The organism is Microcoleus sp. B4-C1, assembly GCF_036705285.1.
GTDB lineage: Bacteria > Cyanobacteriota > Cyanobacteriia > Cyanobacteriales > Microcoleaceae > Microcoleus.
Map to the genome: position 1 here is coordinate 57,672 of NZ_JAUBUC010000007.1, position 57,671 is coordinate 115,342.

At 45.9% G+C, this 57,671-nt stretch carries 41 protein-coding genes (1 of these 41 only partly in view); 17 read left to right on the forward strand and 24 right to left on the reverse strand.

The window, feature by feature from the left end; translation table 11 throughout:
* Positions 1 to 94: 94 nt before the first annotated feature.
* Positions 95 to 1,654, forward strand: coding sequence for a UDP-N-acetylmuramoyl-L-alanyl-D-glutamate--2,6-diaminopimelate ligase (locus QUB26_RS04510; RefSeq protein WP_333236321.1), 1,560 nt, complete (start codon positions 95 to 97; stop codon positions 1,652 to 1,654).
* Between the two features lie 251 nt (positions 1,655 to 1,905).
* On the opposite strand, the gene QUB26_RS04515 is transcribed toward QUB26_RS04510, so the two are convergent.
* On the reverse strand, positions 1,906 to 3,522 hold the full coding sequence (locus QUB26_RS04515) for a HAMP domain-containing sensor histidine kinase (protein WP_333316957.1): 1,617 nt from the start codon (positions 3,520 to 3,522) through the stop codon (positions 1,906 to 1,908).
* Positions 3,523 to 3,924: 402 nt separating this feature from the next.
* Here QUB26_RS04515 and QUB26_RS04520 point away from each other — a divergent pair, with 402 nt between their 5' ends.
* Positions 3,925 to 5,331 (forward strand): TldD/PmbA family protein, encoded by a 1,407-nt coding sequence (locus QUB26_RS04520; protein WP_333292668.1) that lies wholly within the window; start codon positions 3,925 to 3,927, stop codon positions 5,329 to 5,331.
* A 311-nt stretch (positions 5,332 to 5,642) separates the two neighbouring features.
* Here QUB26_RS04520 and patX read toward each other — a convergent pair whose 3' ends face one another.
* Positions 5,643 to 5,846, reverse strand: a complete 204-nt coding sequence (gene patX / locus QUB26_RS04525; RefSeq protein WP_333208308.1) for a heterocyst-inhibiting protein PatX — start codon at positions 5,844 to 5,846, stop codon at positions 5,643 to 5,645.
* A 1,000-nt stretch (positions 5,847 to 6,846) separates the two neighbouring features.
* Positions 6,847 to 7,578 (reverse strand): dephospho-CoA kinase, encoded by a 732-nt coding sequence (gene coaE, locus QUB26_RS04530; protein WP_333292666.1) that lies wholly within the window; start codon positions 7,576 to 7,578, stop codon positions 6,847 to 6,849.
* A gap of 206 nt (positions 7,579 to 7,784) precedes the next feature.
* On the opposite strand from coaE, the gene QUB26_RS04535 reads away from it, so the two are divergent.
* Positions 7,785 to 12,932 (forward strand): CHAT domain-containing protein, encoded by a 5,148-nt coding sequence (locus tag QUB26_RS04535; RefSeq protein ID WP_333316959.1) that lies wholly within the window; start codon positions 7,785 to 7,787, stop codon positions 12,930 to 12,932.
* 100 nt (positions 12,933 to 13,032) lie between these two features.
* Here QUB26_RS04535 and QUB26_RS04540 read toward each other — a convergent pair whose 3' ends face one another.
* From QUB26_RS04540 to cobA, 6 genes are all read right to left on the reverse strand, one after another.
* Complete coding sequence (locus QUB26_RS04540; RefSeq protein WP_333236330.1) at positions 13,033 to 13,665, reverse strand: restriction endonuclease subunit R; 633 nt, start codon at positions 13,663 to 13,665, stop codon at positions 13,033 to 13,035.
* 200 nt (positions 13,666 to 13,865) lie between these two features.
* Entirely contained in the window at positions 13,866 to 14,444 is a 579-nt protein-coding gene (locus QUB26_RS04545) for a Uma2 family endonuclease (protein WP_333236332.1), read from the reverse strand.
* 87 nt (positions 14,445 to 14,531) lie between these two features.
* The gene (locus tag QUB26_RS04550; RefSeq protein ID WP_333236334.1) at positions 14,532 to 15,722 is read right to left on the reverse strand and encodes a tetratricopeptide repeat-containing serine protease family protein; all 1,191 of its coding nucleotides are present in this window, start codon (positions 15,720 to 15,722) and stop codon (positions 14,532 to 14,534) included.
* A 230-nt stretch (positions 15,723 to 15,952) separates the two neighbouring features.
* Positions 15,953 to 16,315: a type II toxin-antitoxin system death-on-curing family toxin gene (locus QUB26_RS04555; protein ID WP_333236335.1), complete on the reverse strand. Its 363-nt coding sequence runs from the start codon at positions 16,313 to 16,315 to the stop codon at positions 15,953 to 15,955.
* 16 nt (positions 16,316 to 16,331) lie between these two features.
* A complete protein-coding gene (locus QUB26_RS04560) occupies positions 16,332 to 16,523 on the reverse strand; it encodes a DUF2281 domain-containing protein (RefSeq protein ID WP_333053201.1) in 192 nt (63 codons plus the stop codon).
* Between the two features lie 32 nt (positions 16,524 to 16,555).
* Positions 16,556 to 18,142 (reverse strand): uroporphyrinogen-III C-methyltransferase, encoded by a 1,587-nt coding sequence (cobA, locus tag QUB26_RS04565; protein ID WP_333236338.1) that lies wholly within the window; start codon positions 18,140 to 18,142, stop codon positions 16,556 to 16,558.
* A gap of 184 nt (positions 18,143 to 18,326) precedes the next feature.
* Between cobA and QUB26_RS04570 the strand changes: the two genes are divergently transcribed.
* Positions 18,327 to 21,545: a glycosyltransferase gene (locus QUB26_RS04570; RefSeq protein ID WP_333316961.1), complete on the forward strand. Its 3,219-nt coding sequence runs from the start codon at positions 18,327 to 18,329 to the stop codon at positions 21,543 to 21,545.
* Positions 21,546 to 21,618: 73 nt separating this feature from the next.
* Here the strand turns inward: QUB26_RS04570 and QUB26_RS04575 are convergent, their stop codons facing one another.
* The 3 genes from QUB26_RS04575 to QUB26_RS04585 form a co-directional block, all read right to left on the reverse strand.
* The gene (locus QUB26_RS04575) at positions 21,619 to 31,677 is read right to left on the reverse strand and encodes a tetratricopeptide repeat protein (protein ID WP_333316963.1); all 10,059 of its coding nucleotides are present in this window, start codon (positions 31,675 to 31,677) and stop codon (positions 21,619 to 21,621) included.
* Between the two features lie 64 nt (positions 31,678 to 31,741).
* Positions 31,742 to 32,800, reverse strand: a complete 1,059-nt coding sequence (locus tag QUB26_RS04580; protein WP_333236344.1) for a homogentisate phytyltransferase — start codon at positions 32,798 to 32,800, stop codon at positions 31,742 to 31,744.
* Positions 32,801 to 32,836: 36 nt separating this feature from the next.
* On the reverse strand, positions 32,837 to 33,790 hold the full coding sequence (locus QUB26_RS04585) for a methyltransferase domain-containing protein (RefSeq protein WP_333236346.1): 954 nt from the start codon (positions 33,788 to 33,790) through the stop codon (positions 32,837 to 32,839).
* Positions 33,791 to 34,050: 260 nt separating this feature from the next.
* On the opposite strand from QUB26_RS04585, the gene QUB26_RS04590 reads away from it, so the two are divergent.
* Both QUB26_RS04590 and QUB26_RS04595 read left to right on the forward strand, forming a co-directional pair.
* Positions 34,051 to 35,385, forward strand: a complete 1,335-nt coding sequence (locus tag QUB26_RS04590; RefSeq protein ID WP_333236348.1) for a TrkH family potassium uptake protein — start codon at positions 34,051 to 34,053, stop codon at positions 35,383 to 35,385.
* Positions 35,386 to 35,524: 139 nt separating this feature from the next.
* A complete protein-coding gene (locus QUB26_RS04595) occupies positions 35,525 to 36,220 on the forward strand; it encodes a TrkA family potassium uptake protein (RefSeq protein ID WP_333053191.1) in 696 nt (231 codons plus the stop codon).
* Positions 36,221 to 36,560: 340 nt separating this feature from the next.
* Here the strand turns inward: QUB26_RS04595 and QUB26_RS04600 are convergent, their stop codons facing one another.
* Positions 36,561 to 36,794: a hypothetical protein gene (locus tag QUB26_RS04600; protein ID WP_333053190.1), complete on the reverse strand. Its 234-nt coding sequence runs from the start codon at positions 36,792 to 36,794 to the stop codon at positions 36,561 to 36,563.
* 310 nt (positions 36,795 to 37,104) lie between these two features.
* On the opposite strand from QUB26_RS04600, the gene QUB26_RS04605 reads away from it, so the two are divergent.
* The 3 genes from QUB26_RS04605 (at position 37,105) to QUB26_RS04615 (ending at position 39,455) form a co-directional block, all read left to right on the forward strand.
* A complete protein-coding gene (locus QUB26_RS04605) occupies positions 37,105 to 37,704 on the forward strand; it encodes a sulfite oxidase-like oxidoreductase (RefSeq protein ID WP_333236523.1) in 600 nt (199 codons plus the stop codon).
* Between the two features lie 627 nt (positions 37,705 to 38,331).
* The gene (locus tag QUB26_RS04610) at positions 38,332 to 39,024 is read left to right on the forward strand and encodes a PEP-CTERM sorting domain-containing protein (RefSeq protein WP_333236350.1); all 693 of its coding nucleotides are present in this window, start codon (positions 38,332 to 38,334) and stop codon (positions 39,022 to 39,024) included.
* A 152-nt stretch (positions 39,025 to 39,176) separates the two neighbouring features.
* Complete coding sequence (locus QUB26_RS04615; RefSeq protein ID WP_333236353.1) at positions 39,177 to 39,455, forward strand: hypothetical protein; 279 nt, start codon at positions 39,177 to 39,179, stop codon at positions 39,453 to 39,455.
* Between the two features lie 341 nt (positions 39,456 to 39,796).
* Here the strand turns inward: QUB26_RS04615 and QUB26_RS04620 are convergent, their stop codons facing one another.
* Positions 39,797 to 40,204, reverse strand: coding sequence for a mechanosensitive ion channel domain-containing protein (locus QUB26_RS04620; protein WP_333236356.1), 408 nt, complete (start codon positions 40,202 to 40,204; stop codon positions 39,797 to 39,799).
* A gap of 232 nt (positions 40,205 to 40,436) precedes the next feature.
* Between QUB26_RS04620 and ahcY the strand changes: the two genes are divergently transcribed.
* From ahcY to QUB26_RS04635, 3 genes are all read left to right on the forward strand, one after another.
* A complete protein-coding gene (ahcY, locus tag QUB26_RS04625) occupies positions 40,437 to 41,714 on the forward strand; it encodes an adenosylhomocysteinase (protein ID WP_333047387.1) in 1,278 nt (425 codons plus the stop codon).
* A 161-nt stretch (positions 41,715 to 41,875) separates the two neighbouring features.
* Positions 41,876 to 42,490 carry a DedA family protein gene (locus QUB26_RS04630; RefSeq protein ID WP_333053186.1) on the forward strand — a complete coding sequence of 205 codons (615 nt, stop codon included), beginning with the start codon at positions 41,876 to 41,878 and terminating at the stop codon, positions 42,488 to 42,490.
* A 449-nt stretch (positions 42,491 to 42,939) separates the two neighbouring features.
* Positions 42,940 to 44,364, forward strand: a complete 1,425-nt coding sequence (locus QUB26_RS04635) for an NADP-dependent isocitrate dehydrogenase (RefSeq protein ID WP_333316965.1) — start codon at positions 42,940 to 42,942, stop codon at positions 44,362 to 44,364.
* 87 nt (positions 44,365 to 44,451) lie between these two features.
* On the opposite strand, the gene QUB26_RS04640 is transcribed toward QUB26_RS04635, so the two are convergent.
* Entirely contained in the window at positions 44,452 to 45,066 is a 615-nt protein-coding gene (locus QUB26_RS04640; RefSeq protein ID WP_333316967.1) for a glutathione S-transferase N-terminal domain-containing protein, read from the reverse strand.
* A 69-nt stretch (positions 45,067 to 45,135) separates the two neighbouring features.
* On the opposite strand from QUB26_RS04640, the gene QUB26_RS04645 reads away from it, so the two are divergent.
* The 4 genes from QUB26_RS04645 to QUB26_RS04660 all read left to right on the forward strand — a co-directional run bounded on the left by QUB26_RS04645 (position 45,136) and on the right by QUB26_RS04660 (position 47,659).
* Complete coding sequence (locus QUB26_RS04645; RefSeq protein ID WP_333316969.1) at positions 45,136 to 45,528, forward strand: DUF2358 domain-containing protein; 393 nt, start codon at positions 45,136 to 45,138, stop codon at positions 45,526 to 45,528.
* A 22-nt stretch (positions 45,529 to 45,550) separates the two neighbouring features.
* The gene (locus tag QUB26_RS04650; RefSeq protein ID WP_242718312.1) at positions 45,551 to 45,859 is read left to right on the forward strand and encodes a hypothetical protein; all 309 of its coding nucleotides are present in this window, start codon (positions 45,551 to 45,553) and stop codon (positions 45,857 to 45,859) included.
* 13 nt (positions 45,860 to 45,872) lie between these two features.
* Positions 45,873 to 46,274, forward strand: a complete 402-nt coding sequence (locus QUB26_RS04655) for a hypothetical protein (protein WP_333316972.1) — start codon at positions 45,873 to 45,875, stop codon at positions 46,272 to 46,274.
* A 212-nt stretch (positions 46,275 to 46,486) separates the two neighbouring features.
* Positions 46,487 to 47,659, forward strand: coding sequence for a TRC40/GET3/ArsA family transport-energizing ATPase (locus QUB26_RS04660; RefSeq protein ID WP_333053180.1), 1,173 nt, complete (start codon positions 46,487 to 46,489; stop codon positions 47,657 to 47,659).
* A gap of 340 nt (positions 47,660 to 47,999) precedes the next feature.
* On the opposite strand, the gene QUB26_RS04665 is transcribed toward QUB26_RS04660, so the two are convergent.
* From QUB26_RS04665 to QUB26_RS04705, 9 genes are all read right to left on the reverse strand, one after another.
* Complete coding sequence (locus QUB26_RS04665; protein ID WP_333316974.1) at positions 48,000 to 48,293, reverse strand: hypothetical protein; 294 nt, start codon at positions 48,291 to 48,293, stop codon at positions 48,000 to 48,002.
* A 92-nt stretch (positions 48,294 to 48,385) separates the two neighbouring features.
* Entirely contained in the window at positions 48,386 to 49,159 is a 774-nt protein-coding gene (locus QUB26_RS04670; protein WP_190741039.1) for a DUF2314 domain-containing protein, read from the reverse strand.
* A gap of 69 nt (positions 49,160 to 49,228) precedes the next feature.
* Positions 49,229 to 49,579, reverse strand: a complete 351-nt coding sequence (locus tag QUB26_RS04675) for a DUF5615 family PIN-like protein (protein WP_333316976.1) — start codon at positions 49,577 to 49,579, stop codon at positions 49,229 to 49,231.
* Positions 49,563 to 49,928, reverse strand: a complete 366-nt coding sequence (locus QUB26_RS04680) for a DUF433 domain-containing protein (RefSeq protein WP_333053176.1) — start codon at positions 49,926 to 49,928, stop codon at positions 49,563 to 49,565. Before QUB26_RS04680 ends, QUB26_RS04675 begins: the two co-directional genes overlap by 17 nt.
* A gap of 103 nt (positions 49,929 to 50,031) precedes the next feature.
* Positions 50,032 to 50,325, reverse strand: a complete 294-nt coding sequence (locus QUB26_RS04685) for a hypothetical protein (protein ID WP_333312996.1) — start codon at positions 50,323 to 50,325, stop codon at positions 50,032 to 50,034.
* Positions 50,279 to 50,566, reverse strand: coding sequence for a BrnT family toxin (locus tag QUB26_RS04690; protein ID WP_190741037.1), 288 nt, complete (start codon positions 50,564 to 50,566; stop codon positions 50,279 to 50,281). Before QUB26_RS04690 ends, QUB26_RS04685 begins: the two co-directional genes overlap by 47 nt.
* 122 nt (positions 50,567 to 50,688) lie before the next feature.
* Positions 50,689 to 52,998, reverse strand: a complete 2,310-nt coding sequence (locus QUB26_RS04695) for a DNA phosphorothioation-associated putative methyltransferase (RefSeq protein WP_333316979.1) — start codon at positions 52,996 to 52,998, stop codon at positions 50,689 to 50,691.
* A 177-nt stretch (positions 52,999 to 53,175) separates the two neighbouring features.
* Positions 53,176 to 56,595 (reverse strand): response regulator, encoded by a 3,420-nt coding sequence (locus QUB26_RS04700; protein ID WP_333292660.1) that lies wholly within the window; start codon positions 56,593 to 56,595, stop codon positions 53,176 to 53,178.
* Positions 56,596 to 56,715: 120 nt separating this feature from the next.
* Positions 56,716 to 57,147 carry a response regulator gene (locus QUB26_RS04705; RefSeq protein WP_333236379.1) on the reverse strand — a complete coding sequence of 144 codons (432 nt, stop codon included), beginning with the start codon at positions 57,145 to 57,147 and terminating at the stop codon, positions 56,716 to 56,718.
* A gap of 401 nt (positions 57,148 to 57,548) precedes the next feature.
* On the opposite strand from QUB26_RS04705, the gene purC reads away from it, so the two are divergent.
* Positions 57,549 to 57,671, forward strand: partial view of a phosphoribosylaminoimidazolesuccinocarboxamide synthase gene (gene purC, locus QUB26_RS04710; protein ID WP_333232148.1) — the 5' portion only. It continues 606 nt past the right edge of the window; the window shows 123 of its 729 coding nt (coding positions 1-123); it begins with the start codon at positions 57,549 to 57,551; its stop codon lies beyond the right edge, outside the window.

Genomic DNA, 57,671 nt, shown 5'->3' on the forward strand with positions numbered 1-57,671 from the left:
CTTTGCACCGCCCACAGCAAAAACCTGTAGAGAGTGGCTCAAACAATGTGTTCCGCCAGTCATATTCAAGACATCCAAGTGAGGAGTTTTTCAGATGAAATTGAGAGAATTATTAGCAGCAGTTCCCAGCATTTCCTTTGACGCCCAACATCCCGCCCTCGATGTCGAAGTCAAGGGTTTATCCACTAATTCCCACGCTTGTCAGGCGGGCGATTTGTTTTTGGGAATGCCGGGAACTCGGGTAGATGGCGGAGATTTTTGGCAAAGTGCGATCGAATCTGGTGCACTTGCCGCCATAATTTCCACCCAAGCAGCCGAGAAGACACCCCCCCAACCCCCCCTTGCTAAGGGGGGGCTAGAAGAGGTTCCTTCCCCCCTTAGCAAGGGGCTAGAAGAGGTTCCCTGCGTCATCGCAGCAGCGGATATGGCTCAAGTTTGCGGTCAAATAGCCACTGCTTTTTACGGCAATCCAGCTAGCAAATTAAAACTTGTCGGCGTTACCGGGACTAACGGCAAAACTACAACCACTCATTTAATCGAATTTTTGCTCAATGAAATGCAGTTGCCGACGGCAATTTTTGGTACGCTTTATACTCGCTGGCCGGGATTCCAACAAACTGCACTTTACACCACACCTTTTGCAGTTGACCTGCAAAAGCAATTAGCAGAAGCTGTAGTCGCCGGATGCAAACACGGGGTAATGGAAGTCAGTTCCCACGCTTTAGCGCAACAGCGAGTTTTGGGGTGTAGTTTTGAAGTTGCTGTCTTTACAAATTTGACTCAAGATCATCTCGATTATCACCGGGATATGGAAGATTATTTTGAGGCTAAATCGCTTTTGTTTGGTTCGGATTACCTCGCAAATCGCGCTGTGATTAATATTGACGATACCTACGGGCAGCGGATAGTTGAAACCCTCAAATCTGACCTAGTTTGGAGTTACAGCACTAGCGACAAAACGGCAGATTTGTATGCTTCAGATTTGCAGTATCAGCCTAATGGAGTTACGGGAATGCTGCACACTCCCAAGGGTGAAACAGCTTTTTCTTTGCCTTTAGTCGGTCAGTTCAATTTATCAAATATGTTGGCTGCTGTTGGTGCTGTTTTAGAATTGGGTTTAGATTTGTCCGCAATTGTGGAGAAATTATCTCAGTTTTCGGGAGTTCCGGGACGGATGGAACGGGTGCAAATTAGTCCCGACCAAGATATTAGCGTTATTGTCGATTACGCGCACACTCCAGACAGTTTGGAGAACTTGTTGAAGGCGTCGCGGCCGTTTATTCCGAGTAAGATGATTTGCGTGTTTGGCTGCGGTGGCGATCGCGATCGCACTAAGCGGCCGATCATGGGTAAAATTGTGGCAGAATTAGCCGATTTAGCTGTTGTTACTTCCGACAATCCGCGCACGGAAAATCCCGATCGCATTTTGGAGGATGTTTTAGCAGGAATTCCCGCCACAGTAAAGCCGATAGTGATGTGCGATCGAGCCGCTGCAATTCGCACTGCTATTATGGACGCTAAACCGGGAGATGGCGTGCTGATTGCAGGGAAAGGACACGAAGATTATCAGATTTTGGGCACCGAAAAAGTCCATTTTGACGATCGAGAACAAGCGCGAGATGCCTTGAAAGCCAGAATGAATTCGGTTAAATGAATTCGGTTAACAGTTAACAGTTAACTGTTAACTGTTAACTGTTAGCTGTTCGTGGGCTGTGAAATTTGTTGTATTTTTAAGTATTGATAGGACGATAGAATCTGATTGGCACTAGATTATATCTGATTAATCCTGAGACTAAACAACTCAAACTCATTGACTGTTGTATTTCTGCACTGGGAGAAGGAACGGAGTTTGTCATTGAGATTTTCATTGATTAAAACTAATGACTAATGACTAATGACTAAGCACTATTGCAGCGGCAAAAATACCGTCATCACCTCGCCCTTTTGGGGTCGCTGGCGAATTACCAACTTCCCGCCAGCAGCCCGAAATAAATTCTTAGTCACGCTCAAATTTAAACTCAAACTTCCCGTCTCCGGCTGCACCATCAACAAAGGCCCGATCGATCGCAAAGGAGCATTCGCCGCTTGTGCAAAAGTCGAGGCGACATTACCTTCAGGTAGGTGTTCCGATTCCAACTGCAACTTTAACTGATTGCCCGCCAATGTCACCTCCACCTGAATGCGACTCCCGGAAGGCAAAGTTCGAGTAAAATTCTCAATTAAATTAGTTAAAACCTGATCCAACATCGTCGGATCGCTGACTACCGCCGGCAACTTTTTCGGCACAATCACTTCCAAAGTGTGGTTTCGCACAGTCGCCTGTTTTTGCCAGCGGGGAATGCTATTTTGTAGCACTTCACCGAGGGACATTGCTGTTAGCTGCACGCCAGAATTTTTAGCTTGCGACATTTCCAATTCCACGGCGCGGAAAATTAAACTGAAGCGATCGATCTGAGTGGTGCACTCAGCATCAATCATTTCCAAACGCTTGACCACCACCGGATCGAGTTTGGGACGTTTCAGCAGCAATCGAGTCAGCGTGCGAATAGTAGCCAAAGGAGTGCGGACTTCGTGGGCGATCGCCTGTAGCAATTCCACCTCTTTAGTAGCGAGAGGCATTGGAGATTTGCAGTTGATATCTGTAGCCGATAACTTGTGATGTCTATGGTTCAAACCATCATCACTTCTTTCATCCTTTATCCTGCCTGCTTCATCTTTCCCAATTGGCAAATTATGCAACAGCAAGCGGCTGAACTGCATCACTGTTTGATAATTTGGCTCCACAGGAAAAAACTGCTGGAACAGCGCGTCTAATTTAGTAGAATTATTAGTTAATTTGCTAACTGGTAAATTGAAGCTACCGTCAGAATTGGCAAGCAAACATTCGCTTTCAGTCACCCTGCGCCGCAAAACTTCCCAAGCTTTGGCGACTACTTGCGGATCGAAAGAAAATAGAAAAGCCGGAATTCCCGCAGAATTTTCACCCAAAACCATCACCAGGCTAAAACTAGCAGTTAAAACCAAACAAAACTGCTCGTTGGCTAAGGGATCGCCACTTGCCAAAGCCAAAGCCGGGGCCGTCGCAGGTACTGAGGTTTGCACATCAGCCGCCGGCATTAAAGCTAAAGTTTGTCTGGCCCGAAAAGACCACAAAGCTGCATCGTTGTCGGGAATACTGGTAAAAATCCAATTGGCAAAGCCGTTGGCCAAAGCGGGGTGAGTCAAAACCGAAGATGGGCCCGACAACACCAATCCCTGACAGGAATTGGAGATTGTCGATCGACCATTTGCTCGATCGGCATCTGTTTTTTGTCCTGCTTTTTGCCGATCGAGCATTTGATTCAAAGCTGCGATCGCCCCGTACCATTCCTGTTCAGCTTTGGGCCGAGAAGCCCCACGGCTTACAGGACACCGATGGCGGTTGTTTCCTCCCGCCAACTTAGCATCAAAGAGACTGAGGTCATTTTCTTGGCCTTCGGAGGCTAAAATTTCGCTTATTGTCGGTAAAAAGTAAGTATTCACAGTTATAAACCCACCTTCGGAGGCATGAAGGGTGAAGTATTTATGTATAGGAAAGTTCAGGAGTTAGGAGTCAGTCGATTTTAGATTTTAGATTTTAGATTTTAGATTTACCCCACAGATAAATCTGGGAGATTGAACTAGGGTCTAAAATTTTTATCTTTCCACGACTTAAGTACGTGGCACGGTATCCGTTTTTGGGCCGGGTCAAGCACCAGCACGATCGAAAAATCCCGCATAATTTCTTGCGCCTTCCTCCTAACTCACAGGATATCCACATTTGTCAACTAAGGATATTGGCAGAACCGTACCAATAAGTCGCAATCTCCGCGCTTGGGGCGATATTTTGGACGATCGCCCTAACAAAAGTGCAAAATGAAGTAAGTTAAACACCGTGCTTTCCTTATGCCCACCTCGATCGCCGACTCGAAAAATCTGCTGTCAGACTTAATGGCACGCTACCGCCACCAAGTCGATTATCTGGCAATTCGACTGGAAGAAGCCGAAGGCACCGACATCCTGCTGCGGGGCGAAAAAATTGAAACCCTCAGCGAAGGAGTCTCAATTGGCGGCCAAGTCAGAGCTTGTCACAAAGGCGGCTGGGGCTTTGCCAGTTTTAACCGACTTTCCACCCTCGCCGAAAGAATCGAAGAAGCCATCGCCGCGGCAAAACTGATCGGCGAAGAAGAAACGATCCTGGCGCCAGTTACACCAGTACAAGACATTTGCTTGCTGCCGCTGACAGGAACAGACCCCCGTCTGGTTCCCCTAATTGACAAAAAGCAATTGTGCGATCGTTACGCGGCCATTCTCCGCAGCATTGACCCCCGCATCGCCACCATCTCCGTGCGCTACGGCGACAGCACCCAGCGGATCATCCTCGCCACCTCCGAAGGCACCATGCTCGAACAAGGTTGGGCAGACATGGAAATGCGCTTTGCCGCCACAGCCCGCAGCGGGGAAACCGTACAAACCGGCCGCGAAACCACTGGTTCCCGCAAAGCTTACGAAGATTTAACCGATCTCGATGTTCAAGTTCGCAGCGCCGCCCAGAGAGCCGTAGATTCCCTAGCCTTACCCCCCGTCCAAGGCAACACCTACACCGTCGTCATCGACCCAATTTTGACCGGATTATTCGTCCACGAAGCCTTCGGACACCTTTCCGAAGCCGACATGGCCTACGAAAATCCCGACATTTTGGAAATTATGACCCTCGGCCGCCAGTTCGGCCCAGAAAACTTGCAAATTTTCGACGGTGCAGCGCCAGAGGGACACCGGGGCAGCTATTTCTACGACGACGAAGGCACTCCCGCGACTACTACTCAGTTAATTAAAGACGGCGCTTTAGTCGGGCGACTGCACTCGCGGGAAACGGCGGGCAAGTTGGGAGAAACGCCTACTGGCAATGCTCGCTGTTTGAATTATCATTATCCGCCGATCGTCCGCATGACGAATACTTGGATCGAACGGGGTGACACGCCAGTTGCTGACTTATTTTCTGGTATCAAAGAAGGAGTTTATGCGCGCAATTGGCAAGGCGGCATGACTAACGGCGAAATGTTTACTTTCAGTGCCGGCGAAGCTTGGATGATCCGTGACGGAAAACTAGACAATCCGGTGCGGGATGTTACTCTTTCGGGTAATGTTTTCAGCACTTTAGCTGATATTGAGGCGATCGGCGACGATTTCTACTGGGATGAATCCGGCGGCTGCGGCAAGGCAGGACAAAGCGGTTTGCCCGTCGGCTGTGGGGGCCCGAGTTTGCGGATTCGCGATGTCGTTGTTGGTGGCGAAGCTGCGGAAGAAGATTAAAGCTCCAAAAGTTGAAAAAAAAAGGTAAAGCGTAAGATTCCTACTCGCGCTTTACCTTTCTTTATTTTTTGAGTGCAACATTTCCCGCCCGTTGGTGGTGTCTGATATCTTGAGGACGCTTGGCCAAAAAATCGGAATAGCCAAAAATTATGCCTTGAGTCGTCAAATACTGCTGAAAAATCTGTTTTTTTGCTACGCAGTACGTAAGTCCGCAATTAATGGCTCGAAATATTCAATTTTTCTCTTCTTATCCCAATTTTCTCTTCTCCCATTCTCCCCCTAATTCCCTGCAATTATCGCTTTTTTCGGCTTTATCTCCCGCTTCCTCGTTGTGGCGGCTTATTATCTGGCTCCTTATCGTAAAAGGTCTGAGAGTCGGCTATGGCGGTTAAAATTTCGGGAGCAGAGTTGTCTTGAGCAAAAAAGGTCGATCGAGTTTCTAAGCTTTGAGCATTAACTGCGCCAGCACTCAGTAACAGGCTTGACATCAGGATGGAAGAGTAAACGCGCATCATAAATTTTGGTGGGTGTATTTTCCCTTCTTGATACGCAGTCTGTACTCTGCTATCAGGATAAAAAAAATAATTCTGGTGAAATCATCAATTAGTAAATGAGGGCATCTGCAATTTTTTTGAGTTTTGGTTAAAAGCGGGTGAAATCCATCCTCTAGCTCGCTGGTTCGCTGATAATTTCTAGTTCTCTGCTACTTGCGGGCAACCAGCAGAATTCAAGACCATGTTCAAAAAAATCATGTTACTCTTCTATGCCCGTGTTCCAAACCCTGGTAGTTATAAATCCTTCCCAAATCTAAAATCTAAAATATAAAATCTAAAAGGGTATCGCCCCTGGAATCCTTTTGAAACAGTCTTCCAAGAAAGAAACAAAAACCGCCAATTGTAAAGTTTTACTACTTTTATGATTAACTTGTTGACACTCTCAGGCCTAAAGGCACTGAGATTCTTAAGATTTTGCAACTTTAATCTCCTGAATTTTCAGGTTCCCAAACTCACCACGTTTGCTCTGTGAGCGTGGTGATACCTTTTGGGCGTTTGAGTAGCTGTAGGGTGCGTCGCCACCTGCCAATTCTAAAAAAGAGCGACAATCTCCAAGCGACGCACCTTACCTGAAGCGTGAGCGTAAACAAACCAAAAACTCATAATTGTTGCAAGAGTTTGGAGAATTGGTATTGACATATAAATATCTTGATAATGAGATTCCTTAAAGGGGGCAATGCCTAATTTTTTACATTAACTTCATAAATGGTTGCTATTATATTTTTAAATAAATTGTGAAATTTGTATTTTTTGTGATTTTTTCTGACTTTCCTGATCTTGCTTTGTGACAAGAGCGCTTACGCGCCACTTTGAAGGAGGAGTCGAAAGCGGTTGGAGAAAAAAGCCCCTTCACAAAATCGTGGATTCAATCTCAAATCTCACCTCTCAAAGCGACTAACTGGCACGCAGGGATTAAAAAAACTTGGTTTTAAAACCGCTATCGCGGAGTCAATCTCAAATATCAAATTTCAAAGCGACTGACTTGCATATCTACCTGCCGGAATAGCGAGTCGAGGGTTGACGAGTTGTCCAAAATAACATCAGCTTGTTGACACTTTTGAGCTAGCGGCAACTGGGCGTTAATGCGGGCATTAGCTCGATCGTAACTTAAGCCATCTCGCTGCATTAGTCGTTCTAACTGCACTTCGGGTGAACAGTACACTACCCAAATTTCGGTACACAAGTCAGTCATGTTAGCTTCAAACAGCAGCGGCACTACCAAAACCAAAGTCAACGTGTCAGCCTTGGCACAGAAACCGGATTTTTTTTCCACAATACTTCGTTCTAGCTTTTGGTGAAAAAAGCCGATTTCTTGAGTCTTTGTACCTAAATCCTGTGTGTCTTGGGATACCAAACTCGATGCAGCAATGTAGCTTTGAGTTTCCTCAACTAATCGGCGGCGCACGTAAGGGTGAATCTGTTGTTCCAACCACTGCCGCTCGTCTGCGTTACAAAAAATAATACTTCCCAACTCTGGCCGATTTAAATTGCCGTCCGGGAGCAAAATACCCGCGCCGTATCGTTTTACAATAGAGTCAAGTATTGGCGAACCGGGGTTCACAGCTTCGCGGGCAAAAATATCGGCATCTAAAATCGGAAATCCACAGGCATCGGCCAGATAATTAGATATAGCGGTTTTACCGGTGGCGATGCCCCCAGTTAAACCGATCAGACGGACAATTCGATCGCTCATAATTTTCAGGCGTTTAAACGGAACTGTGTTTCGACACTTACTGTCAGTCTTTGCTATGTTGGTGACACAATCAAATTTAGACTTAAATTTTAAGATTTGCGATCGAGAGTTCGCGTTAGGAAGTGTCAGCATTGGGTGCGATCGACTCTTTTTTACCTAAAATCTCAATTTTAAACTCGAATTAAGGTCTAGACCGAGGCAAACTTATGAATGCTCAACGTGCTGTGCGGTCGATTCTGGCAGCAATTCCCATTGCTGGATTTTTGATATTAGATTTTTTCCCCAACCTGGTTTTCCTCAAAGAAAACAGCAACGGATGGGTACTCGTGGCAATTTATCCCCACTCTCAAATTGCTGCGGCACAATCTATTACTCCAGCCCCAGACGGCACCGGAACCAATGTCACCGCCCCACGTACAGCGTCGCCTCCTCGCTACGACATTCAGGGCGGCACTACCTCCAGAGACGGAGCAAATTTGTTCCACAGTTTTACTCGGTTCAATCTGAATTCGGGCGAAACTGCCAATTTCATCTCCAACCCAAGCGTTAAAAATATCCTCGGCCGTGTTGTCGGGGGCGATGCTTCCTTAATTAATGGTCTAATTCAAGTTAGTGGCGGCAATTCTAATTTGTTGCTGATGAATCCCGCAGGCATCATCTTCGGAACAAATGCCCGACTCGACGTGTCCGGGTCTTTTTTGGCTACCACCGCTAGCGGTATCGGTTTTGACAACGGCTGGTTCAACGGTACTGGGGCGAACGACTTCGCGGCCCTCGTCGGAACGCCGAATGCTTTTGTTTTTGGCCCACAGCCCGCGAGTATTGTCAATGCCGGTAACTTGGCTGTCGGAACCGGGCAAAATTTGACTTTGCTGGGCGGTACGGTGATCAGTACGGGCTCACTTTCAGCCGCAGGCGGTCAAATTACTGTGGTGGCGGTTGGAGACAAAAATCTGGTGCGGTTGAGTCAAAACGGACTTTTGCTGAGTTTAGAAGTTTCTCCGGCTGCGGGAGTGTCGGGTTCGGAAGGTGTTCCCTTCTCTCCGCTGAGTTTACCTCGGCTGCTTTCGGGCCCCGGCGTGGCTAACGCTACGGGTATAACTACGAACGCTCAAGGTGAAGTGGTGCTCACAGGCGGCCAAACAGTGCCTGCAGGTGCTGGAACTGCGCTCGTAGCGGGTGCTGCGGACGTGTCTGCCAGGGGGGGTGCGGGAGGAACCGTCAACGTGTTGGGCGACAAGGTAGGGCTATTGGGAGCGAAGATTGAGGCTTCGGGCCCGGACGGTGGCGGAACGGTGCGGATCGGGGGAGATTACCGAGGCGAGGGAACTGTGCCGAATGCCAGGATGACTTACGTGGATGGCAAAAGTTCGATCGCAGCCAACGCAACTGAATCAGGCAACGGCGGCAGAGTTGTTGTCTGGGCTGACAACACAACAGCATTTTTGGGCAGCATCAGCGCAACTGGCGTTTCTGCAACAACCACCGCAGGTGTGGGCGGGTTTGTGGAAGTTTCCGGCAAGCAAAGATTGATTTTTAACGGTACTGTTGATACCTCTGGGACAAACGGTTTGGGGACTTTGCTGTTAGATCCAGAAAATATTTTCATTACAGATTCCCCAGAAGCTGCGGGCGATGCGGAAATAATTGCTAACAATAATATTTTGGCAACAGGAACGCTACCAGGACAGGAAAACAATTCTGAGCCTTCGCTGACAATTTCGGCTAGAGCTTTGGAAAGTATGTCGGCGACTGCAAATGTGGTTCTCGAAGCGCTCAATGATATTACAATTGCTGATTTGGCGGACAATCAGTTGAGCTTTCAAGCAACTACTGGTTCGGTAACATTCAGAGCAGATGCGGATGGCAATGGTGCGGGTGCTTTTTCGATGAATGTGGCCGATACAATTAGCACGGCTGGCGGTGCTATAACCATTTCGGGAAGTCAAATTACTGCGGGCAATTTGTCGAGTAACGGCGGAAATATTAGTTTGATTAGTCCGGGTTCGACTGTTGCCAACAATATTTCTTCATTGAATTCCAGCACTGGCAGCAGCGGAAATATTTTGCTCGAAGGCCTGAATGTAACGGCGCAAAAACTTGATGCCAGCAGCCCGGAAGCGACGGGAAATGTCACTGTGACGGCTCGGAATGTTCTGGGAGTGAGTTCGATCGCAGGGGGTTCGGGAAACATTACTTTGACTGGTAATGAAATTAATTTTAAAGGTGACAAAAATTCAGTCAGCGGTACTGGCTTTTTGGTACTGCAACCTTGGAGTCCTGGTCAAAATATTGCGATCGGCGGTTCTGGAGATGTCGGTACTAATATTTATTTGAATCTGACGGCAAACGACCTCGGAAGTTTGGAAAATGGGTTTGCTGGAATTACGATCGGGCGCAGCAACGGTATCGGTTCAATTCTGATTGCTAACGATTTCACATTTTACGATCCGCTAATTATTCAATCGCCGGCGGGTTTGGGAACAATCACTACTACAAGTTCCCTGACAGGGGCCGACAATGCCTCAATTACTCTCAAAGCTGACGGCAATATTAGAACCGGAAATATCACTACCAACAATCAGGAAATTCGCATCGTCAGCACCGCAGGCAATGTCACAACCGGTCAGCTACTTACTGGAACTGCTCGCACCATCAACACTTCTGTCAATCCTCCCGAAGATATAGGTAATGCGGCGGGAGATGTGAGTGTTACTGCACAGGGTACGGTGACTGCTGGGGCGATCGACACGAGGGGCGATCGCGCGGGGAATGTGACGCTGACGGGGCGCAATGGAGTCACAGCAGGGGCGATCGAAGCTGGTGGCTCGAAAACACCGGGAGATATTACCCTGACGGGCAACGAAATTGACTTGACGGGTGACAAAAATTCGATCGCCAGCAACGGCAATCTGGTGTTGCAACCTGCCGATCCCAGTCAAAATATTATAATTCACGGTTCGGGCGATACAGAAGCTCTGAACTTGACTGCTGCTGAATTGAACACTTTTCGGAATGGGTTTGCTTCGATGACGATCGGGCGCGCTGACGGTAGCGGTGCGATCTCGATTGGTTCTCCAACGCCAAATTCAACGCCAAATTCAACGCCAGTGGCGGTGACATTTCAAGATCCGATGACGATTCGCTCGCCGTCGGGTACCGGCGCGATCGTGGGAACGGGTGCGATCGTCGGTACTGATAACGCCACGATCTCTCTGATGGGCGGTACTGTAGCCGTCGGAGACGTTACCTCGATTGCGGGGATTAATATCACTAGCACCCAAGGCAATTTGACTGCTGGTACGGTTTCATCTCGCTCAACTTCCGGGGTGGCGGGCCCTATCAATATTCGCAGCGCCGGTGCGGTAGAAACCGGCAACATCGATGCTTTTGGTGCCAGAAGCGGGGGAGATATTTCGATTGCCGCGCCGGGCCGGATCGTTACAGGGGTGATTAACTCGAGTTCGCAATCGGGAAGTGCCGGTTCGAGCCAAATTACTGGCCAGAAAGATGTTGAAGTTGTTTCGATCAAAGCTCGTGGCAATACCGGCGGCGATGTGGCGATCGAGGCTGGGGGAGCATTTCGGCCACCGGGAACAGGAACGGCTGCTGAACCCGCCCAGGTCAGCATTTCTACAGAAGGGCTGGCTCAATCGGGTTCACAGACGCTGCTGCAAAGCTCTTGCCCGTCGGGAACCTGCACGGCGGCGACTGTTGGGACTGGAAACTCGAAGTCGAATACTGCCACTTCCTCAACTGCGATCGGGCCGCTGGCGATCGTGCCGACTCCGGCACCAACTACCACTGTGGAACTGCAAACTACAGAGAATTCTCAACAAATTGTGACTCAGGTGAGTCTCGGCCCCCCAGTGTCTGCGCCAAAGCTCAGTAACGCAAATGTCTCGCCAGAACCTGCTGTTGCGTCTGTTGAGGCGCAGTCTAACCAGACTGCTGCCGGCCCGGTAGTGCGATCGCCGTCGGTGTTAAAAGACAATTTGCCCGCGCCTGCGGTGACAGAAAACGCCAGCGTGGCAAAAACTCCACAGAAGCCGGGGAGTGCGGTAACGTCAGAAGGTATCGGGAATGTGAGGGTTCCTGAGATTTCTCGATCGAACTCGATCGCGCAAATAAATCCGATCGACGCAGTGCAGCAAAGGGATAGAACTCAGGGGCGGGAATTTGAACGTTACTTTGGGGGCACTGTGACTGAAAAGTCAGTCACACAGCAAAGTATTCGAGATACTCTCAGCAGTGTCAATCAATTGACTGGGGTTAAACCCGCCATCCTTTACGTATGGGCAAAAGACAAACATTTAGAACTTGTGTTGTTGTTGCCAGACGGCAAAAATGTTTTTAAAAGTGTGCCGGCAAGCCGCGAGACAGTGCTCAAAGTTGCTAAAGAATTTACTAATGCTATCAGAAGTCCCAGGAGATTGAATGCTGTTGATTACAAGCAACCTGCCGAGGAACTTTACCAGTGGTTAATTGCACCGCTGCAACCGGAATTGGAGGCTAACAAGATTGACACTTTGGTGTTTTCGATGGATGTCGGTTTGCGAACTTTGCCTTTGGCTGCTCTTTACGACGGCAAGCAGTTTTTGGTAGAAAAGTACAGTTTGGGGCTGATTCCGAGTTTGAGTTTAACTGATACTCGCTATGCCGATGTTAAGGGTTCTGAAGTGTTAGCGATGGGTGCGTCGAATTTTCCTGCCAAATACGATCAAAATCCTTTGCCTGCGGTGCCGCTGGAAATATCGACCATTGTGGGCAAGATTTGGCCGGGTTCGTCTTTTCTTAATGAAGCTTTTACTTTGGCAAATTTGAAGCAGAAGCGCAATCAATCGCAATACAAAATTATTCATTTAGCTACTCACGGCGATTTTCAACCTGGGGGTGCCCAAAATTCTTACATTCAGTTTTGGGATACTAAGTTGCGGTTGAATCAGTTGGATCAGTTGAAGTTATCTAACCCGCAGGTGGAGTTATTGGTTTTGAGTGCGTGTACTACGGCGGTGGGAGACGAACAAGCTGAGTTGGGGTTTGCGGGGTTGGCGGTGCACGCTGGGGTAAAATCGGCTTTGGCGAGTTTGTGGTATGTCAGCGATGTCGGTACTTTGGGGCTGATGACTGAGTTTTACCAGCAGTTGCGTACAGCGCCGATTAAGGCGGAGGCTTTGCGGCAAGCGCAGTTGGCGATGTTGCGGGGTGAAGTGCGGTTGCAAGATGGTTATTTGGTACGATCGGGCAACAATCAAGCTCTGCCTTTGCCGTCGGAGTTGGCCGCCAGGGGCGATCGAAATTTGTCGCATCCTTATTATTGGGCCGCTTTTACCATGATCGGTTCGCCGTGGTAATTCTGAAGACAGAAGGAAGAAGGAAGAAGGAAGAAGGAAGAGGGAAGAAGGAAGATTAATGCCTAATTCCCTGCGCGGGCCAATTCCCAATTGCCAATAACTACTGACTAATCACTAATTGAGTCAGCCGTTTGAGGATGCGGAGCACGTCATAAAGTTCGTTGCCGGGGTTCCGGGTGAGATACCCCTTAGATGTGCTATATCGAGGTGATTCTCCGTTAACTAATTTAACAAAGATGAAACTGCCGCCTGTAGCAATCATGCCGTAACTAGGTTTGTCCGGGTTGGGATTTGCCAGCATATAAGCTAAAATTTGCGCCAATCCCGCTTCGATCGAAAACGAAACTCGCTTCGATTCTATTACCATCAGCCACAACTGCTCTTTGAAAACTAAAGTATCGAGGCTACCTTTGATAATAACGCCTTCATCTTCTTCGGAAATTTCGACGGATTTTTCTGGTTTAATGTAGAAAGGATGCAGATAAAACTCGCCTGCAAATAACAGCGGAGAGACGATCGACAAACTAATGGTTTTTTCCAGCATCGGCGGGTATTCCAACAAGTTGAAGTAACCCGCTTTAATCTGATCTAGTTGTCGTTTTTGAAAGTCGGTAATTTCTGGTAACTCATCTTGCCATTCTCTGAAAAATTGGTCGTCTGTGACAAGTTGAAGGTCAAGAACTGTTTTTAATTCTTCTAATGTGACATTTTTAGCTTGAATTTTTTGAACCATAATTCGAGCCAGTTAATTTTATGAGTAATTACATTTTTATCAATTTCCAGCTAATATTATGTTCCCTCGAAATATTATAACAAAATTAGTTTGTAATGAGGACTGAGAGTCCTAATCCAACTCGCTCGGACTGGCATTCCTCCCTAAGAAATGGTAAAGGTTATTTTACCGAAGATGATATAAGTCAAAATTAAATTCTGCTAATTCCAAATTTTTTGCAAATTGAGAACAAATCCCGGCAAAACATTTTCCCCAGAAAGGGTGAGAGGAGATTGTAAAACTTCCACATCTTGACCGGGGCGATAAATTTCAACTTCCCGTTTTTTGCGGTTAATTAGCCAACCCAAACGGCAGCCATTTTCCATATATTCTTGCATTTTTTCCTGACTTTTTTTCAAACTGTCGCTGGGCGAGACTAATTCAATGACAAAATCGGGACAAAGCGGGATGAATTTTTCTCTTTGTTCGGGCGTCAAAGCTGACCAGCGAGATTTTTCTACCCAAGAAGCATCGGGAGATCGATCGGCGCCATTGGGCAGAGTAAATCCTGTGGAGGAATCAAACACTTCTCCGAGTTCAGTTCGATCGTTCCAAATTCCTACCTGTAAGTTAAGTTTTGAGTTGCTTTTTCCTGTTTCTCCTCCGGTTGGCGGCATGAGAATTAATTCTCCGTTGGCGTTGCGTTCGAGTTTCAACTCAGGGTTTTCTTCGCACAGTTGATAAAACTGTTCTGAAGTTAGTTTTATGAGGGAATTGAGATTTAAGGTGATAGCAGTCATGGTTATTTACCTGCTGTTTTTATGAACTACATTAAGAATTAAAAATGGGATTAGTCATTTTTAATTCTTAATTATTAACTTCTCATTCTACTGCAATTGCTTGATTCTGTTGAGCGCGTCTTGATAGGCGCTGGTTCTGCCGCCTTGCTTGTAAAGTTCTGCTGCTTTTTGGAAGTCGGCAATTGCTTTCGGTTGGTCTTTGTTGTCCAGGTAAGCTAAAGCTCGGTTGTAGTAAGCGTCGGCAAAACCGGGATTGGCTTCGATCGCCAGGGTGTATGCTTGAATAGCATTGGAACCGCGTGTGGGTTCGAGTTGGGCTAAGCCGGCGGTGATGAAAGTGCGGGCATTACCGATATTAAAATACAATTCAGGGGTATATTTGGGCTTGAAAGCGAGTGCTCTGTTGAAATCCGCGATCGCCTCCCAAGCATCTCCTTGATCTAACAGCGAAAGTCCTCGAAAATAATAGGCTTGGGCGTCTTGGGGATTGGCGGTGGATACCGGGCCGATCGTTGCGGGAGTATTGTCTACTTTCAACTCGGATTTGTTTATTCCCGCCGCCACTAGCTTCGCGATAAATGTATTGATCGGAACTGCTGCATTAAATCCGGTTTTAATCGGGGCGACTTCGCCGGAACTGGTTTGGGCAAAACCGAATTCCCCTTGTCCGTGTAAACCGATGACTCGGCCTTCGGAGTCAAAAACTGGGCCGCCACTCATGCCACTCCAAGTTACGGCCTGATACCGCAAAGTGTAACCTTCCGGGCGGTTGCTGGGGCGGCTGGTAACGAGTCCGGGAGAGAGTTCGGGTTCTCGTTCGGCGCCGAAAAGTCCGCCTGTAGCGGGATAGCCGTAAACGAAGATTTGAGTGCCGATGACGGCTTGATCGGAATCGGCGATCGTCGCGACTGGATATTCTTCGGGGCTTTCAAATTTGACTACGGCTAAATCCGGGTCAGTTTCAGTGGTTTGCAAACGGGTGACTGCAGTTGCTTGATAGTTTTTTCCTTTAGACGTGCGAACGGTGTATTTCACGTCTGCTTTTTCTACGACGTGGTTGACTGTTAAAACTGTGTAAGTTTTGCCTGTTTTGGCAATAATTACCCCAGAACCGTCTCCGAGAGCACTGTTAATTTGTACTGTCAGCGGCCCGGCAATGCTGGCGACTTCTTGGGGGGTTTTGGCGATCGCACTTTGGCTGATGACTATGGTTAAGGCTGCGGTAGTTCCTGCTAGCAGGGTGGTTAAGGTGTCGTAACGAGAAAAATTTATATTCATGGCTATTGCTAATTTGTAGTTGGGTAGCGGGATTTGGTGGAGGAAGGGCGATCGGCGGTTTGTGCTATTTTCTGTTTAGTTTTATTACTGGCTTGACGCAAGGGATCTCGGCTTTGTTCTTTAGTGATAACTTTACTCGCTTTTTTGTTCCGCGATTCGCTATTTCACTGTAGGGCGCTTATCGGCGCATCTTACTTAATCTCAATGTAGCGCACTGCCAAACTTACTTATTAAACCTCAACAATACATGACTCAAACTCGGTGGTTAGTTCTTCCTTAGTCATCGTTCCCCGCGCGACTCGCATGACTAAATCATATACTTCATCGTCGGTCAAATTCAAAGCGCCACCATTCAAACGCAAAAAGGTATCTGTCACTGCAAAAGCCGATCGTTTATTGCCGTCAATAAAGGGATGATTCATCGCTATGTGATAGAGATAGGCGGCAGCTTGTTCGCTAATCGTTGAATGCAAAAATTGACCGCCAAAAGTTGCTTGCGGTTGAGCCAAAGCCGACTCTAACAAACCTTCATCTCTAACGCCGGGAGTGCCGCCAAACCTCTCTATCTGTCTGGCGTGGATACTTAAAACCATACTTTTGCTGACAAAATTAGGAGTTGGCAAGGCGACGGTAAACCTCCTTTCTTTCGTGTTCGGAATTTAGATATGCCTGCCATGCTTTGGCTTCTAGTTTTTGTTGTTCTTCTTCAGTCTTTAAGGAACGGACAAATTCAAGCACTTTCAGCAGCACGGGTTCTGGTACTTGGTCTAGTTCTTGAAGAAGTTGGTCTTTTGCGGTCATGTTTCTTTCCTCCTAATGATAGTACAACTATTTTACAACCTCGCTTGTGCCCATTGGACGATCGCCTCAGTCAATCCGTCTAAGGTATATTCTGTGGCTTCCACATCTAACTTACCCAATAATTTCTGACAGCTTTTGGAAGTTTCAGGGCCGATGGATGCGATGCAAACGCTTTCTAACCAATCCTTAGACAGGGATAAGTCTGGGCTTTTTTTGAGGAGATTGCAAAAGTTATGCACAGTTTTGGAACTGGCAAAGGTTATGATATTTACGGCTTGATTTTGGAGTGCGGATAGGGCGATCGTATCGATAGTTTCGGGACAGCAAGATTGGTAAGCTGGCACTTCTATTACTTGCGCTCCTTTGGCGGTGAATTCTTTAACTAAAACTTCTCTGCCGCCGCTTTCTACTCTCGGAAATAGGATTTTGCAGTTTGTAGGGGCGGTGCCCCCGTGTCCGCCATGCCAGGGGAAGTTATCGACTAGGGAATCGGCGACAAAGTTGGGGGGAATAAAGTCGGGTTGTAGAGAGTGCGATCGCAAACTTTCTGCGGTTTTTTTCCCGACAACTGCGATTTTAATACCAAACAAACTCCGGGCGTCTTTGCCTTTTGCTTGTAATCGTTGAAAAAAGCAGTCTACAGCGTTGTGGGAAGTGAGAATTAACCAGTGAAAGCTTGACAATTGTGCGATCGCACTGTCTAATGGTTCCCAACTCGAAGGGGGCGCAATTACCAAGGCGGGCATTTCGATCACGCGGGCTCCTTGTTGCTGGAGTCGATCGCTAAATTCAGCCGACTGAGAAACCGATCGCGTGACTAAAATGGTTTTTCCTGCTAGCGGCAATTTGCTGTTATTAATGGTGACTGGTGTATCGATCATATTTGTGCTTTCTGGCTGGATTAAATATTCGCGCAATCGGACTACTTCCCCAATTACGATCACGCAAGGCGATAGAGATTGACCGGCTGTTTGCTGTACAATGTTGGAGAGATTTCCCAGCCAAATTTGCTGTTCGGGGCGGCCGCAATCTCGGATAATGGCGATCGGAGTTTCGGGCGATCGTCCGTGCTTTTGCAATTGCCAGACGATCTCGCTCAGATTTCGCCCTCCCATCAATATTACCAAAGTTTCTATCTGCACTAATGCTTCCCATTCCAAAGCATCAGGTTCATGGGCGCTCATCACTGCAAAACAGCGACTCATTACCGGATCTGTGAGGGGAATTCCTGCTAGTAAAGGTGCGGCTAAGGCGGAGGATATTCCGGGTATTACTTCAAACTCGCAGCCCGCTGTTTTTAATGCTTGAATTTCGGAACTGGAGCGACCAAAAATAAACGGATCGCCGCTTTTTAGACGCACGACTTGTTTGCCTAACTTGCAATGTTCTACCAGCAAGCGGTTAATTTCTTGCTGCTGGGTGGAAGGTTTGCCGCCGCGTTTTCCGACTTCGATTTTTCGACAAGTTGCTGGGATTAATTCGAGTTGCGGGATGTCGATTAGAGCGTCGTAGATTAAGACTTCGGCTTGGGATAGCAGTTTGTGCGATCGCACTGTCATCAAGTTACAATCTCCGGGCCCCGCACCGACTAGATAAACTTTCCCTTTTGGGTTTTTCATAAGTCCTCCTCCGTGGTATACTTTATCTCAGAGTAGTTGGTTATATCTCAAATATTTCACCATTCTCAAGAACGGGCAAGATGCCCGTTCCACAAAGAGTGAATTTTCTTGTGGCGTGGCCCGAAGAACCCGCCCATAAAAAGCTTCTTGAGAATCGTGCAATATCTCAGTTATATTTAATTTTATGCAGATTATCATCATTACGGCCGCCGATGCAAATTACTTTGAATTGGTGCGAGGCACTATTTTATCGGTGCGGGAAAAACCCGAGGGTGAAAATGTGGCGATCGGCTTTTTCGATCTCGGCTGCACTCCCGAACAGTTGCAGTGGTTAAAAACACAAGTTAATATCATTCAAAAGCCCGATTGGGACTTTGACTTTCCGGGCAGAAATGAAGCTGCCGAACATTTAAAAGGATTATTAGTTAGACCTTGTTTGCGAAAATACTTTCCCTATTTTGATATATACCTTTGGATAGATGCGGATGCTTGGGTGCAAGACTGGAGAGCAATTAATTTGTTGGTTGAAGGAGCATCGCGCCGGGGACTTGCCATTGTTCCCGAAGTTCACAGGGCGAGCTTGCAGCAGTACGGGCAACTGCCTCAGTTTTGGCCGTGGGTTTATCAACAATATGAAGCTAACTTTGGGGAAGAAATTGCTAAGAAATTCTACAGTTATCCGATATTAAATGCCGGAGTTTTTGCCCTACGAAAAGATGCTTTGCACTGGGAAATATGGGCGGAAAAACTCCATCAAGGATTGCAGAAGTCCGGCTGTGTCATGACAGATCAATTTGCCCTCAACCTCGCTGTTTACGGTGGCGAATTGTTCAATATGACTGAAATGCTCCCAGCTTGGTGCAATTGGATATTCAACGGTTTTCCGGTTTGGGACAAGCAGCGAGGCTGTTTTGTGGAGCCGTATTTGCCACAGGAGGCGATCGGCATTTTGCATTTAGCTGGCCGCCAGCAGTTTGACCGAGTACAATTGATGGCAACTGACGGCGATATACTGGAAATTAGTGTCCGTTATCAACCTAAAAAACAGGCAGCAATACCAATATTTCAAGAACTAAAAATGACTTACCAACAACCTGAACTAAGCAAAAATAATTTATTACAACCAGGCGATTATGTTTCCCCAGGGTTCCAAATAATTATACCTGACTCCTATTTCCCCAATATGATTATTGCCGATCCAAATGCAAGTAACTGGCCTTACTTGCGCCGGGAAATTCCGCATAATTGGTATGCAGACAAGCGCTATCCATTCATCGGATTTTTGAATCGCGACGAAGCACATATTCTTTACAATACAGCCCTACAATTTAAAGGTAAAAAGGCCTTAGAAATAGGCTGCTGGCTAGGGTGGTCTGCCTGTCACTTAGCCCTCGCAGGAGTTGAGTTAGATGTAGTAGATCCGCTGTTAGAAAGAGAGGACATTAGACAAAGCGTAATCGACTCAATTCAAGGTGCTCTAAATGCGTCGGGTGTTCAAACATCAGTCGAGCTAATACCCGGCTATAGCCCTCAAAGAGTAGAAGAATTTTCCGCTCAATTCAACCGCAAATGGTCGTTAATTTTTATTGACGGAGAACACGGAGAACCGGGGCCGTTAAATGACGCAATTGTTTGTGAAAAATTGGCCGAGGAAGATGCAATAATTTTATTTCACGATTTAACCGCTCCCGATGTGGCTCAAGGTTTAGATTATTTGAAACAAAGGGGATGGCAAACGGTAATTTATCAAACAATGCAAATTATGGGGGCTGCTTGGCGGGGCAATGTCGAGCCAGTAAAACATCAACCCGATCCCAATATTTACTGGCAGTTGCCAGCACATTTGCACGGTTACAATATTAGCAGTTTAGAGGCAATTAATTCTCAAAAATTAAGCCAAACAAATCAAAACCAACAGTCATCTTATACAAGAGATTTTTACCAATTAATCGGAGAAGGAACTCGCAGTTCTGCTAGAGAAATTATTCCCCTGCTGTTAGACTTGCTGCAACCAATTTTACCTAAAAGTGTGGTGGATGTGGGATGCGGTACGGGAAGTTGGTTAGCTGCGTTCCACAAGTTGGGAATTGCGGATTGTTTGGGAATAGATGGCGATTATGTCGATCGCACTATTTTACAAATTCCTTTAAATCAGTTTCAATCCGCCGATTTAAAGCAACCGCTGCAAATAAACAGAAAGTTTGACTTAGCAATTTCTCTGGAAGTTGCCGAACATTTGCCCGCTACCTGTGCCGAAAACTTTGTTAATTCTCTCACTCAACTAGCACCAGTGATTCTGTTTTCTGCTGCGATACCATTTCAAGGAGGCGTCGAACACGTTAACGAACAGTGGCCACAATATTGGGTTTATTACTTTCAGAAAAACGGCTATGCAGTTATTGACTGCTTGAGAAAAAAAATATGGAACAATGACAAAGTAGAGCCTTGGTACGCTCAGAATATCTTGATTTTTGTTAAACAAGAATACTTGTCGGGATATCCGAGGTTAGTAAATGAATATCAAAATACCGATCAGAATCAATTAGCCATCGTCCATCCCAAGATTTATTTTTACAGCTTGCAAACTGCTAGCAATTCGGCACATAATTTACACTCAGAAAGTGTCAAACAAGTTTCAGCCTCGCCACAATGGGCAGATCGACCTTTGGTATCTGTGATTATTCCCTGCTACAATCAATCTCATTTTTTGCTGGAAGCAGTAACTAGCGTGATTAACCAAACTTACAAAAATTGGGAAATTATTATTGTCAATGACGGCAGCTTAGATACTACCAGTACAGTAGCAAAAAATGCGATTGCAGCAAATCCCCAGCATCAAATTAGGCTAATAGAACAAGCAAATCAAGGGATATCAATGGCTAGAAATACTGGCATATCGGCAGCAAAAGGTCAATACATAATGCCCTTAGATGCCGATGATATTTTAGCTCCAAATGCCTTGCTTTGTCTTTTAGAAATATGTCTAAAATCCCAATTACCTTGCATAGCATTTGGTTCTTATCAACTTTTTGGTGGCAATGAAAATCACACAATACCCAGTTATGATTTATATTCACCAAAAAATATCAAACAATCTAATATGATTTGCACGTCTTCATTGTATCACAAATCAGTTTGGGATTTGGTCAACGGTTACAAAGCAGAGATGAAAGAAGGTTATGAGGATTGGGAATTTTGGGTTAATTGTCACAAACATAGCATTCCTTTTTTGGGAACGAGAGAAATAGTTCTTAATTATCGTAGCGTTCATGGTTCTAGGAATGCAACTGCTCAACAATATCATCACAAATTGGTCGCACAAATTGTTTCTTACAATCCAGAACTATACGATATTGAAAGTGTAAAAAGTGCTAACAAACTATTGGAATCAATCGCAAATTAATCTTTTTTATAAGGACTAAAGTCTTTACTACGAAAAATTTGCCGAAAGTTTGTAGTCAGGACTTTAGTGTTATCTACATATCGGCAATCACATCCAAAAAACGCTTAACCTGTTTTTCCCAAGTCCAATCCAGCATAAAATTTGCCGCAGCTAAACCGCGACTTTTAGCTTGTTCCCGATTAGTATAAACTTGTTCCAAAGCCTCGACAACTTCTGCAACCTCAGACTCTCCCCAACCTTCTACACCGGAAAAAGGAGCAGTTAGTTTAACTCGTCCTTGACTCCATAAAGGATAGCAAATGTTGCTGTAAATCAAGTCTAAATGACCAGTATTTGCTGATAAAATAGTCGGAATTCCGCAGGCCATACTTTCCATCGCGACTAAATTAGTGCCACCTTCACAGCGATTGGTAAAAACAGCGCAGTCGGCTTCTCGCAAAATTTGTCCGGTGAGGTGATTGGGAATTAAGCCGATGTCGATAAAAGAGTCAACCGGCAAACCATTAGCCACTAACCATTGGGAAATTCCTAAACTTCCGTCGCGGTTGATATTGGGAAGTCCGGCAACGTTTCCAGTTTGTTCGATTCCTAGCATATACTGAGGCCAGAAGTTGTGCCATGTTGTTAGTAACAAAGCCTCTGGATGTTTGGCGCGAAATCGTTTGAAAGCGGCAATTACAATATCTTGACCTTTGCGATATTCCAGTTTGCCGCCGGAGAAGATGACGAAGCGATCGCCAAATAGATTAGATTTGGGTGCAGGATGGAAAATTGTTGGGTCAATTCCTTGATGTACCATCGCCACATTAGTCAAGCCGTGGCTTCTCAAAACATCGGCATTCCAGTTGGAACCGGCGACAATCACGCTATATTTTTTGGCTGTTTCTAGTGCTTCTGCTGTGATTCGCGTGTCTTCAAAAAATATGACTCCTATTTGACAATCGCTGGTAATTTGATTGTCAACTCCAGAGGATGCTAAATTATTCCCTAAAGCGTAAAGTACGGGAAAATTACAACTGATTTGTTTGTCGGAATTGGTTGCTACTAATTCCTGAAAACTTTTGTGCTTTTCAATGACAGGTAACAACAGCGATTTATGCAGCGGATTCATCGATTCTGAGGTGATTGATGGCGGTGTTAAAAGTGCAACTTCCCAGGCAGGATTTTGCCGCAGTTGTAGTGTTAAATTCAGGGCGTAAATTCCCCAGCCGCTGGTGATGCTGATCGGCCAACTGACGCCCATTCCGGTAATTTGTGGGGGAGTTTCTGGGGGTTGAAGCCGAGGCGGAGCCTCTGAATATGCGTTACCAGGCAGAGCTTGGTAACGAGTAGATTGTAGGGGCGGTGCCCCCGTGCCCGCCCTCTCTAGCAAGGCTGCTTTTATACGATCGCACACTCCATCCCAATCACCGGCTTTTTGTTGCCTAAACAGACGCACAGTGGGATACCAAGGGCTATCTTCGCGTTCCAGCATCCAGCGCCAATCGGGCACAAAAGACAGCAAAATCCAGACTGGTTTGCCCAAAGCACCAGCCAAATGCGCGACAGAAGTATCTACACAAATTACTAAATCGAGTTGCGAAATAATTGCTGCTGTGTCGGCAAAATCGACGCAATGTTCGCTCAAATCTTCAATTTGGTGTTGATTTAATAAAGTAATATCGCCCGCTGACAAATCTTTCTGAAGACTGTAAAAACTCACTCCCGGAACATCTACAAATTTCAGAAAATCGCTCAATTTACACGATCGCTGATGATTGTTGCGGTGCAGCGGGCCGCCCGCCCACACAATACCTACTTTTAGTTTATTGTTCGGCTCTAGGGAAAATTTAAAATCCTGTGGCGGAGCTAAATAAGGAATATTCGCCGGTATATTTTCCAAAGTCGTTCCCAGAATTCGGGGCAAACTTAGCAGCGGGGCTTGCACTTGAAAATCAATCAAATCGCTCGGCTTGACTCCTACTCGATCGACTCCTGCAACTCCTTCAAATAAACGCTTCAGCAAGACATGACAAGCCACGATAACTTTGCCGCCTTTTTGCTTAACTAAATGTGCATAGCGGATAAACTGTATCGTATCGCCAAAACCTTGTTCCGGGTGCAATAAAATTGTTTTTCCCTGCAAATCAGAGCCGTCCCAAAGTGGTTTCTCAAAAGAGCGCTGATCCAATTGTTGAGTTTGCCAGCGCGATTCGTACTCCGCAAAACCACGCTCAAAATTTCCAGTTAAGAGCAAAGCTAAGGCTAGTCTCAAGCGCCAATTTGGCGAGTTGGGACGTAGTTGAATTGCTTTATTGTAGAAGTCGATCGCCTCTGCGACTTTTCCTTGTTCTTCGAGGGCGGAACCCAAATATAAGTTTGTTTCGCTCAGATTGGGATTGGTTTCTAGCGCTTGTTTGTAATGCGAAATTGCCTCGATTATTTGCCCGTTTTCCTGTTTGAGATAACCTAAACAACTGTGGGCTTCTGCGTGGCTGGGTGAGGCAGCAATTACTTGTTCATAACGAGCGGCTGCCTCTGCTTTTTTACCTTGTTTTTCTAAGGCATTTGCTATGTAAAATTGTACCTGTGGCGGCGATAAGGCAAATCGAGGCGAAGCTTCGGTATCTCCGTTACCAGGCACAGCCTGGAAACGAGTAGATTGTAGGGGCGGTGCCCCCGTGCCCGCCCTCTCTAGCAAGGCTGTTTTTATGCTCTCTAGCAAGGCTGTTTTTACGCGATCGAATACTTCCTCCCAATCGCCCGGTGTTTGCTGCCGAAACAGCCGCGCTGTCGGATACCAAGGGCTATCTTCGCGTTCCAACATCCACCGCCAATCCGGCATAAAACACAGCAAAATCCATACGGGTTTACCCAAAGCACCAGCTAAGTGCGCGATCGCAGTATCCACGCAAATTACTAAATCTAGTTGCGATATCACCGCCGCAGTATCGGCAAAATCGTTCAAATTGTCGCTCAAATCTATCACGGGAATTTGAGTTAACAAACTACGATTTTCAGGCGATAAGTCTTTCTGAAGACTGTAAAAACTTACACCTGCAATATCTAACAATTGCAGGAAATAGCTTAAATCGCTCGATCGCTGAAAATCTTTCAAATGTTCCGCACTTCCCGCCCACGCAATCCCAACTTTGAAATTGCGATCGGAATTTAGAGAAAATTGCCAATTCGGCGGCGCAGCTAAATAAGGAACATTTGCCGGTATATTTTCTAAATTTGTTCCCAGAATATGAGGCAAACTCATCAGCGGTGCTTGCACTTGGAAATCGGGCAATTCATCCATCCGAACCGCCACTTGTTCGATGCCAGGAATCTGCTTAAATAAACGCTTCAGTTCTTGATAGCAAGAAAGGATTACTCTGCCGCCTTTTCGCTGCACAATGGCTGCGTATCGCACAAATTGAATCGCATCGCCCAAACCTTGTTCGGATCGGAGCAAAATAGTTTGTCCGTTCAAATCTGAACCGTCCCAAACTGGTTGGTCAAAATTCAACCGTGGCAATTTTTTCGCTTGTTCTGTTTGCCAGCGCCACTCGTATTCTGCTAAACCGCGCGGCAAGTCCCCAGTTAACAGCAAAACTAAGCTTAAATTGAAGTGACTTTTAACACAATTTGCATCAAGTTCGAGAGCTTTACTGTAACACCAAATTGCTCGATTTACGTCTCCTAATTGTTCAACAGCACTGCCTAAATTAGTAAGAGCTTCTAGATAATTATGGTTCAAAGATATGGCTCGTTCCAAGCTATAAATTGCCTGTTCTATTTTTCCCGCCCCCAAGCGTAACGTTCCCAGGTGATAGTGTCCTGCAGGATTGTTAGGTTCTGCTTCAATTGCCCGCTCGTAAAGCCGTTGAGCCTCGTCTAGCTGAGATTGTGTTTGCATCGCCGCACCCAAATTTACCAGCGCGGGCACGTAATTGGAATTGACAGAAAGTGCTTGATGAAAACACGCGATCGCACTTGGCAACTCGCCCTGCTGCTGGAGTATCGCGCCGAGATTGTTGAGAGCTTTGACGTAAACCGGATTCAGGGCGATCGCCTTTTGAAAGCAAGATATAGCAGCCATTATATTGCCTTGCTCTTGCAGCAAAATACCCAAGTTATTGTGGGATTGAGCGCAGTTGGGATCAATCTCGCTCGCGCGCTGATAATAGGCGGCAGCTTCGGCTAAATTGCCTATTTGGTGCAGCGTCACTGCCAAATTAGTGGCGGTCTCTATCGAATTGGGCTGCAAAAATAAAGCATTTTTAAAATAAGCGATCGCCTCGGCAAATCTTCCTTGCGCCTTGAGAATATTTCCCTGATTAAACTGTCTTTGATATAATTCAATATTGGTTAGACTTTCTCTGGGCGGTATAGCTGGTTTATGCTGGACAATTCTTTCTCTCAGCGCCAAAGCAGCTTGTTCTAAAACTCCTTCCCAATCTCCCGCTGTAGACTGGCGAAACAGCCGCGCCGTGGGATACCAAGGACTATCTTCGCGTTGCAACATCCACCGCCAATCCGGCACAAAACACAGCAAAATCCACACGGGTTTGCCCAAAGCACCAGCCAAGTGCGCCACACAAGTATCTACAGAAATCACTAAATCCAGAGCCGAGATTGCCGCCGCAGTATCCGCCAAGTCGTGCAAATAAGAGCTTAAATCTGTTACGGCTATTTGCTCTAACAAAGCGCGATCGTCTGCTGTTATTTCCTTTTGCAAGCTGTAAAAATCTACTCCGGGAATATCTAACAGTTTGGTCAAGAAATTTAGCGGTAACGATCGCACCTTATTTTGGGAATTTTTAGGATTTCCTGACCATACAATTCCCACTTTCAAATTAGTAGTTGGATTGAGAGTAAATTCCCAACCGGGCGGCGGAGCTAAATAAGGAACTTTGGCGGGTATAGTTTCTAAAGTTGTTCCCAGAAGATGAGGCAAACTCATGAGCTGCGCGCGCACTTGAAAATCCGGCGCATCCTCTGGATTAACTATTAACGCATCGATTCCCGAAACTTCTGCAAACAAGCGCTGCAAGTGCGGCAAACACCAAACAATTACCCTACCGCCTTTTTGTTTGACTAAATCTGCATAGCGGATAAACTGAATTGCATCGCCTAAACCCTGTTCCGGGCAAAGCAAAATAGTTTTTCCCTCCAAATCTTTACCATCCCAAACCGGCTGAATAAAGTTGTGGCGCCGGAACTGTTTTTCTTTAACTAGGAGTCGCCATTCGTACTCGCAAAAACCGCGCTGAAAATCTCCTGCCAGCAGCAAAGCTAAACCTAAATTTAGGTGAGATTCGGGGCTAGCGACATTAAATTTAACTGCTTGGCTGTAGTAGGTGAGAGCATCCGCAAATTGTCCGCGATCGTGCAAAGCACTTCCCAAACTGGTGAGGGGATTGATATAACCGGGTTTGAGTACGATCGCCCGACGGTAACAATCGATCGCCTCTGCCATATTTCCCGCTTCCTCAAAAGCTTTGCCGAGATTGTTCAAAGCTTGTGGAAAGTCGGGTTTCAGCCTCAAAGCTTGCTGATAGCAGGCGATCGCATCTTCAATTTTGCCCTGTTTGTGCAGGACAATTCCCAGATTGCCGTGAGCCTGTGCACTGGCTGGCGATGCCTGAATCGCTTGCTGGCAAACAGCTAAATCCTCATCCAACTTATCGGGGCTAGACAGTGAACTCAGATAAGCGAGATCAGTTTCTGCCCAATCCGGTTGCAGCGCCAGAGCTCGATCGTAGTATGCGATCGCATCGGAAATTTTGCCCTGTCGGATCGAGGCGTATGCTAAATGCTGCAAAGCCTCCACATCATTGGGAGCGAGCGCGAGCGCCCGTTCGTAATTTGCGATCGCCCGTTCGTAATTCGCGATCGCATCCTCCCCTTGTGCCTCCAAAGCAATTCCCAAATTCAAATAAGCCGCCGCGCAATTAGGATTGACTTGAATCGCTTGCTCGTAGCAGCTTATAGCCTCCGCCACATCCCCTTGCTCTTCCCGCAACAGGCCCAAATTAATCAGCGCTTCCGCGCAATTCGGGTTCAAAGAAAGCGCCCGCTCGTATTGTGCGATCGCATCTTCAGTCTCCCCCGCTTCCGCGAGGGCGCTGCCCAAATTGCTCGCAGTTTCCGCCAAATTACCGTCGATGAAGAGGGCTTGTCGGTAGTGCGCGATCGCCTCTGTTACCCTGCCGGTATGCTGTTTAACAACGCCTAAATTGCTGTGCGCGGCTGCGTAATTAGGATCGATCGCGATCGCTCGCTCATAACAAGCGATCGCAGCGCCAAAATCGGCTTGCTGCTGGAAATCCACGCCCAACCGAAACTCTGCATCCGCCCCATCCGACGGGACAAATGCAGCAGCAACCGCGCCTAGAGCTTCCGCCACCCGATCGAAAACGTCCTCCCAGTCGCCCCGCTGATGCTGGCGAAACAGCCGCGCCGTCGGATACCAAGGACTATCTTCGCGCTGCAACAGCCACCGCCAATCCGGCGAAAACGCCAGCAAAATCCACACTGGTTTGCCCAAAGCCCCCGCCAAATGGGCGACAGCGGTATCGACGCTAATGACTAAATCCAGTTTGGCGATCGCAGCAGCAGTATCGGCCAAATCGCCAAAATGCGGGCTCAAATCTACGATCGACGTTTGATTCAACAGCGCGCGATCGGCCTCAGAAACCTCTTTCTGCAAGCTGTAAAAACTTACCCCCGAAACGTCCAAAAGCGGCAGAAACTGACTCAAACTGCACGAACGCTGCTTGTTTTTGCGGTGTTTTGGATTTCCCGCCCAGACAATCCCAACTTTCAAAGTGCGATCGGGCAAAAGTCCAAATTCAGCACCCGCTGGCGGAGATAAATAAGCAGTATTTGCCGGGATTGTTTCCAGATTGGTACCAAGAATATAGGGCAAACTCAACATCGGCGCTTGCACGTCAAATTCCGGCAGTGGCTCCCCTTTAACTATTAGCAAATCAATGCCCTCAACCGTTGCAAATAAACGGTGCAATTGCGGGTAACAGCCCACAATAACCCTACCGCCTTTATTTTTGACGATCGCAGCGTAGCGAATAAACTGAAGCGAATCACCTAAACCTTGTTCGGCGTGCAGCAAAATAGTCTTTCCCAGCAAATCAGAACCGTCCCATAGAGGCCGGTATTCTCTTGCCGAAACACTATTATCCGGCCCCGTCAAAAAACAGGAATGACCAGTGTGAAATTCTTTAATTTGCCAGCGCCACTCGTATTCAGCGAGACCATTTTCCAAATCTCCCACCAACAGCAAAGCCAAGGATAAATTCAGGTGAGCGCTAGCATGATTTGGATTTAAATGAATCGCTCGTCTGTAGCAGGATATCGCATCTTCTACCGCACCTTTTTCCAGAAATGTCCTGCCTAAATTGTTGATAGCTTCCACAAAATCCGGCAGCAATTCTAGAGCTTTGTGATAATACTCCAGCGCATCTTCTAAATTGCCCTGTTCTTGCAAAACAGTTGCCAGATTGTTGTAAGCTTCCCAGCTATGCGGATTAATTTCCAGCGCTCGCCGGTACAGCTCGATCGCCCTGAAAAGTTCGCCTTTTTCTTGCAGCGCCACGGCTAAATTAATCAGTGCAGGTACGAAATCCGGTTGAGCTACAAGAGCTTGCTCGTAATGTGCGATCGCCTCGGACACTTGACCTTGTTCCTCAAAAATCTTTGCCAAGTTGTAAGCTGTTTGAGGAATATTTGGAGCGATGGCTAAAGCTTCTCGGTAGTGCGGGATAGCGGCTTCTAATTCGCCCTTTTCTTGCTTGAGAAAACCAAAATTAATCCGCGCTTGAACGCAATTTGGCGCAAGCGATATAATCTGTTCGTAAAGGGCGATCGCCTCTTCCCGATCTCCTGTTTCCATTAAATGTTCTGCTTGCCGCAATAAATCCTCTAAAACAACCGGGTTATCGCCAGCCGTTCCGATCGCAACCGATGTCTCAATTCCCTGCGATTGCTTAACTGCGGAGGCTTCTGCTAACCCTTCACTCGCAATTAGAAATATTTGTTGACTCTCTTGAACTACGCTTGCATCTGTCATTTTGAGAGCCACCGAATCGAGGTCAGGCTTATCATTAGCAGTCATTGCGAGTGAAACGAAGTCAAGCGAATCTTTGGCAGAATCCTCGGAATTACTAGCAGTATTGGCGATCGCAAATAAACTCAAAGCCGCCTGTACTTCCTCAAACAATTCTTGCCAACTTTCCGGCTGACTTTGGCGAAAAAGCCTCGCAGTTGGATACCAAGGATTGTCTTCACGATCCAGCAGCCAACGCCAGTCAGGAGCAAAAGAAAGCAGCACCCAAACCGGTTTTCCTAAAGCACCAGCTAAGTGCGCCACAGCCGTATCGACACTAATGACTAAATCCAGTTGAGATATAGCCGAAGCGGTATCAGCAAAGTCGTTCAAATGCGGAGTTAAATCCGGCACTAAGTGTTGGTGTAACAAAGTGCGATCGCTCTCGGACAAGTTTTTTTGTAAACTATAAAAAGCAATTCCCGGAACATCCAAAAATCGAATAAAATCGCTCAAGCTGCAAGAACGCTGATTGTCTTTCCGGCGCTTCGGACTTCCCGCCCAAACAATCCCTACCTTCAACTTGGCATCAGAAGAAAGCGCAAATTTGCACTCAGCAGGCGGATATAAATAAGGAACATTTGCTGGTATTGTTTCCAGAGTTGTCCCCACAATTCGCGGCAAACTCATCAGCGGCACGTGAACGTCAAATTCTGGCAAACCCTCAAAACTAACTGATAAATATTCAATGCCGGCAACTGTCGCAAACAACCGCATCAGTTCTGGATAGCAAGCCACCATAACTTTAGCCCCTCGGCTCCGAAGAATCGGCGCGTAGCGAATAAACTGAATCGAATCGCCAAAGCCTTGCTCGACGTGCAGTAAAATAGTTTTTCCCTGCAAATCCGAACCATCCCAAACCGGCTGTTTAAATTGCCTCGGTTGTAGTTGCGGAGTGCGCCACCGCCACTCATATTCAGCAAAACCGCGCTGAAAATCTCCGAACAATAGCAAAGTTAAGGCGAATTCCAGGTGGGCGATCGCGTTTTCTGGCTGCAATTCCAAGGCTCGACTGTGACAAGAAAAAGCTTCTTGAAATTCTCCTAAATCGACCAAAGCGTGTCCGAGATTATTAATAGCCTCCACGAAATCTGGCTTTAAATTTAGGGCTTGTCGGTAGTGGGATATTGCTGCTTTTGCATTGCCTTGTTCGTGAAAAAATGCTCCTACATTGTTGTGAGCTTCGGGATTGTTGGGGTCTAGTTTTACCGCTTGCTGGTAGCAGTTGAGAGCTTCTGCTAATTTACCTTGCTGCTGCCAAACTGTTCCCAAACCCATCAGGGAATATGTCAAATTTGGATTGATTTTTAAAGCGTGCTGGTAACAGGCAATTGCCTCATTTAAGTAATTCTTCTGTTTAAATATATGTCCTAAATTGTGCGCTGTTTCGTGCAAAGTGGGGTCAATTCGCAGAGCTGTTTGGTAATATAAAATAGCCGCATCTATTTCGCCTAATTGCTGTTTTGACCAGCCCAAATTATTGTAAGCGAGTGCGGAATTTGGCTGGATTTTGATGACTTGTTCGTAACTGGCGATCGCCCTTTGATATTCCCCTACATCCAGCAAAACATTAGCTTTATTTAAATGTGCTTCTACAAAATCGGGGTTTTGGGCGATCGCCCGTTCGTAAAAGTCGATCGCCTCTGCAATTTTTCCCTGCTGTCTCGCCGCTATTCCCAACAAACACAGCACGTTTGCTGATTCCGGCTGCACTTCTATTATTTGCCGATACAAATTCTCAGCTTCTAACAAACGGCCCGCTTGGTGATGTTCCCAAGCTAATTTCAAAGAGTCTTCGGCACCCAGTGTACAGGCAGATTTCCGCAATTTTTTTTGAGAAGCCATAGTTGTCTTTGTTGTTTGGGAGTTCGCTAACTGGTAATTGCCAAATAGTTCTAATTTGTTAACTCTTCCTTCCTTCTTCCCCCTTCCCCCTTCCTTCTTCCTTCTTCCTTCTTCCTTCTTCCTTCTATCCTTTACATCCGTTACATAATCCGTTGCCGAACTTCCGACTTCCTTCTTGCTTCTTCCCCCTTCCATCGGAGTGACATCCGTTACATCCGTTACATCCGTTACATCCGTTACAGAATCCGTTGCCGAACTTCTACCCCAACAAACAAGCTGCGGGAAAAATCAGATATTCTAAGAAAAACAACTTCCAGATAAACTGATAAAATGCAGCAATTTCTATTTTATCGTCCAAATCAACTTTCGTGCTCCAAAACCACATCAAACCCAAAGCCGCCAAATGAGAAACTGCTAGAAACACTAAATTAACATTAGACAATACGATCGCTCCCGCCAAAGTCGCGCCCAAATAACAAACCGTCAACACCCAGCGAGATAAATTAAAGACGGCAGGCTTGCCCAGCTCAATCGTAAACGTAGTAATATTATATTGCTTGTCCCCTTCCATGTCGGGGATATCTTTAAAAATGGCGATCGCAAATGTAAACACCACAACAAAAACCGTCAGCACCCAAACTTCCGCAGGAATCTCAAAAGACAAACTCTCCAAACTCCAGCCAGAAAAAGCGCTTTTCGCCATCCCCAAACCCAACACCCAATTAAAGTGCAAAAATAACCCTAAATTTACGATCGCGCCCCGCACCGTAAAAATGCACAGCGCCGCCCAAAAAGGAAACCGTTTCAGCCGAATTGGGGGCAGAGAATAAGCAGTCCCGATCGCCAAACTAACACCAACAGTAGCCAGCAAAAACGGGCCTTGTAAAACAGCAGTCAAAATTGCTATAATTCCCGTTGCAATTACAATTAATTCCCCGGTTTTCCGAGAAAACGCTCCAGAGGCGATCGGCAAATACGGCTTATTAATTTTATCAATTTCAACATCTTCTAACTGGTTCAATCCCACAATATAAATATTGCCGCAAATGCAAGCTAACCAGGCAAAAGCTAGGGGCAAAAGTACAGGATTCACAAACAGCCTCGTGCTTTGGGCGATCGCGTACAAAGCCAATACACTCAAGCTAGTACCCACAATTGTGTGCGGCCGAGAAAACTCCCAAAATGCCCTCACCCAGCTTTGCGGAGCCGAGCCATTTTTATCACTCCAAGACTTGCCAATCGAATCATTGCCCATAAATCTCACACCCACGCCAAACAAATAATATTCTGTAGGGTGCGTAATACGCACCTTACTCATCAACTCAAGACTCAAAATTTCTCTGATATGTGCCTGTTATTTTACAGCACAAATCATTCCAAAACGAATCAACCCGCTCTGATATCCACGGCTCATCAATCCGAGAGCCAGTGCTGCTTGAATAGTCGTCCAACCGCTAGTTAGCAAACCCCAAATCGCGCTCGGAGTCAAAGCAGAATCGATCACCACATCCCAAAAAGGAGCAACAGCTTTTGACCAATCAGCCGTGCGAATACTTGTCAAAGGCAAACTGCGGACAATTTCCTCATATTCCGGCAAAGAAATCACATAAGGCAAAGCATAAACCCGGTAAATTTCTGCCAATTCCTTTCTCTCTTTATCAGTTAATTCACCCGCCGTTTCTCCCACCGGGCGGTGACACCAAGTTGCCAAAATCAAAGTTCCTCCCGGCTTGAGTACGCGGCAGCATTCCTGCAAAAACTTAATTTTGTCTGGCATATGTTCGCCACTTTCGAGCGACCAAACCAAGTCGAATGACTCATCAGGAAAAGGCATATTCAAAGCATCTGCCACCAAAAAATTCACATTGCTTTCAAGCCCAGCAATTTTAGCGCGTTCGGTCGCTCTGTTGGCCTGTACCGGACTCAGAGTAATCCCGGTAGCTGTAACGCTAGCGCCCGTTTTGTTGAGTTCGGGCGATCGGCTAAAATCTCGATCGACCTCGCCATCCAACTTTAAATTATTTTGAGCGATCGAACTAAACTTTTCCGTCAAATACAGTGTGCTGCCGCCGATCCCGCAACCGACATCGAGAATGCGGTAAGATTCACCCAGTGCCTTCTCTGACGGGACTCCAGCCCAAGCCAGCAGTTCTTCTATCAAATCTATCTGAGCCTGTCGGCGCTCTTTTTTCAAATTGCCATCCGGGCCGTAGTAACCGTGGTGCATATGTTCGCCCCACACCTGCTCCCACAAACCGCTAGAAGCGTCGTAAAGTTGCTGAATTTGCTGGTAAAGTGTTGATGTCATCGCCGGATCGCAAGTTATTAAAGGAATTCTACCGTTATTTTCCCGCTGTTGTCATAGAAATTGGCGATTGAGTTCGATCGGTCTCCGGCCTTCGCCAGATAGAGATGTCCTGATTTCAAGCCCGACGCTCTATTTGTGGGTTCCCTCTAAAACCTCAAATCTAAAATCGATTTGTGGGTTCCCTCTCAAATCTAAAATCTAAAATCGATTTGTGGGTTCCCTCTCAAATCTAAAATCTAAAATCTAAAATCTAAAATCGAATGACTGTCTCGCGAACCATTTGCTTGGGCTTTCTCGCCGTCATCACCGTAGGTGCTCTATTACTAATGATGCCCTTTTCCACAATTGATGGAACTTGGAGCGATCCAATAACAGCACTGTTTACCTCTACTTCCGCTGTCTGCGTCACGGGATTGTCGGTGGTGGATATCGGAAAATATTACTCTTTTTGGGGGCAACTGTGCCTACTTTTACTGGTGGAAATAGGAGCATTGGGCTACATGACAGCCACGACTATCTTGCTGCTGTTATTGGGCCGCCGCTTTGGCTTGAAAGAAAAAATTGCCCTGCAACAATCTCTCGACAAATCCGGGCTAGCCGGCGTAGTGCAACTCGTGCAGTCAATTCTAGCAACAACCGTTTTGTTTCAATTAACAGGAGTGTTTTTGCTGATGACGGTTTTCGTCCCCCAGTACGGATTTAAAGACGGTCTGTGGTTGGCGGTATTTCACAGCATTAATGCCTTTAACAACGCCGGTTTTAGCATCTATTCAGATAATTTGATCGGCTACATCAATTCGCCTATGGTTAACTTCACAGTCTGCAGTTTAATCATATTTGGGGGAATCGGCTATCAAGTCATTATGGAATTGTACCTGTGGCTGCGCGATCGCTTCAACAAAAGCCCTATCTGCACAGTTTATTCCCTAAATTTCAAAGTCGTTACCACTACAACTGCTGTCCTTTTGATTTTAGGAACGCTAGCCTTTTTTGTGCTGGAATACGACAACCCAGAAACTTTCGGCTCTCTAAATTTTCCTCAAAAGGTGATGGCAGCTTGGTTTCAATCTGTTACTTCCCGCACGGCGGGATTCAATACAATTGACATTGGCAAAATGAGCGAAGCCTCGCTATTTCTGACTGTCGCGCTGATGTTTATCGGCGCCAGTCCTGGCAGCACCGGCGGCGGAATCAAAACCACAACTTTTAGAATATTGTTTTGCTGTACCACAGCAGTTCTCGAAGGTCAGGAAGATGTGGAGTGCTATCAGCGTCAAATCCCGCCAGCAATGATTCTAAAAACTATTAGTGTAGTCTTCGGTTCCATGTTGGTCGCGTTCACATCTGCAATCTTAATTGAGCTGACCAATCCCGAACTAAAATTTATCGAAGTGCTATTTGAAGCAGTTTCAGCTTTTGCTACGGTCGGCCTTTCCACAGGGATTACAGCCAAGATTTCAGCGATCGGTAAGCTGGTTTTGATTGCTACAATGTACATAGGTCGTGTTGGCGTGCTGATGCTGATGAGTGCTGCACTCGGCGACCCCAAACCCAGACCTTTTAAGTATGCTGAGGAAAGTTTGTTAGTCGGATAAAAAATCCTGCCTCGTTGCTGATAATCTAAACAATGGGTGACAACCCAAATCAACTTTTACTACTTACCCAAAAATCAAAAGGAGGCGGCGCTGTCTCTGCTAACATTTAAACAGCAAGACGCTCAGCGCTGGATATTCAGTGAACCTGTCATCTTTAAATTTTTTTCGCACTTTGCGCGCCGACAACAAGCAGTTTGCAGTTATTGGTTTGGGACGCTTCGGCAAAGCTGTGTGTTCTACTCTACACGGTTTGGGTTACGAAGTCCTGGGAATTGACACCGATGAAAAAAAAGTAACTCAAGCTTTGAACGATCGCATTGCTGCTCACGTTTTGCAGTTAGATTCTACTGAGCCTAGCGCTCTTGCGGAAGCCGGTATATTTGAATTTGAAACAGTAATTGTTGCGATCGGCAATTATCTAGGAGAAAGCATTACCACAACCTTAAATCTTAAGGAAGGCGGGGTAGCTCACGTAATAGCCAAAGCTTCTTCGGAAACTCACTTAAAACTGTTGAAAAAAGTCGGCGCAGATCATGTAGTTTTTCCCGAACGAGAAATGGGCTGCTCTTTGGCCCGCCTTCTTACAAAACCCAGCATTTTAGAACGCTTTGACCTCGACCCAGCTCACAGCATCGTTGAGTTGCTAGTTCCTGAAAAGTTTGATGGCAAAACCATCTCCGAATTGGAACTCCGGCGCAGGTATGGTTTGAATTTGCTAGCAGTCGGTCGTGGCGACAAGTTCGAGATCAATCCGCAGCCAAGCGAACGCTTGAGAAAAGGCGAGGTGATGGTAGTAATTGGTTCTAACAAAGATATTAATCGCTTGCCAATTTAACAGCTCGACATTTTACGCACATACAGCAACAGTCCTCGACTCAGAAACCCAGTGTCTTGTGTTCCGAGTGTCTCACTCCTAAGCAATTATTGCTGGATGTGTGACAATTTCAGACCCTCACAAACCCGGTTTATTTTAGATAAACCGGGTTTTCCTGTCCATCTTTATGTTCTAATTTTTAACTAAAATATGTAAATTGAATTTCACCAATTCTAGGGTTTTTTCCGCCTTTGCGACCCCCTTTGATAACTTAGCCAGACACATTGCAAAAAATTTTAACAAGGTAGCAGCACTCGATCGTCGCGCTCCCGCAAACCCTAGGAGCGCTAGCCCTAAAAATTCAGCCGACTTTCAAGATTTTTTGCAAATAAGCTTTGCCCAAAACCAGTACCGCCAATACTAGAGCAAGTTCAACAGGCCAAGGACACGCCGCCACCAACCAAATTAACGAACAAATTCCAATAATTGCAGCTATGGGAGCCGGAATTCCGTCTAGCGTTCTGTTGTCAGTCCCGGCTGTCACCCACCAAGCAATCAAGCAGATCGTCAACGGAATTAAGCAACTTGCGATCATGATTTTTACCCCATCAATTTTTTTACATATGGCATCTGAGCATATTGTAACAATACATCAAAGATTCGGAAATGCGCCATTAATTACGATAAAATTTAAGGTTAGGAAATTCATCCGCTGGGGTGATAAATTTTATAATTTTTAGCTTGGTCTCTCTCAGAAGGCAGAAGTAGGTTGGCATCAGGCAGGATTTAGGGATTTTTCTTTCTATAGAAGTCCAGAAAGCTTTCTACCTTGAGAAGAATTGCGATGCGCCCCTCTATGCAAGTTATACTCAGGATTGCAGTCAGTTACTGTAGAGCGTGAATCCATGCTGGGCAAATTTTTTCGCAAGCCAGAATCAGAAAACATCGATCGCGTCCCCCCGGGTCAATACCTCGCCAACGGCTTTCCTGTGCTGACCTACGGCGATACACCCTCCGTCAGCATTGAGAGTTGGGAATTTAAAGTCTGGGGATTGGCACAACCAAAAACCTTCAGTTGGTCAGACTTCCAGGCCATGCCCCAAAGTAACTTTACTGCGGATTTTCACTGCGTCACCCGGTGGTCAAAACTCGACGTGCAGTGGACGGGAGTCAAAGTCACAGATTTTATGAACTATATAGAAGTCGATCCGAAAGCTATGCACGTCCTGGAACACTGCTACGGCGGCTACACGACTAACATTGCGATCGCCGACTTCCTGAGAGAAGAAAACTTTTTCGCCCACACCGTCTTCGGCGAACCTCTATCCGCAGACCACGGCGGCCCAATGCGGCTCGTAGTTCCCCACCTGTACGCTTGGAAAAGCGCCAAATGGATTAACGGCCTGGAGTTTACAGAAACCGAAGAACTCGGTTTTTGGGAACGCAACGGCTACCATCGGCGGGGCGAACCTTGGGCAGAGGAACGCTACAGCGGTCTGTTTTGATGCGGGCGATCGGGAGCAAAGACGGGGCCACAGCTTCTCTATACAATCTTTGTTGAGGGGCAATCCGGTCTTTTACCGCTTCAATCTGCGGAAATTGCATCTTCTCGATCCCATCTTGGGGATATCTCACACCAGGGGTTCTATTTAATTCAACCAAAATACGTAGACCACACGATCGCATTTTGTACGTAATTTACCTGATAGATAAACTACTTTAACTCCCATACATAAGCCCCAAAAAACAAATATTCCCAGTTTAGGGTTAATAGAAAACTTCTGGAACTGTCAGTACCCACGAATATTACCGTATTTATACTTAAGTGTTTGCTATTGAGGATTTAGACTTGAGACTATAAAAAAAAGTAGCCATAAGCCCGATCCAAATCACTTAAGTTCATCCGCGCTCCCCTGCCCGCGACTGCAAGGTTTCAGACCACAATATTTATAATTATTTAGTGGGTATTATTAGGGCTCGATCCCCCGCCCGCAGATGTGATAGAGAGAATTTATGAAGGATATGTAAAGGCTTGATAAAGAATATGTCAAACTTTACCTAAAGTGCGCCAAAAACAAACAAAGTATCGCATAATGAAATTATTAAGACGATCGCACAAAAGGAACAGGTTTATGAATACCAAACTCTTATCCGCCCTAACAGCTACCGCCGCCGCCACAGCTCTGTTTGGCGCCGGAGCTCCAGCTCAAGCCTTCTCCTTTGGCACCAACGGCATCACATTCAGCCAAGATACCAGCGTCAAGTTTAACTTCAAAGAATCTCACGGTGGATATACTTCCTCTTTGGGCATCTACAGTGTGAACAACTCGGCGGGCACTCTAGTTAGCACCCTGTTTTCGGAAACTAAATCCTCAGACAACGGCTCGAGTAACGAATGGAAAGGAACTCTGGGCAATACAGTCTTGGGTTCTGGCTCGACAGTATTCACATTCCTGGCCAATCAAATTTATACTTTGGGACTCAACAGCGGCTGGGGTGGCACTGTCTACTCGACCTCAGCCTTGAATACGGGCAACCAGCAAGCAGTGTTTGGCGCGCAATCGCAACTGTGGGACGCACTCAACACAGAAGAAACGAACAGATTCGGAGCTGCCGGAAAATTCACAAACGGAATAGGTTCTCTGTTCAATGGAGGCACACTAATCTCCTTCGACGATGGCGGTAACGGCAATGACGCAGACTTCCAAGATTTCACAGTCAGCGCAGAAGCAGTTCCCGAACCAATGACAATGACTGGTTTGGCTCTCGGTTTGGGTGGTTTGGTTGCAGCCCGCCGCCGTCGCGCTAGCAAGACGACTTCATGATTTTGTCAACCGGAACAATCTCCTCTTTTACGTGTTACAAAATAAAATTCAATTAGGAGGCGCGCTAATGAGAAATCGGCTCGCCTTTTGCTTGATTTGAAATGTCAGAAGGGAGAAGTCATATCAATTGTGGTTGGACTCCTCGGGAATAGTTGACTGTTGACTGTTGGCTGTTGACGGGCGGCTCGCCAAACTTAATGATGGTTGAGTGTTGGATGTTGGCTCGATTTTACGCCCGACTTTCCAAGGGCGGATTTGAGATCGGAGGGAAGTTCGGAAACGCCCAGAATACGGGATTTAACGGATTTAACGGATGGGTGTTGAGGGAAGAAGTCAAGCGTGAAGCAAGAGGATTTTTCCAACTCTCCCACTCTCCCACTCTCCCACTATCTCCCTCTCCCAAATCAAAATTAAAAACTCACTCAGGGTAAACTGTTCGATCGTACAAAGTCACCAGTACCGATTGAGGAATGTTAATGTCCGCCCGGATGCACGCTACTTTAATCGCCACTACAGCCCTGGTGTTTGTCCGTCGCACCTATGCTGGTTCGCGCAGCGTCCAATAGCGGACAATAAGATCCAAAGAACCATCGCTAAAGCCTGAAGTATCAACATCATAGGCTACATTTAAAGGCAAGTTAGTTCGCCTGCGGGGCAGGCCTATTAGTAAGCTGTTGTGCATTTAAATTGTATATTGAGGGCGCGATCTCCTGCCCAACCCCTACTCCCCACACCAGTAAAGATTTATTTGACTATGCAATTTAAATGCGGATTAGCTTACCCGCACTGAATTGGCAAATACGATCGCCTTCGGCACGATAACTCGCTCTCCCCGATCGCTAATAACTTGAGTTGAACGCAGCAAAATCTTTTCAACCGTACCTTCAAAGCCTTCCACAATTATCCGATCGCCCAATTGAAACGGTTCGTGCCACAGCAACAATATTTCCGCTAAAAAGTATTTGAAGATGTCTGGGAACGGGAAACTAATCCCTACGGAACCAAGTCCTAACCAACTGATGATATCTGCAGGCTGCCAAGCTGGGAACGCCACGCAGGCGCTCAAACTGACAGCCGCCCAAGTGAGAGTGTCAATCGATTTTCGATTTTCGATTTTCGATTGAAGCCTTGACCCCAAGGATAAATTCGGGGGCTTGTATCCTGGATGCTTGATTGTCAAAAAATTAAAGAAGGCCACGCTAACACAAAAGATTGAGCTCGATCGCCCGACAAGAATGTTTGACTCTCACGGTGCGGGTGACTCCATCTACTCGTTCGCTAATCATTAAAACCTAATCAAAATTTAAGATTAGCAGCGCCGACCCCGATCGAGTAAAATCACAGCACTTGCCCGCCGATGGGTTAATCTGTTAAAACTAACAAAGTTTGATGATTTCTGAGAAATAACATACATGGTTGCTACATCCGTCAAGATTAAACACGAAGTCAAAGACTTGTCCCTCGCCCCCTTGGGAAAGCAACGTATCGAGTGGGCCGGCCGGGAAATGCCCGTTTTGCGGCAAATTCAAGAACGCTTCGCTAAAGAAAAGCCTTTTGCTGGCATTCGCTTGGCTGCTTGCTGCCACGTAACCACAGAAACCGCTCATTTGGCAATCGCCATCAAACTCGGCGGTGGCGACGCCGTACTGATCGCCAGCAACCCCTTGAGCACTCAAGATGACGTAGCGGCTTGCTTAGTTGAAGACTACGGCATTTCCGTCTTCGCCCTCAAAGGAGAAGACGCGGCTACCTACGAACGTCACGTCTACACAGCCCTAGACCATCGCCCCAATATTATCATCGACGACGGCAGCGACGTGGTAGCGGCCCTGATCCAGCACCGCCCGAACCAAATTTCCGACTTAATCGGAACTACCGAAGAAACTACCACAGGCATCGTGCGCCTGCGGGCCATGTTGAAAGACGGCGTGCTGACTTTCCCCGCAATGAACGTCAACGACGCCGACACCAAGCACTTCTTCGACAACCGCTACGGTACCGGTCAATCTACCCTAGACGGCATTATCCGCGCTACCAATATTTTGTTAGCCGGTAAAAATATTGTGGTTGCAGGTTACGGTTGGTGCGGCAAAGGCACAGCACTGCGCGCCCGTGGTATGGGTGCTAACGTAATTGTCACCGAAATCGATCCGATTCGGGCGATCGAAGCAGTGATGGACGGTTTCCGCGTCATGCCGATGGACGAAGCAGCAACAGTCGGAGATATATTCATTACCGTTACCGGCAACAAACACGTCATTCGTGCCGAACATTTCGAGACAATGAAAGACGGCGCAATTGTTTGCAATTCCGGTCACTTCGACATTGAAATTGACCTCAAATCCCTCGGCGCAAAAAGCACCGACGTGAAAACAGTCCGGTCTTTCACTCAAGAATATCACCTCAATAATGGCAAGTCGATTATTGTGTTGGGCGAAGGTCGTTTGATCAACTTGGCAGCAGCCGAAGGACACCCCAGCGCCGTGATGGATATGAGCTTTGCTAACCAAGCTTTAGCCTGCGAATATCTAGTTACGAACAAAGGCAAACTAGAGCCTGGTATTCACTCAATTCCCGTGGAAGTTGACAAAGAAATTGCCCGTCTCAAATTGGAAGCAATGGGTATTCACATTGATACCTTGACTGCCGAACAAATTGAGTACACAAACTCTTGGACTTCGGGTACTTAATCATAGTATTCTCGTTCCCAGGATCAGCCTGGGAATGAATGCAGCAAGGCTCTGCCTCCCTCATGGGGAGTCGAGGCAGAGCCTCTCGATATATGTTCCCAGGCAGAGCCTAGGAACGAGCAATGACTAATGACTTCTTCTTACCAAATTAGGGAATCAAAATGGTTGAATGGATAACTAACACAATGCAGTCTATGGGCTATTTCGGAATAGGACTGTTGATGTTTTTAGAAAATCTTTTCCCCCCCATACCCTCAGAATTGATTATGCCGCTGGCAGGGTTCACGGTATTCCAGAACAGAATGGAGTTTTCACCGGCGATCGCAGCAGGAGTAATCGGTACAGTTCTGGGGGCGCTTCCCTGGTACTATGCCGGTAAATTATTGAGCGAAGAACGCTTGAGGAATTTAGCCGACAAATACGGCAAGTGGATCACAGTATCGGGCGCCGATATTGACAAAGCAAATAGATGGTTTAACAGACACGGCAACAAAGCTGTGTTTTTGTGTCGCCTAGTACCCGGAGTTCGCACCCTAATTTCCCTGCCCGCTGGCATCAATAATATGCCTTTAATTCCTTTTTTAATCTACTCAACAGGAGGTACTCTTTTATGGGTAAGTTTCCTGACTTTTACCGGATATAAATTAGGGCAAAATTATACACTTGTAGAGGAATATCTGGCCCCGGTTTCCAAAATAGTTGTGGTGATTATTGTCATTTGGTGTATTTTGTGGGTTGTGAAGAAGAATATGCAGAAGGAAAAATATCGCAAATAAATGCAAAATTTGTGAAAATAATCTGCCTTTATTTGCGTTCATCGGCGGCTACAATCACCATTTTGACCCCACGCCAAAACGCATACAACTTTCCGACAGAAGTCGTGCGTTATCAACCCAAAATTTTAGACTAAGGTTCAACCTCCCCGATTAATCTGGGGAGTAAATCTAAAAATCTAAAATGTAAAATCTAAAATCCACTGACTTGTTTCCAGCATCCTCTCAACCGTAGCGCTGAAAGATAGAGAGGGAAATTTGATAGAAAATTCTGCTATGTTGGCTACTTTTTTAAATTAACTTTTAAATGGGCGATCGCCCAAAAGTCACAGTGACGGGCAGCAGATCGCCCAAAAATCCAACTTAAATTTATACAAATATTTAGGATTGGTGGAGGTTTAGGCAGATAATCGTGGCAAAATAGGGAACATTCCTATCCGCGCTGTTAAAATATGTACGAAAAGATTGTAGCCCCGACAACAGGTTCTAAAATTACTTTCAAAGACGGTTTGCCGATCGTCCCCAATGACCCAATTATTCCCTTCATTCGCGGCGACGGTACGGGCGTTGACTTGTGGCCTGCATCCCAGAAAGTCATGGATGCTGCGGTAGAAAAGGCTTACGGTGGCGATCGAAAAATCAACTGGTTTAAAATCTATGTAGGCGACGAAGCTTGCGATGTCTACGGTACTTACCAATATCTGCCCCAAGATTCCTTAGACGCCATCAAAGAATACGGAGTCGCCATCAAAGGGCCGCTGACAACGCCCGTAGGTGGCGGAATTCGATCGCTAAACGTAGCTTTGCGGCAAATCTTTGACCTTTACGCCTGCGTGCGGCCTTGCAAATATTATGCTGGAACACCATCGCTACACAAAACTCCTGAACTCCTAGACGTAATTATTTACCGGGAAAATACAGAAGATATTTACCTCGGAATTGAATGGGCCAAAGGCAGCGAAATCGGCAAAAAATTGATTGACTTCCTCAATAATGAGTTAATTCCAGCAACACCCGAACATGGCAAAAAACAAATTCGCCTCGATTCTGGCATCGGAATTAAACCCATTAGCAAAACAGGTTCTCAGCGTTTAGTACGGCGTGCCATTACCCACGCTTTGCGGTTGCCGAAAGATAAGCAGCAAGTGACTTTGGTGCACAAAGGCAACATCATGAAATATACTGAAGGAGCTTTCCGAGATTGGGGTTACGAATTAGCAACCACCGAATTTCGCCAACAGTGCGTAACTGAAAGAGAGTCTTGGATTCTGGGCAACAAAGAAAAAAATCCTGACATTAGCTTAGAAGATAATGCCCGCCAAATAGACCCCGGATACGATGCTTTGACCCCAGAAAAACAAGCCAAAATTCGTCAAGAAGTAGCCGACGTTCTGTTTGCAATTTGGGACAGTCACGGCAGTGGCCAGTGGAAAGAAAAAATCATGGTCAACGACCGAATTGCTGACAGTATTTTCCAACAAATTCAAACCCGACCGGCCGAGTATTCGATTTTGGCGACAATGAATCTGAACGGGGATTATTTGTCCGATGCGGCCGCCGCCATTGTCGGCGGATTAGGTATGGGCCCCGGTGCGAATATTGGTGATGAATGTGCAGTTTTTGAGGCGACTCACGGCACTGCACCGAAACACGCTGGTTTGGATAAAGTCAATCCCGGTTCCCTGATTTTGTCCGGGGTGATGATGTTAGAATACATGGGATGGCAGGAAGCGGCAGACTTGATTAAGAAGGGTTTGGGAGCGGCAATTTCTAACGGTGAAGTTACTTATGATTTGGCGAGGTTGATGGAGCCGCCGGTGCCTGAGTTGAAGTGTTCAGAGTTTGCTGAGGCGATTATTAAGCATTTCGCTGATTAGGTTTTAAAGATTTTTTAACCGCAGATGAACGCAGATAAACGCCGATAAGATTGGTAATATCTTTGTCTGTCTGCGGTTAAAAAATTGCTATTTTTGCAGTTCGGGAACAGCCATTCCGCGCTCAACGGCGGGACGCTTCTGCAAGGTTTCTACCCAACGTTTGAGGTGGGGGTGGTTGTCGAGGGTTAATCCTTGAAATTCGTAAATAGCAACCCAGGGATAGGTAGCAATGTCGGCAATAGAATAGTCGCCGCAGATGTATTCGTATTTTGCTAGTTGAGTGTCTAATACTCCGTAGAGGCGCAAGGTTTCTTTTTCGTAGCGCCCAATCGCATAGGGAATTTGTTCGGGTGCAAAGCGTTTGAAGTGGTTTAGCTGACCAAACATCGGGCCGACGCTGGCCATTTGAAACATCAGCCATTCCATAACTTGAAAGTATTTTTGTTTGTCTGTGGGCAGAAATCTGCCGCTTTTTTCGGCAAGATAGATCAGGATGGCGCCTGACTCGAAGACGGTGATGCCGTTATCTCGATCGACTATCGCCGGAATTTTGCTGTTGGGGTTGATGGCGATGAACTCTGGGCTAAATTGGTCGTTTTTTGTGATGTCGATGACGTGCACGTTGTAGGGTAAACCTATTTCTTCGAGCATGATCGAGACTTTGCGACCGTTCGGTGTGGTAAAAGTGTATAGGTCGATCATAAGTTGTCCGCCTTTTCTCAAGCAGGTATAAACTATATTATAATAATTTCAGGCAAATAGCTAATCATAATGGATCTTATTGAAATTCTCAAAGACGATTATCAAAGATTTCCCGATAATCAGACTTACAGCATCTATGCAAAAGATGTTTATTTTGAAGACCCAGTGAATCGATTTACAGGAGTCGATCGCTACCGCAAAATGATCGGGTTTATGGGGACTTTTTTTCAGGATATAAATCTCGATTTGCACGGGATTTCGCGATCGGGAGATACTATAGAAACTCGCTGGACTCTGAGCTGGATCGCACCGTTACCTTGGAAACCGAAAATGGCGATCGCCGGTAGGAGCGAACTGAAAGTCAACAGCGACGGTTTAATTGTTTCTCACATCGATTACTGGGACTGTTCGCGGTTGGATGTGATCAAACAATTGGTATTTCCAGTCCAGACTAATGTTTGAAAAATATTTTTAATTAAAGTAAATGGAACCTCTACCCAATAGCTGGGCAGATATTCAGCCTGATACCATATATCAAGCAACTAATGGGCTGCTAGTATCTTTTAGTCAAGCTCAAATACAACTCGGAATCAAGTATGACCAAAACAACAAACATTTAAAAGCGATTGAAAAAGGAATTGTTGCCCCTCGCGGTAATATTGGTCTTGTTCCTTCAGAAGTTGAAGACTACGAGCTAAAATCCAAAGTGCTAGGCAAAGGAGGCGATCGCCGCTTTCACGGAAAAATCCTAGATGGAGTCCTACACTTCCCTGGTTTTTTCACTGAACATTAATCATCCACAAGCTATGACGATAATTGAGTTAAAAAATCACCCTGTTTGGCAAGATTTAACAGAAGTATTAGAAAATCTAGATGCCAACTCTCTGGTAGCAGAGCATCTGGAATTATGCGATTATAAACTCTGCGGTTACTGGGACGAACAAGATGAATTTTATGAAGAAATTATCTTACCCCGTTCCCTGTCTGCCGATTTAGTCAGCAGTTCGATTGGTGTTACAGGCAGAAAACGTTGGATTAAACTAAAATTTGTTCTCCAAGCCGAGCGGGTGAATTCTCAAGATTCGTCGCATCCTAATAGCACACAAAATCTTGGCGAATTGACGATCGTTTATGATGAAAACCTGCAATTTGTTGATGAGAATTGGCAGATAAATATCGACTCTCCTTTTATAGGGAAAGAAAAGTAGTTGAGTTTAAAGAGTGATTACGACAGTTTGGAAAGTACGATCGCCCTCATCAACTCAACCCATATATTGACATTGCACCAATTTAGTGGATAGCCCGAAATGCGCCATGTCCGTCCGGGCGATCGCCCAAATTAATTCCCCCACAAAATTAATTTTCTTTACATAACGTTACAATATAGGAGTAAACTACTTTCAGGCGAGCTAAACAATCAATGCGCTTAATATTAATGACCGGAAAAGGTGGCGTCGGCAAAACCTCCGTAGCCGCTGCGACTGGGCTGCGGTGTGCCGAATTGGGATACAAAACCCTAGTGCTGAGTACAGATCCCGCTCACTCCTTAGCCGACAGCTTTGACATGGAACTCGGACACGATTCGCGGCTGGTGAAACCGAATTTGTGGGGAGCAGAATTAGACGCTCTCAGGGAATTAGAAGGCAATTGGGGAGCAGTTAAGCGCTACATTACTCAAGTCTTGCGTGCCCAGGGACTCGAAGGGGTACAAGCTGAAGAATTAGCTATCTTGCCAGGAATGGATGAAATCTTCGGTTTGGTGCGAATGAAGCGGCATTACGACGAAGGCGAATTTGATGTTTTAATTATCGATTCGGCTCCGACGGGCACTGCATTGAGACTGCTAAGTTTGCCGGAAGTTGGCGGCTGGTACATGAGAAAATTTTACAAGCCGCTGCAAGGCATATCAGCCGCCCTTAGACCTTTAGTGGAACCTATTTTTAGACCAATTGCGGGTTTTTCTTTACCAGACAAAGAGGTGATGGATGCACCTTACGAATTTTACGAACAAATCGAAGCTTTGGAAAAGGTTTTAACTGACAATACTGTGACTTCGGTAAGGTTAGTTACCAATCCCGAAAAAATGGTAATTAAAGAATCTCTGCGCGCTCATGCCTATTTGAGTTTGTACAATGTAGCCACAGATTTAGTAGTAGCTAACCGGATTATTCCCGCAGAAGTAACTGACCCATTTTTTAAACGGTGGAAAGAAAGCCAGGAACAGTACCGTCAGGAAATTCACTCAGATTTCATGCCGCTGCCAGTTAAGGAAGTGCCACTTTATTCCGAAGAAATGTGCGGTTTGCCAGCTTTGGAACGGTTGAAAGAAACGCTTTACAAAGACGAAGACCCAAGTCAAGTTTATTACAAAGAAAATACGATTAAGATCGTGCAGGAAAACAATCAATATAGTCTTGAACTGTATTTGCCCGGAATTGCTAAGGATCAGATCCAGTTGACCAAAACGGGAGATGAGTTGAATGTTCGGATTGGGAATCACCGCCGTAATTTGGTGTTGCCGCAAGCTTTAGCGGCGCTGCAACCTTCGGGGGCGAAGATGGAGGATGATTATTTGAAGATTAAGTTTGCTTAACAAGACTTACGCACGCTTCTACCTAAAAAACCCGGTTTCTAGGAAAAATCGTGGATTATCCCTTGAGATATTCACGCAGAAACCGGGTTTTTGGCCCGCGTGCAGGTATTGAGCTATTCAGCAGACTTACGCCATTCTTGTCCGAGGCGAACTGCTTTGTCAAAAGTAGGATGGTTGCGTCTGCGTTTATGAGACAATGACTTTTGTAATGGTATCAATTCCGATTGTATGGGAATGATTTAACCGCAGAGGGCGCAGAGGGCGCAGAGTCTCCAGAAGAGAGAGATGAATAATTCCCATGTCAACGGATTTGATATGAAATGCTGCTGGCTAGACACAATTAACAGGACTCAGCACGAAGGACTTCGTTTAATGCCTCATCAATCACTGCATCGCTGACACCTCGGCGCTTCAAACTTGCTACTAAGGCTGTCACTGTCTCGCTCTCAAATCGTTCTAAATCAACGCGCAAATCTTGACCGATATAAGCACGAATTAATGGCTGATAACCCGAAAAACCCAACAAGGGTGCAACTTTCTTTAGATATTCCACAACATCTTCGGGCATACGAATCGTCACGCTAGTCATTGGACGGTTGCGGTCTAATCTCTGCTTTAATGCTTCAACCTTCATACTCTGCCCTCTCCTGACGAGTTGCTTTACGTGCTGAAATAAGTTGCGGCTCTTGTACCCGGTAAACAATTCCCTATTATAAGCCCCACCGATTATCTTAGAAAATCAGTAATTTTATTCCATTTCATCACTTCCGCCAAGTCAATCGCCGTCAACCCATCAGGATTCTTAATCATTTTATCAGCGCCATACTTTAATAATAATTTAACAGGAGTTAAGTTGCCAGCCAATGCCTCACATTGCAGCATAGTCCAGCCATTTTCATCAATTTGATTTACAATGGTAGGATTTTCACTTAATGCAGAATCAATTTTTGCAGCCATATTCTCACTCATTGGATGCTCGCCGATTTCATATTCATCCTTATTTCTTGATTCTTGATTTAAATAGCTATCGGGAACAATTCGGATTTCTCTCGGATCGCCGAATTCCAAACCCCAAGCATCATCATGCACACGCCTTCGATCGCTATTCATTGTAAGCCGTATTGCATTAACAGTATATGCACCATAAACCATCCCATCAATAGAATATATCCAATCATTGATATCGTTGAAGCCCATCACAATCTGGTCGCCCGATCCAATTCCATCTATCCATCTCGGATCGTTTAATAAATCTCCACTAACTTTCAGACCATCAAAATTAACATTCTCCACCCACATATGTTCAACTGATGGTGCAGAATCCGTCACCTTTCCCGTCGGAAATCCAAGTTTTACTGCACTTATATCCAGCCCAGGAATTATCCGCCGCCTTTCCCATGACAACTCACGCCAAAAATATTTAAATGATTCGCGTGCCTTCTTGCTAGCAAGATTTATATCCGGGTCATCACCCTGAAATCGATAAATATTTTGACTCATTTACCACTCCGCAGTTGATTGTTAGAGGTACTTCTAATATTAATATACATCATAAGCAGGTTAAGTATATCAAGGGAAAGGGATGAAAAGAATTCGACCTTCATATTCATCAGGCTGACTGCAACAAATAAATAGTTCTAAATCATCAATGATCTTACCAATGGGTGCTGTTGCAATAACCTCAATAACTCCAAGCATAGGTAGTCCTTGATTGACTCCCTCGTAGGCATACATCGTAATAGTGGCCACATCATGGGTAAGTAAGATGCGTCCTTCATTAGCCGCCCATTCTAAAATATCTGGATCGTCAGTGTGAATCAGCCCTACATCTTGGACACGAACAATATCTAATTCAGGCAAACGTCTCACCAGCCCACGCAATATGGCTCCATTAAAATTTTCATCAGTTAGAAGGCGCACTTGGTATCGACTCCCCTTTTGACTGATAACGAGTAAGCAAACGTTGTCTCAGATCAACTAAGTTGTGTTGTCGAGAAAGTTCTTGTCTCAGTTGCTGAGATTGTTGGCTGCGCTGTTCCAAATAACTGTCAATTTCCTGACGATGGTTTAGATAGTAAGCAATGGTACTGTATATGTCTTCTAAGCGAACAACTGAATACTGAATAGCGATTTCTTCGGGAGTGGAGCCATTGTGGTATGAAGCAAGTATGCTATCTAGGGTGACTCGACTCGAACCTATACGGATACCTCCCGCTTCATCCCAACGGAAAGGAGGAGAGGTTGCTTGGAATTTTGCTGGGGCGCTCATTAGGGACATATTCTACCTGACTTGAACTGTATCAAAACATTGTAGCAAGAAGCCTAATGCTTTGTCGGAAGGTAATGAAAGCCAACCATAATTATAGCTGTCGTTATGCTGGCTTTGCTACGAATGCAGGATAGGTTTTGTGTGCATCTGCATAAATCCTAAGTGCTACAGACATTTGTTGTTGGGCAGTTTCTCCTTGTGCCTGAAACCAAGCAAATGTTTCAGGATCGACTTGAACTGGCATAGTAATAGCCGACTGAGGCATTCGTAATTGCGCTCTAGTAAAGAACTCCTCCGATAGTGGTGGACTATCGGAAGTATCGATATCTTCATCGCTCATTGCGTCGATTCTAGCCCAGTCGGTTTGTGAGGTATTGTTCATAGCGTCTGCGTTCATAAGACAGTGACTTTCGTAATGAAATAATGCGAACTGTTTCCCGATCGGGTTCCGTGTAGACAACAACTACAACTCGTCCATCAAGTAAACCAATACCGATACATCGATCTTCACCATAATCCTCTCGCTCATCTAATTCTACAACCATCGGTAGGTTGAAGATACGAAAAGCATCAGCGAAGTCAAACCCATGCTTTGCAAGGTTGCTTTGATTTTTACGCTCGTCCCACTCAAACTTCATGAACTTAAATCTAGCACATGAGCCAAGTTTAGAACAAAAGTACCAATATTTGACCACATAGCACAATTAAAATGCTATCGCCCCTCGCTTACCCTGACTAAAATCATAATCTGCTTCCATAACTATTCCTCTCCCTCTTCTTTCCCATCCTCTGTGCTCTCTGTGTCCTCTGCGGTTCGTTCAATCTTTCCTGCATTAAACTCAATCTTTTTCTGCTGACGTTCCGACGCAGCTTTTTGCAGCATTTTCAACTTTTCGGGGTCAGCATTCGATCGCCAAAACAACTTATGATCCTTAATTTTAACGCAATTTTCCTCCAAACACTTCATCCATTCCCGATGTTTCTTAACTACGCCACGATCGAGAATACCTAACTTTTCTTCTTGGCGGGTGAGTTTCGCAAACTTGTCATAATGCGGATAACTCTCAGTAACAAAAGCTTCTTTTCTCACTAAAATTGGCGGATTGTACACATCAGAATAGTCTTGATAGCTCACAGAAAGGTCGCGCAAATCTATGTGCATAGAAGTGTGAAGGGCTGGATGCGGGTTAGTGTCAAAATCGGGATAAAATAGATAGGAAATCTGAGGTCTGCGAGCGTAAAATTTGATGATTGTCGCGCCGTCTAGTCTGCCAATTGTGCGGTTGGCGCAGCCTTCGTAGAGCCTGAGCAAAGGGTCTAGTTCTTCTAATGCAGAGACGTGAACTGAAAGAGTACCGGGCTGTTTGTAGCCGATCGCACTATCTTCGCAGCAATCCGCAACAATATCAGGTTTGCTCAGACTATATAGCATTAAATCTGCTAAAGTGCAAGCTTTTTGATAATTGTCAAACAAACCTTTGATGTCATTGCGGATTTGAGCTGGGAGTCGGCGCATTGAAGGTCTATCGCCCAAACCGTTGAGAGCCAGATACACCAGCAAATCTTGGCGGCGCTTGTCGGCGATTTTCTCCCAATCATCCGCATCCGTTGCTTGCAAAATCACCCTCCAAGCGCGATTAAAACTGTGAAATTCCTCCTTAATCGCCGATTCTTCCGCTAGTTCGCCTTTAACCGGAAGCCGGCCCCGATCGCTCACAAAAGCCATCAAAGGAGCCAACATTTCCGCATAATCCTCAAACCGCTTAACTTGCGATCGCACTCTGGGAGTCGATAAGTGCGATCGAAACCGAGAAGCACGAAAACTTTCACCCTCCGCTGCATCCCGAAACACAAAATAGATTCCCAAAGCCACAGGAATTGCATCAACATTCAAAACTTGGTCAATATAAACCTTTAACTCTTCTTGTTCGTAATACTTCTGAAAGGTATTCCGAGAAGTAATCACCCCATCCCCGTAAGCAATTTGACCTCGATCGCTATCATCAATCAAAACCTGAGCCGCTACAACTAATAAACTCTTAGTTAATTCCCAAGCATTCAGCAACGCTTCTCGTCGTTCCGCCAAAGATTCAATCACATTAATCACATAACCAATATTCACAATATCAGCACAAATTCGCGGAGTATCCGGCTGATAGTATGGGTCCCAACCAGAAATAGCATAACCCTCTTGTGCAATATATTTAACATCCCCGCCGTAACCGCAACCGTAATCAAAAAAAGTCGCCCCGTCCCTCACTAAATCAGCTTCTAAAACCAGACGCAGGGGTTTAGAAAGCGAATTGCGTACCATTGCAGCTTTATGTCGCTCGATTTTAGGAATTGATAGCTCACTATTCTCCTCTTTCAAACGCTCGACAACAGTATGATCTTGGATTTCTACACCGCAATATCCCAAATATTTGAGCCAACCCTCGCGAGTGCCGATAACGCTAGTATTGTCAAGCAGTCCCCACTTTTCCTCGCAGCGAGTCAGCCTCGCAAACTTTTCGTAATTGGGATAATCCCCAGCTACAAAAGTTTCCTTGCGGTGCAAAACCGGGGGATTTTCGCAGTTACTGTAGTCAAAATATTTAACTTCCCCTGTTGCTAGATTAATCTGGATGCTGGTTTGCAAATCAGGATGAGCATTTGTATCGAAATCAGGGTAAAAAAGATAAGATATTTTAGGTTGATGAAGCAAAAATTTAACTAAAGTTGCTTCATCAATATTTTCGAGAGTGCGTCTGGCACAATTTTCGTAGATTCCGAGGACAGGGTTGAGTCTCTGCAAAGCTGAAACGTGAACGTAAAAAGCCGTAGGTAATTTTTTTCCCACCTTGCTTTCCCGACAGCAGCGAGCCACTTTTGCTACTAGATTGTCCACAGAAAAATTATTGATTTCATCGAGCGGGTAAGGCACAGCATTTACAGAATATTGCTCAGAAATACCCTCTTTTTCATACAATAAAACTTCGCGAGCAAAAACCATCAAAGGCGTTAGCAGTTTTTCCTCGTTTTCTAAGGAATTGCTATTTGAAATAGTGTTTGTACTGGTATCGTAATTCATAGCTAAATTAATTATTTTTTTTAAATTAACCGCAGAGAACGCAGAGAACACAGAGTGAAGAAAGAAACAAAGAAACAAAGAAACAAAGAATTTATTTCTTAGTCCGCGTAGGCGGACTTCGTTTGTTTAGGCGCGATTTCAAGCGCCGACTAATATCGATCAATAGCGACTAACCGACTAACTAAACATTCGATTTTCCACAAATTCTTGCACCCGGGCTAAATGACTGGACAAACTTACTAATAGGTTCTCAATCCTCTCACTATTTGACAATTCCACCCCTTTTGGTTCAGATTGAAAGCTTCGCGCTTGATGCTCCAATTGTGCGGCCAAATCCGACATCTGAGCAACTCCCACATTAGCCGAAGTTCCCTTGAGACGGTGGGCTTGATATTCCACAGCTTGCCAATCTTTAGCTTCTACGGCTCTTTTGGCAGCAGCTACATCAGCTTGGGCGCCTGCCACAAAAGCTTGCAAGAGTCGCTCTGGCAATTTAATATTAACTCGTCCGAGTTGCTCCAATCTGCTCTTGTCGAACAGTCCGTCGTAGTCTCTATGTTCCCAAGTTGGAAGTGCGATCGCCCTTGGTGTCGGCCCAGCCACAACCTGCGCTTTTTCCACAACTTCTGTATAATTTGTTGCTAATTGAGATTTATTTTCCGAATTTATACTTTTAACTCCATACTTATTGTCACCCTGAACATTGAGGGCTTCATACTTTTTCAGGGCCGCCGCCAAAGCATCTAAATCTACAGGTTTGCTGAGATAATCGTCCATCCCCGCCGCTAGACACTTTTCTCGTTCCCCCGGCATAGCATGAGCAGTTAAAGCCATCACAAAAGTATGCCGATCGCTTCCTTCGATTTCCCTCAACTTTTGCGCCGCTTTGTAACCATCCAGTACCGGCATTTGACAGTCCATCAGCACTAAATCATAGCTTTTTTTTGCCAGCAAATCCAGCGCTTCTTGACCGTTGACTACGCAGTCAGCCTGATAGCCTAAAACTGCCAACTGTTCGACAAGAACTTGTTGATTGATCGGGTGGTCTTCCGCCACCAAAATTCTCAGCGATGACAGCGAATTGGGAGTAACATATTGATGAGTATTAACTGGTGGCAACTTGCCAGTATTAGCAGCCTCCACTCTTCCAAAATCTCCCCTTCCCTTCACCGGCGCAAGCATTGCCTCAAGCAGGCGACTTGGCCGCACCGGCTCGATCAAATATCCGTTAAAACCTCGACTGCAAAGCGATTCAGCCTTCGGCTGTTCCCGCAAAGCAGTCATGGCGATTAACGAGCCAACTGTCGAGGTCGATCGCACTTTCCTAGCAAATTCCTCCGCATCCAACTCCGGCATTTGCAAGTCCACCAGCACCACATCCCAGCTTTTTCCCCCCTCTCCCGAATTCTGAGAAATCCCGCCCTGGGTATTTTTCAACCAACTCCAAGCCTCAGCAGCACTTTCTGCCTCGTCGCAGCGCGCACCCCAACTTTGAGCGAGCGATCGCACTGCTGCCCTCCTCAAAGCACTTCCAGAGATTACTAATAACTTCTTGCCCGCAAGCTCGGGATCGTGAGGCTCAACTGGCAACTGTTTTTCCAAAGGTACAGTAAACCAAAAAGTAGCACCACTGCCTAGCAAACTGCGAACTCCAATGTCCCCTCCCATCATCTCCACTAACTGCTTGGAAATAGCCAAACCCAAACCCGTACCACCGTAAGGCCTAGTAGGAGAATCGTCTACCTGAGTAAAAGATTGGAACAGCTTTGTTTGCCCTTCGGCAGAAATTCCAATGCCAGTATCCCGCACCGAAAATAACAATCTTGCCCCTTGTCTACCCTCTGCCAGTCGGTTGCCCTGTTTCACCGTTACGTGAACTAGAACTTGACCGCTATCCGTAAATTTTATGGCATTCCCCGTCAAATTCAGCAAAACTTGCTTCAATCTGCCCGAGTCGCCCACCAACTTTCTCGGCACTGAGCTGTCAACTAAAATATTCAATTCAATACCTTTTTCTTCTGCCAAATGCGCTAGAATTTCAATCACCGACTCAACGCAACTATTCAAATCAAAATTAGCCTTTTCCAGCCGCATTTCTCCCGCTTCAATCTTAGAGAAATCGAGAATATCATTAATAACATTTAGCAAATGTTCAGCACTGCGGTAAATCGTCTGAGCACAGTCCCGCTGTTTCTGTTCCAGAGGAGCGCGCAGCAGCAATTGAGCCATTGCCAAAACCCCATTCATCGGAGTGCGAATTTCGTGACTCATGTTCGCCAAGAATTGCGACTTCACCCGGCTAGCTTCTAAGGCAGTTTCCCGCGCTTCCACCAACTCATTAATCTTGTCGGCAACCATCACAATTCCCCCTACTTTACCGTCTGGATTGTACCAAGGGTGAGCGGCCCAGCGCAGGTAGATAACAGAGCCGTCTGCTCGTTCCCAAGCATCTTCGCTCACAGAAACGACCTCACCTCTGAGCACTTCTTGATACATTACTTTCCAGCGATTCGGGGTATCTGGAAACAATTCGTAATGACTGAGATTAGTCAGCGACTGCCACTCAAAATTAAATTGAGTCAGCCATTTGTGCGAGTTAGCTAAATAGCGCATTTCCGTATCGAACATCGCCATTGCTACTGGCACGCAATTAATAATTTGTCTCAGTTGCTGCCGTTCCCTTTCCAGAGCATATTCCGCCTGTTTCCGCTCAGTAATGTCGCTAATCATGCCGGCCATTCGCAGCGCTTTTCCTTTGGAATTTCGCTGAGCTTTTCCCTGAGAAGTGCAGTAGCGGTAAACACCGTTCGAGTGTAGCAGCCGGAATTCTACATTATAATCTATTTCTTGTTCCAAGTGAGCGGCGATCGCCGCGACAATTCCCTCCTTGTCATCGGGGTGCAGGCGGTTGTATAGAGCTTCCATAGTCCTGCCAAATTGCTTGCGCGACAAACCGATAATTTCCAAAAGGCGATCGTTCCAATAAACCTCATTTTTACTTAAATCCCAATCCCAAATTCCGTCGTTCACTCCCTCTAAAACTAACCTGTACCGTTCCTCACTTTCCTTAAGCTTTTGACTGGTATGAAACGCCTGAAATTCGGCGCGGTAAACGCGCATCGCATTGGACAAACTGCGAGACAAACTATCGGGAGAAAGCTTATTTTTAGCAATATAATCAGAAGCTCCTGCCTTCATCAATTCCACAGCAATTTGTTCGTCGCCTTGACCTGTGAGCACAATTAAGGGAACTTTCAGTCCAGCTTCTCGTAGATGTTTTACCAAACTCAGTCCGTCTCCGTCCGGCAATCCGTAGTCGAGGAATACGCAGTCAAATTTGCACTCAAATATTTGATTTAATAGCAGCCCCTTTTCTGTCTCCTCAACCTCGCTTAAAGGTTGAGATTTATTTTGTTGGGAGAGTTTTGCGGTAGCCTGCATAGAATTTTTGCTAACCGAGAGTTGTGCCAGCGCATCCGCGCAGTCTTCTGCTTCAGTAACTTCTGCAGAAACACCAGCGGACTTGAGCGATCGTTTGATCGCCATTCGATCGACTGCATCGTCATCAACTATCAGAATTGTGAGAATTTTGTCCATAAAAACCGAATTGTGGATTAGTCCGAAAAAGCTGCTGTCAAGAAAAAGGACTTAAAACAACTGCATCGCTGAAAAATCATAAAGCCCCCTTGAAAATTTTTCTATTCAAATTTCCCTATTTTAGGGAATTTCACTCAGCATCCAGTATTTGTTTAGGGTAGCCATCACTTCCACAAAGTTAGAAAAAGTAACAGGTTTAAGAATATAGCCCGCTACATTCAAATTATAAGCTTTTACTTTATCTCTATCTTCATTAGAAGTTGTGAGGACGATTACCGGAATCGACCTCAAACATTCATCCAGTCGCAATTCTTGCAAAAACTCGATCCCGCTCATTCTCGGCATATTCAAGTCCAGCAAAATCAACCGGCGCGCTTGAGGCATGGGAGGATCTATTTTTCCTTCTCCACGCAATATAGCTAGAGCTTCTAATCCATTGGCAGCAATGTAGAGGGGGTTGACGATGTTATTTTTTTTGAAAGCTCGCCGGACGTTCATCACATCAACCTCATCATCTTCTACCAAGAGAATATGAATTTTTTTGTCTTGCATAAATCAGCCATTTTCTAGATGTTTTTTAAGCGCCCGTCTCGTTGGCGAGGTTTTGTCAGCACGGATCGCGAACCCAGCAGGTTTAATATCTATTGTCCTTTGTCAAGAATCATTTATGCCGGGGTCGATGACAGTATCTACCTGCAGGCGTACTTGCCCGTCATTCGATTTTGGATTTGAGATTTGAGATTTTGGATTGACCCGACGGATAAATGCGGGGGCTTGAGGATTTTAGATTTGAGATTTGGGATGGATTCCACGGATAAATCACGTGGCGGGTACCACCTTTGAAATTCGCTTGTCAGAGGATGAGCGGTGCAGCGGAGATCCAAAAACTCGCCAATAACACCCGATCGAGCTACGGTAAAATCTAAAACTCATCTACATTATTATTAATCGCCATGTCAGCCGATCGCAAACTCTACGAAGGCAAAGCCAAAATCCTCTACTCCACCGAAGACAGCGAAATTTTGCTGACCCACTTCAAAGACGACGCCACAGCCTTTAACGCCCAGAAACGCGGC

Coding starts and splice junctions, on each gene's coding strand:
- QUB26_RS04510 (WP_333236321.1), top strand. CDS start 95: ATGAAATTGAGAGAATTATTAGCAGCAGTTCCCAGCATTTCCTTTGAC.
- QUB26_RS04520 (WP_333292668.1), top strand. CDS start 3,925: ATGCCCACCTCGATCGCCGACTCGAAAAATCTGCTGTCAGACTTAATG.
- patX (WP_333208308.1), bottom strand. CDS start 5,846: ATGATGCGCGTTTACTCTTCCATCCTGATGTCAAGCCTGTTACTGAGT.
- coaE (WP_333292666.1), bottom strand. CDS start 7,578: ATGAGCGATCGAATTGTCCGTCTGATCGGTTTAACTGGGGGCATCGCC.
- QUB26_RS04535 (WP_333316959.1), top strand. CDS start 7,785: ATGAATGCTCAACGTGCTGTGCGGTCGATTCTGGCAGCAATTCCCATT.
- QUB26_RS04540 (WP_333236330.1), bottom strand. CDS start 13,665: ATGGTTCAAAAAATTCAAGCTAAAAATGTCACATTAGAAGAATTAAAA.
- QUB26_RS04545 (WP_333236332.1), bottom strand. CDS start 14,444: ATGACTGCTATCACCTTAAATCTCAATTCCCTCATAAAACTAACTTCA.
- QUB26_RS04550 (WP_333236334.1), bottom strand. CDS start 15,722: ATGAATATAAATTTTTCTCGTTACGACACCTTAACCACCCTGCTAGCA.
- QUB26_RS04555 (WP_333236335.1), bottom strand. CDS start 16,315: ATGGTTTTAAGTATCCACGCCAGACAGATAGAGAGGTTTGGCGGCACT.
- QUB26_RS04560 (WP_333053201.1), bottom strand. CDS start 16,523: ATGACCGCAAAAGACCAACTTCTTCAAGAACTAGACCAAGTACCAGAA.
- cobA (WP_333236338.1), bottom strand. CDS start 18,142: ATGAAAAACCCAAAAGGGAAAGTTTATCTAGTCGGTGCGGGGCCCGGA.
- QUB26_RS04570 (WP_333316961.1), top strand. CDS start 18,327: ATGCAGATTATCATCATTACGGCCGCCGATGCAAATTACTTTGAATTG.
- QUB26_RS04575 (WP_333316963.1), bottom strand. CDS start 31,677: ATGGAAGGGGGAAGAAGCAAGAAGGAAGTCGGAAGTTCGGCAACGGAT.
- QUB26_RS04580 (WP_333236344.1), bottom strand. CDS start 32,800: ATGAGTAAGGTGCGTATTACGCACCCTACAGAATATTATTTGTTTGGC.
- QUB26_RS04585 (WP_333236346.1), bottom strand. CDS start 33,790: ATGACATCAACACTTTACCAGCAAATTCAGCAACTTTACGACGCTTCT.
- QUB26_RS04590 (WP_333236348.1), top strand. CDS start 34,051: ATGACTGTCTCGCGAACCATTTGCTTGGGCTTTCTCGCCGTCATCACC.
- QUB26_RS04600 (WP_333053190.1), bottom strand. CDS start 36,794: ATGATCGCAAGTTGCTTAATTCCGTTGACGATCTGCTTGATTGCTTGG.
- QUB26_RS04605 (WP_333236523.1), top strand. CDS start 37,105: ATGCTGGGCAAATTTTTTCGCAAGCCAGAATCAGAAAACATCGATCGC.
- QUB26_RS04610 (WP_333236350.1), top strand. CDS start 38,332: ATGAATACCAAACTCTTATCCGCCCTAACAGCTACCGCCGCCGCCACA.
- ahcY (WP_333047387.1), top strand. CDS start 40,437: ATGGTTGCTACATCCGTCAAGATTAAACACGAAGTCAAAGACTTGTCC.
- QUB26_RS04630 (WP_333053186.1), top strand. CDS start 41,876: ATGGTTGAATGGATAACTAACACAATGCAGTCTATGGGCTATTTCGGA.
- QUB26_RS04635 (WP_333316965.1), top strand. CDS start 42,940: ATGTACGAAAAGATTGTAGCCCCGACAACAGGTTCTAAAATTACTTTC.
- QUB26_RS04640 (WP_333316967.1), bottom strand. CDS start 45,066: ATGATCGACCTATACACTTTTACCACACCGAACGGTCGCAAAGTCTCG.
- QUB26_RS04645 (WP_333316969.1), top strand. CDS start 45,136: ATGGATCTTATTGAAATTCTCAAAGACGATTATCAAAGATTTCCCGAT.
- QUB26_RS04650 (WP_242718312.1), top strand. CDS start 45,551: ATGGAACCTCTACCCAATAGCTGGGCAGATATTCAGCCTGATACCATA.
- QUB26_RS04655 (WP_333316972.1), top strand. CDS start 45,873: ATGACGATAATTGAGTTAAAAAATCACCCTGTTTGGCAAGATTTAACA.
- QUB26_RS04660 (WP_333053180.1), top strand. CDS start 46,487: ATGCGCTTAATATTAATGACCGGAAAAGGTGGCGTCGGCAAAACCTCC.
- QUB26_RS04665 (WP_333316974.1), bottom strand. CDS start 48,293: ATGAAGGTTGAAGCATTAAAGCAGAGATTAGACCGCAACCGTCCAATG.
- QUB26_RS04670 (WP_190741039.1), bottom strand. CDS start 49,159: ATGAGTCAAAATATTTATCGATTTCAGGGTGATGACCCGGATATAAAT.
- QUB26_RS04680 (WP_333053176.1), bottom strand. CDS start 49,928: ATGAGCGCCCCAGCAAAATTCCAAGCAACCTCTCCTCCTTTCCGTTGG.
- QUB26_RS04685 (WP_333312996.1), bottom strand. CDS start 50,325: ATGAACGCAGACGCTATGAACAATACCTCACAAACCGACTGGGCTAGA.
- QUB26_RS04690 (WP_190741037.1), bottom strand. CDS start 50,566: ATGAAGTTTGAGTGGGACGAGCGTAAAAATCAAAGCAACCTTGCAAAG.
- QUB26_RS04695 (WP_333316979.1), bottom strand. CDS start 52,998: ATGAATTACGATACCAGTACAAACACTATTTCAAATAGCAATTCCTTA.
- QUB26_RS04700 (WP_333292660.1), bottom strand. CDS start 56,595: ATGGACAAAATTCTCACAATTCTGATAGTTGATGACGATGCAGTCGAT.
- QUB26_RS04705 (WP_333236379.1), bottom strand. CDS start 57,147: ATGCAAGACAAAAAAATTCATATTCTCTTGGTAGAAGATGATGAGGTT.